At 69.9% G+C, this 52,115-nt stretch carries 44 protein-coding genes, 9 tRNA genes, 1 other RNA gene and 2 pseudogenes; 21 read left to right on the top strand and 35 right to left on the bottom strand.

Going from position 1 to position 52,115, the window contains the following annotated elements; all coding sequences use genetic code 11:
• Positions 1-141 precede the first annotated feature (141 nt).
• The 5 genes from AC5WS8_RS35255 to AC5WS8_RS35235 form a co-directional block, all read right to left on the bottom strand.
• Positions 142-214: transfer RNA gene (locus tag AC5WS8_RS35255), tRNA-Lys, on the bottom strand.
• Positions 215-423: 209 nt separating this feature from the next.
• The gene (locus AC5WS8_RS35250) at positions 424-1,959 is read right to left on the bottom strand and encodes an amino acid permease (RefSeq protein WP_496107589.1); all 1,536 of its coding nucleotides are present in this window, start codon (positions 1,957-1,959) and stop codon (positions 424-426) included.
• Positions 1,960-2,096: 137 nt separating this feature from the next.
• Positions 2,097-4,346: a DEAD/DEAH box helicase gene (locus tag AC5WS8_RS35245; RefSeq protein WP_496107588.1), complete on the bottom strand. Its 2,250-nt coding sequence runs from the start codon at positions 4,344-4,346 to the stop codon at positions 2,097-2,099.
• A gap of 256 nt (positions 4,347-4,602) precedes the next feature.
• On the bottom strand, positions 4,603-5,130 hold the full coding sequence (locus AC5WS8_RS35240; RefSeq protein WP_496107587.1) for a hypothetical protein: 528 nt from the start codon (positions 5,128-5,130) through the stop codon (positions 4,603-4,605).
• 328 nt (positions 5,131-5,458) lie between these two features.
• Complete coding sequence (locus AC5WS8_RS35235) at positions 5,459-5,809, bottom strand: metallopeptidase family protein (protein ID WP_496107586.1); 351 nt, start codon at positions 5,807-5,809, stop codon at positions 5,459-5,461.
• 104 nt (positions 5,810-5,913) lie between these two features.
• Between AC5WS8_RS35235 and AC5WS8_RS35230 the strand changes: the two genes are divergently transcribed.
• The 8 genes from AC5WS8_RS35230 to AC5WS8_RS35195 all read left to right on the top strand — a co-directional run bounded on the left by AC5WS8_RS35230 (position 5,914) and on the right by AC5WS8_RS35195 (position 13,346).
• Entirely contained in the window at positions 5,914-7,506 is a 1,593-nt protein-coding gene (locus AC5WS8_RS35230) for a metallophosphoesterase family protein (RefSeq protein WP_496107585.1), read from the top strand.
• 80 nt (positions 7,507-7,586) lie between these two features.
• A tRNA-Glu gene (locus AC5WS8_RS35225) sits at positions 7,587-7,659 on the top strand.
• 37 nt (positions 7,660-7,696) lie between these two features.
• A tRNA-Asp gene (locus AC5WS8_RS35220) sits at positions 7,697-7,771 on the top strand.
• A gap of 24 nt (positions 7,772-7,795) precedes the next feature.
• Positions 7,796-7,869, top strand: a tRNA-Phe gene (locus AC5WS8_RS35215).
• 168 nt (positions 7,870-8,037) lie between these two features.
• Positions 8,038-8,298 carry a hypothetical protein gene (locus tag AC5WS8_RS35210; RefSeq protein ID WP_496107584.1) on the top strand — a complete coding sequence of 87 codons (261 nt, stop codon included), beginning with the start codon at positions 8,038-8,040 and terminating at the stop codon, positions 8,296-8,298.
• A 231-nt stretch (positions 8,299-8,529) separates the two neighbouring features.
• A complete protein-coding gene (hrpA, locus tag AC5WS8_RS35205) occupies positions 8,530-12,474 on the top strand; it encodes an ATP-dependent RNA helicase HrpA (RefSeq protein ID WP_496107583.1) in 3,945 nt (1,314 codons plus the stop codon).
• Positions 12,475-12,567: 93 nt separating this feature from the next.
• Positions 12,568-12,642: transfer RNA gene (locus tag AC5WS8_RS35200), tRNA-Asp, on the top strand.
• Positions 12,643-13,142: 500 nt separating this feature from the next.
• On the top strand, positions 13,143-13,346 hold the full coding sequence (locus AC5WS8_RS35195; protein WP_496107582.1) for a DUF6274 family protein: 204 nt from the start codon (positions 13,143-13,145) through the stop codon (positions 13,344-13,346).
• Between the two features lie 475 nt (positions 13,347-13,821).
• On the opposite strand, the gene bldC is transcribed toward AC5WS8_RS35195, so the two are convergent.
• Positions 13,822-14,028, bottom strand: a complete 207-nt coding sequence (gene bldC, locus AC5WS8_RS35190) for a developmental transcriptional regulator BldC (protein ID WP_003949541.1) — start codon at positions 14,026-14,028, stop codon at positions 13,822-13,824.
• A gap of 568 nt (positions 14,029-14,596) precedes the next feature.
• Positions 14,597-15,439, bottom strand: coding sequence for a DUF8083 family protein (locus AC5WS8_RS35185; protein WP_496107581.1), 843 nt, complete (start codon positions 15,437-15,439; stop codon positions 14,597-14,599).
• 234 nt (positions 15,440-15,673) lie between these two features.
• Here AC5WS8_RS35185 and AC5WS8_RS35180 point away from each other — a divergent pair, with 234 nt between their 5' ends.
• Both AC5WS8_RS35180 and AC5WS8_RS35175 read left to right on the top strand, forming a co-directional pair.
• The gene (locus AC5WS8_RS35180; RefSeq protein ID WP_496107580.1) at positions 15,674-16,756 is read left to right on the top strand and encodes a Leu/Phe/Val dehydrogenase; all 1,083 of its coding nucleotides are present in this window, start codon (positions 15,674-15,676) and stop codon (positions 16,754-16,756) included.
• Positions 16,757-17,059: 303 nt separating this feature from the next.
• Entirely contained in the window at positions 17,060-17,311 is a 252-nt protein-coding gene (locus tag AC5WS8_RS35175; RefSeq protein WP_496107579.1) for a DUF3073 domain-containing protein, read from the top strand.
• Between the two features lie 68 nt (positions 17,312-17,379).
• Here the strand turns inward: AC5WS8_RS35175 and purM are convergent, their stop codons facing one another.
• The 6 genes from purM to purS form a co-directional block, all read right to left on the bottom strand.
• Positions 17,380-18,453: a phosphoribosylformylglycinamidine cyclo-ligase gene (purM, locus tag AC5WS8_RS35170; RefSeq protein ID WP_496107578.1), complete on the bottom strand. Its 1,074-nt coding sequence runs from the start codon at positions 18,451-18,453 to the stop codon at positions 17,380-17,382.
• Positions 18,454-18,485: 32 nt separating this feature from the next.
• Complete coding sequence (gene purF, locus AC5WS8_RS35165) at positions 18,486-20,012, bottom strand: amidophosphoribosyltransferase (RefSeq protein WP_496107577.1); 1,527 nt, start codon at positions 20,010-20,012, stop codon at positions 18,486-18,488.
• 303 nt (positions 20,013-20,315) lie between these two features.
• Positions 20,316-21,113 carry a maleylpyruvate isomerase family mycothiol-dependent enzyme gene (locus AC5WS8_RS35160; protein WP_496107576.1) on the bottom strand — a complete coding sequence of 266 codons (798 nt, stop codon included), beginning with the start codon at positions 21,111-21,113 and terminating at the stop codon, positions 20,316-20,318.
• A 219-nt stretch (positions 21,114-21,332) separates the two neighbouring features.
• Positions 21,333-23,591: a phosphoribosylformylglycinamidine synthase subunit PurL gene (purL, locus tag AC5WS8_RS35155; RefSeq protein WP_496107575.1), complete on the bottom strand. Its 2,259-nt coding sequence runs from the start codon at positions 23,589-23,591 to the stop codon at positions 21,333-21,335.
• Entirely contained in the window at positions 23,588-24,268 is a 681-nt protein-coding gene (gene purQ / locus AC5WS8_RS35150) for a phosphoribosylformylglycinamidine synthase subunit PurQ (RefSeq protein ID WP_496107574.1), read from the bottom strand. The genes purL and purQ overlap by 4 nt, the downstream gene beginning before the upstream one ends.
• Complete coding sequence (gene purS, locus AC5WS8_RS35145) at positions 24,265-24,528, bottom strand: phosphoribosylformylglycinamidine synthase subunit PurS (RefSeq protein ID WP_496107573.1); 264 nt, start codon at positions 24,526-24,528, stop codon at positions 24,265-24,267. The genes purQ and purS overlap by 4 nt, the downstream gene beginning before the upstream one ends.
• Before the next feature lie 376 nt (positions 24,529-24,904).
• On the opposite strand from purS, the gene AC5WS8_RS35140 reads away from it, so the two are divergent.
• The 6 genes and pseudogenes from AC5WS8_RS35140 (at position 24,905) to AC5WS8_RS35115 (ending at position 27,226) form a co-directional block, all read left to right on the top strand.
• On the top strand, positions 24,905-25,222 hold the full coding sequence (locus tag AC5WS8_RS35140; RefSeq protein WP_496107572.1) for a histone-like nucleoid-structuring protein Lsr2: 318 nt from the start codon (positions 24,905-24,907) through the stop codon (positions 25,220-25,222).
• 193 nt (positions 25,223-25,415) lie between these two features.
• Positions 25,416-25,490, top strand: a tRNA-Gly gene (locus AC5WS8_RS35135).
• 77 nt (positions 25,491-25,567) lie between these two features.
• A tRNA-Gly gene (locus AC5WS8_RS35130) sits at positions 25,568-25,640 on the top strand.
• A 147-nt stretch (positions 25,641-25,787) separates the two neighbouring features.
• Positions 25,788-26,561: pseudogene (locus AC5WS8_RS35125) on the top strand (ABC transporter ATP-binding protein); the annotation flags it as partial.
• A 5-nt stretch (positions 26,562-26,566) separates the two neighbouring features.
• A pseudogene (locus AC5WS8_RS35120) lies at positions 26,567-27,128 on the top strand (response regulator transcription factor).
• Positions 27,129-27,150: 22 nt separating this feature from the next.
• Positions 27,151-27,226: transfer RNA gene (locus AC5WS8_RS35115), tRNA-Gly, on the top strand.
• Between the two features lie 188 nt (positions 27,227-27,414).
• Here AC5WS8_RS35115 and AC5WS8_RS35110 read toward each other — a convergent pair.
• The 6 genes from AC5WS8_RS35110 to ffs form a co-directional block, all read right to left on the bottom strand.
• Positions 27,415-28,314, bottom strand: a complete 900-nt coding sequence (locus AC5WS8_RS35110) for a phosphoribosylaminoimidazolesuccinocarboxamide synthase (protein ID WP_496107571.1) — start codon at positions 28,312-28,314, stop codon at positions 27,415-27,417.
• A gap of 86 nt (positions 28,315-28,400) precedes the next feature.
• Entirely contained in the window at positions 28,401-29,900 is a 1,500-nt protein-coding gene (locus tag AC5WS8_RS35105; protein ID WP_496107570.1) for a N,N-dimethylformamidase beta subunit family domain-containing protein, read from the bottom strand.
• A gap of 651 nt (positions 29,901-30,551) precedes the next feature.
• Entirely contained in the window at positions 30,552-32,369 is a 1,818-nt protein-coding gene (locus AC5WS8_RS35100; protein WP_496107590.1) for a hypothetical protein, read from the bottom strand.
• Between the two features lie 453 nt (positions 32,370-32,822).
• Complete coding sequence (gene purD, locus AC5WS8_RS35095; protein WP_496107569.1) at positions 32,823-34,079, bottom strand: phosphoribosylamine--glycine ligase; 1,257 nt, start codon at positions 34,077-34,079, stop codon at positions 32,823-32,825.
• Positions 34,080-34,169: 90 nt separating this feature from the next.
• Positions 34,170-36,419, bottom strand: a complete 2,250-nt coding sequence (locus tag AC5WS8_RS35090; protein WP_496107568.1) for a DNA polymerase III subunit gamma and tau — start codon at positions 36,417-36,419, stop codon at positions 34,170-34,172.
• Positions 36,420-36,533: 114 nt separating this feature from the next.
• An RNA gene (ffs, locus tag AC5WS8_RS35085) (signal recognition particle sRNA small type) lies at positions 36,534-36,630 on the bottom strand.
• 72 nt (positions 36,631-36,702) lie between these two features.
• On the opposite strand from ffs, the gene AC5WS8_RS35080 reads away from it, so the two are divergent.
• Positions 36,703-36,790, top strand: a tRNA-Ser gene (locus AC5WS8_RS35080).
• A 79-nt stretch (positions 36,791-36,869) separates the two neighbouring features.
• Here the strand turns inward: AC5WS8_RS35080 and AC5WS8_RS35075 are convergent.
• The 10 genes from AC5WS8_RS35075 to AC5WS8_RS35030 form a co-directional block, all read right to left on the bottom strand.
• The gene (locus AC5WS8_RS35075; RefSeq protein WP_496107567.1) at positions 36,870-38,108 is read right to left on the bottom strand and encodes a tyrosine-type recombinase/integrase; all 1,239 of its coding nucleotides are present in this window, start codon (positions 38,106-38,108) and stop codon (positions 36,870-36,872) included.
• A gap of 11 nt (positions 38,109-38,119) precedes the next feature.
• On the bottom strand, positions 38,120-38,359 hold the full coding sequence (locus AC5WS8_RS35070; protein WP_496107566.1) for an excisionase family DNA-binding protein: 240 nt from the start codon (positions 38,357-38,359) through the stop codon (positions 38,120-38,122).
• On the bottom strand, positions 38,359-39,738 hold the full coding sequence (locus tag AC5WS8_RS35065; RefSeq protein ID WP_496107565.1) for a replication initiator: 1,380 nt from the start codon (positions 39,736-39,738) through the stop codon (positions 38,359-38,361). Before AC5WS8_RS35065 ends, AC5WS8_RS35070 begins: the two co-directional genes overlap by 1 nt.
• 95 nt (positions 39,739-39,833) lie before the next feature.
• Positions 39,834-40,139 (bottom strand): SpdD-like protein, encoded by a 306-nt coding sequence (locus tag AC5WS8_RS35060; RefSeq protein WP_496107564.1) that lies wholly within the window; start codon positions 40,137-40,139, stop codon positions 39,834-39,836.
• A 19-nt stretch (positions 40,140-40,158) separates the two neighbouring features.
• Complete coding sequence (locus AC5WS8_RS35055) at positions 40,159-40,314, bottom strand: hypothetical protein (protein ID WP_263232088.1); 156 nt, start codon at positions 40,312-40,314, stop codon at positions 40,159-40,161.
• Between the two features lie 15 nt (positions 40,315-40,329).
• On the bottom strand, positions 40,330-40,509 hold the full coding sequence (locus AC5WS8_RS35050) for a mobile element transfer protein (protein ID WP_061927187.1): 180 nt from the start codon (positions 40,507-40,509) through the stop codon (positions 40,330-40,332).
• A 16-nt stretch (positions 40,510-40,525) separates the two neighbouring features.
• The gene (locus tag AC5WS8_RS35045; protein ID WP_496107563.1) at positions 40,526-41,224 is read right to left on the bottom strand and encodes a DUF2637 domain-containing protein; all 699 of its coding nucleotides are present in this window, start codon (positions 41,222-41,224) and stop codon (positions 40,526-40,528) included.
• A 24-nt stretch (positions 41,225-41,248) separates the two neighbouring features.
• Positions 41,249-41,461 (bottom strand): hypothetical protein, encoded by a 213-nt coding sequence (locus tag AC5WS8_RS35040; protein ID WP_496107562.1) that lies wholly within the window; start codon positions 41,459-41,461, stop codon positions 41,249-41,251.
• An 85-nt stretch (positions 41,462-41,546) separates the two neighbouring features.
• Positions 41,547-42,911, bottom strand: a complete 1,365-nt coding sequence (locus tag AC5WS8_RS35035) for an FtsK/SpoIIIE domain-containing protein (RefSeq protein ID WP_496107561.1) — start codon at positions 42,909-42,911, stop codon at positions 41,547-41,549.
• A gap of 5 nt (positions 42,912-42,916) precedes the next feature.
• The gene (locus AC5WS8_RS35030; protein ID WP_496107560.1) at positions 42,917-43,264 is read right to left on the bottom strand and encodes an SCO3933 family regulatory protein; all 348 of its coding nucleotides are present in this window, start codon (positions 43,262-43,264) and stop codon (positions 42,917-42,919) included.
• A 248-nt stretch (positions 43,265-43,512) separates the two neighbouring features.
• Between AC5WS8_RS35030 and AC5WS8_RS35025 the strand changes: the two genes are divergently transcribed.
• Positions 43,513-44,001 (top strand): hypothetical protein, encoded by a 489-nt coding sequence (locus AC5WS8_RS35025; RefSeq protein ID WP_496107559.1) that lies wholly within the window; start codon positions 43,513-43,515, stop codon positions 43,999-44,001.
• 54 nt (positions 44,002-44,055) lie between these two features.
• On the opposite strand, the gene AC5WS8_RS35020 is transcribed toward AC5WS8_RS35025, so the two are convergent.
• The 4 genes from AC5WS8_RS35020 to AC5WS8_RS35005 form a co-directional block, all read right to left on the bottom strand.
• Positions 44,056-44,877 (bottom strand): integrase, encoded by an 822-nt coding sequence (locus tag AC5WS8_RS35020; RefSeq protein WP_496107558.1) that lies wholly within the window; start codon positions 44,875-44,877, stop codon positions 44,056-44,058.
• Positions 44,874-45,725, bottom strand: a complete 852-nt coding sequence (locus AC5WS8_RS35015; protein WP_496107557.1) for a sigma factor-like helix-turn-helix DNA-binding protein — start codon at positions 45,723-45,725, stop codon at positions 44,874-44,876. Before AC5WS8_RS35015 ends, AC5WS8_RS35020 begins: the two co-directional genes overlap by 4 nt.
• A 175-nt stretch (positions 45,726-45,900) precedes the next feature.
• Positions 45,901-46,290, bottom strand: a complete 390-nt coding sequence (locus tag AC5WS8_RS35010) for an ATP-binding protein (RefSeq protein WP_496107556.1) — start codon at positions 46,288-46,290, stop codon at positions 45,901-45,903.
• A gap of 98 nt (positions 46,291-46,388) precedes the next feature.
• Positions 46,389-47,216 (bottom strand): helix-turn-helix domain-containing protein, encoded by an 828-nt coding sequence (locus AC5WS8_RS35005; RefSeq protein ID WP_496107555.1) that lies wholly within the window; start codon positions 47,214-47,216, stop codon positions 46,389-46,391.
• Between the two features lie 632 nt (positions 47,217-47,848).
• Here AC5WS8_RS35005 and AC5WS8_RS35000 point away from each other — a divergent pair.
• Positions 47,849-48,823: a GmrSD restriction endonuclease domain-containing protein gene (locus AC5WS8_RS35000; RefSeq protein ID WP_496107554.1), complete on the top strand. Its 975-nt coding sequence runs from the start codon at positions 47,849-47,851 to the stop codon at positions 48,821-48,823.
• Complete coding sequence (locus tag AC5WS8_RS34995; RefSeq protein ID WP_496107553.1) at positions 48,756-49,508, top strand: MAE_28990/MAE_18760 family HEPN-like nuclease; 753 nt, start codon at positions 48,756-48,758, stop codon at positions 49,506-49,508. The genes AC5WS8_RS35000 and AC5WS8_RS34995 overlap by 68 nt, the downstream gene beginning before the upstream one ends.
• A gap of 206 nt (positions 49,509-49,714) precedes the next feature.
• Here AC5WS8_RS34995 and AC5WS8_RS34990 read toward each other — a convergent pair whose 3' ends face one another.
• Together AC5WS8_RS34990 and AC5WS8_RS34985 are read right to left on the bottom strand one after the other, a co-directional pair.
• Positions 49,715-50,572: a PD-(D/E)XK nuclease domain-containing protein gene (locus AC5WS8_RS34990; RefSeq protein WP_496107552.1), complete on the bottom strand. Its 858-nt coding sequence runs from the start codon at positions 50,570-50,572 to the stop codon at positions 49,715-49,717.
• Positions 50,573-50,707: 135 nt separating this feature from the next.
• Positions 50,708-51,064 carry a hypothetical protein gene (locus AC5WS8_RS34985; protein WP_496107551.1) on the bottom strand — a complete coding sequence of 119 codons (357 nt, stop codon included), beginning with the start codon at positions 51,062-51,064 and terminating at the stop codon, positions 50,708-50,710.
• A 517-nt stretch (positions 51,065-51,581) separates the two neighbouring features.
• Here AC5WS8_RS34985 and AC5WS8_RS34980 point away from each other — a divergent pair.
• Positions 51,582-51,959 (top strand): hypothetical protein, encoded by a 378-nt coding sequence (locus AC5WS8_RS34980; protein WP_496107550.1) that lies wholly within the window; start codon positions 51,582-51,584, stop codon positions 51,957-51,959.
• Positions 51,960-52,115 lie beyond the last annotated feature (156 nt).

The following is a 52,115-nucleotide window of genomic DNA, read 5'->3' as shown; positions in this document are numbered from 1 at the left end:
CAGCCGATCCGCAGGCCAAGGGCACATCCGCTCACGCATCGCTCACGCACTGGCTCGAAAACGAAGCAACGCCCGAGCCGACCGAAGCCGACTCAGGCGCTGCGTAGCAGGTCAGAGGGCATATAGCCCGCCTGCGAACCGTAGGCCCTGTGGGACTCGAACCCACAACCAATGGATTAAAAGTCCACTGCTCTGCCAATTGAGCTAAGGGCCCTCGCGATGTTGCCTCCCCGAGCATAGCCCGACGAAGCCGTGTCTCCGATCGGGTATCGGGGAGGCGGGCCGGAAGTGTTCGCTGTGGGTGGCACATGAGTGGAGATGTGGGTGGGTGACGGGCGGCCGTGCGGGTGGCCGGTGGGGTTACGGGTCGGCCGTGCGGGTGGCCGGTGGGGTGACGGGCGGCCGTGCGGGTGGCCGGTGGGGTTACGGGTCGGCCGGCTCCGGGGCGCCGGAGCGGGCGGCTTCGCGGATGCGGGTGCGTTCGTGGTCGGGATTCAGGAACCAGTGGCGGGCCGAGGCCAGCCACCAGGTCGCGGCGAAGCCGAGGACGACCAGGACGGCGACCGGGGCGTAGTTGGACGTCTCCCAGGTCACCGGAGAGACCTGCGGGAGCATGAACAGGACCGTGATCACCACGACCCAGGCCACCGAGATCACGCCGATCGGCTGGGACCAGCGGCCCAGGTGCCACGGGCCGCGTTCGAAGGACTCGCCCCGGCGGACCCGCAGCAGGGTCGGGATGACGTAGGCGATGTAGAGGCCGATCACCGCGATCGACGTCACGGCCGCGTACGCGGTCACATTGATCAGGTACGGCAGACCCAGGGCCAGTGCCCCGATCGCCGCCAGCCACACCGCCGCCACCGGGGTGCGCGTACGCGGGCTGACCGTGTGCCACACGTGCGAGAAGGGCAGCGCGCCGTCGCGCGAGAAGGCGTAGATCATGCGGCTGTTGGCAGTCACCGACGCCATCCCGCAGAACAGTTGCGCGCCGATCACCACGAGCAGCAGCAGTTTGCCCGCACTCGCTCCGAGGGCGTCCAGCAGGATCTGCGCGGGCGGCGCCCCCGTCGGGGAGGCGAGTTCCTTGTCGTAGGACTGGATGGCGAAGGTGAAGCCCAGCAGGAGCACGAAGCCCGCGATCCAGGACGTCCAGATGGAGCGGACGATGCCCTTCGGCCCCGCCGTGGACGCGTCGTGCGTCTCCTCCGTCATATGGGCGGAGGCGTCGTAGCCGGTGAAGGTGTACTGGGCCATCAGCAGGCCGAGCAGGACCACGTAAGTGCCGCTGCTCCAGCCGGTGTTGTTGACGAACGTCGTGAAGACGAAGGAGGCCGACCGGTGGTGCTCCGGTACGAGGGCCAGGGCGCCGACGATGACCGCGACCCCGAGCACGTGCCACCACACGCTGACGCTGTTGAGGAAGGCGACGATGCGGACGCCGAAGGTGTTCAGCAGGCCGTGCAGGAGCAGGATCGCCGCGAAGAGCAGCACCGTGCGGCCCGGGGTGACCTCGAAGTCGAACTGCAGATTGAGGTACGCGCCCAGGAAGGACGCGGCGCCGAAGTCGACGCCCGCCGTCACCGCCACCTGGCCCAGCACGTTGAACCAGCCCGTGAACCAGGCCCAGGCCGCGGCGGAGCGCGGTGGCGCCAGGCGGTGGGCCCAGAAGTACAGGCCCGCGGAGGTCGGGTAGGCCGAACAGATTTCGGCCATCGACAGACCGACGAGCAGCGTCATGAGGCCCACGGCCACCCAGCCCCAGGTGATCACGGCTGGGCCGCCGGTGTTCATCCCGTAGAGGTAGAGGGTCAGGCAGCCGGAGAGGACCGAGATGATCGTGAAGGAGACCGCGTAGTTGGAGAACGCCGACATGCGGCGCGCGAGGACCTGTGTGTAACCGAGCTGGGCCAGCCGTTCTTCGTCCGACAGCCCATCGGCTCTGGCGTCTTCTGTCATGCCCCCAGCGATTCCCTCGGCGGGGGCGTGACATGCGTCACCGGGTGACCTGGAATCGGCGGCTGCCGCGGTCGTCCCGGCAAGCGGAAGGGCCCGTACGACGGTCGTCGTACGGGCCCTTCGGAACTCACCGGGGGTCAGCCGTTGCGCTTCCAGCGCGGCTTGTCCTCGCGGCGGCCGAACGAGCCGGTGCCGCGGTGGTCGTCACGACGGCCGTAGGGGCGGTCGTGGCCACCGGAGCGGAAGCCGGGGCGGTCGCCCTGGCGGTCCCGGTTGAACGGGCGGTCGCTGCCGCGGTGCCCGCCGCGCTCGTCGCGCCGGTCGAAGGGGCGCCGGTCGTTGTCGCGACGGAAACCACCGCGGTCGTCACGCCGCTCGAACGAACGCCGGTCGTTGTCGCGACGGTCGCGGTCGGACGGGCGGCGGTCGCGGTCGTTGTCACGGCGGAAGCCGCCCCGGTCGTCGTCGCGACGGAAACCACCGCGGTCGTCACGCCGCTCGAACGAACGCCGGTCGTTGTCGCGGCGGTCGTTGTCGCGACGGTCGTTGTCGCGGCGGTCGAAGCCGCGGTCACGGTCCCGGCCGCCGAAGCCGCGGTCACGGTCACGGTCCCGGTCGAACGGGCGCCGGTCACCGTCACGGCGGAAGCCGCCCCGGTCGTCCCGCCGCTCGAACGAACGGCCGCCACGGTCGTCGTCCCGCCGGTCGAAGCCACGGTCGCCGTCCCTGCGTTCGAAGCCACGCGTCCGGTCACGGTCGTAGCCGCGGTCCCGGGTGGAACCGCTCCGCTCCTCACGCTCGCCCTGCTCGGCGCGCTCGACACGCTCGGCCCGCTGCGTGCGCTCCGTGTCCTCGGCGGTCCGCTGCTCCGGTACGGAGACCTCGGCCACCGGCGCGGTCGGAGCCGCAACCTCACGGACGGCGGTCAGAGCCGCCTCCGGGTCCTCGCCCCGCTCCCGCGCGGCCCGCGCGACCAGGCGGTCCGCCTCCTCCCGCAGCTCGGCCGCGCGCCGCGTCGCCCGCTCCAGCTGCTTGGTGAGCTGCGCGACCTCCCGCTCGGCCTGCTGCGCGGCCATTCCGGCGGACTCCGCCTGGACCTCGGTCATGGACCGGGCGCCGGTGATCTCGGCGACCTCCGGGTCGAACGCGGCCCCGCCCTGGATGATGTGGCGCGAGGCGTCGACGCCCGCGTCCTCCATCAGCCGGAAGATCTGGCGCCGCTGGTGCGGCAGCGAGAGGGAGACCACCGTGCCCGTACGGCCCGCACGCGCGGTACGGCCGGCGCGGTGCAGGTAGTCCTTGTGGTCCCCGGCGGGGTCCACGTTGAGCACCAGGTCGATCCCGTCGACGTGGATGCCGCGGGCGGCGACGTCCGTCGCGACGAGCACGTTGACGTACCCGTCCTTGAAGTCGGCCAGCGTCCGGGTGCGCGCACCCTGGGTCATGCCGCCGTGCAGCGCGTCCGCCTTCACTCCGGCGTCGCGCAGCTGTTCGGCGACACGGTCGGCGCCCATCTGGGTGCGGACGAAGATGATGGTGCGGCCCTTGCGGGAGGCGATCGCGGCGGTGACCGGGGCCTTGTCCTTGGGCTTCACGATGAGGATGTGGTGCGACATGGTCGTCACCGCGCCCTGGGCGGCGTCCACCTCGTGGCTCACCGGGTTGTTCAGGTACCGGTCGACGAGGGTCTTGATCTCGTTCTCCATGGTCGCGGAGAACAGCATCCGCTGGCCGCCCGCCGGGACCTGGTCGAGCAGCTCGGTGACCTCCGGCAGGAAGCCCAGGTCGGACATCTGGTCGGCCTCGTCGAGGACCGCGATCCGCACGTCCTCGAGGGAGCAGGCGCCGCGGTTGATGATGTCGCGCAGCCGGCCGGGGGTGGCGACCAGGATGTCGACGCCCCTTTCCAGGGCGTAGATCTGGTTGCCCATCGACGTACCGCCGCAGACGACCTTCATCTTCAGGCCGAGGACGTCACCGTACGGCTGCAGCGCGTCGGCGACCTGCATGGCGAGTTCACGGGTGGGCGTGAGGATGACGGCGCGCGGCTTGTGCTTCTCGGTACGGCCGCCGGCCAGGGTGGCCAGAGTGGGCAGACCGAAGGAGAGGGTCTTGCCCGAGCCGGTGCGGCCACGGCCGAGGATGTCCTTGCCGGCCAGGGCGTCCGGGATGGTCGCGGCCTGGATCGGGAAGGGGACGGTGACGCCGTTCTGCGCGAGCTTGCGGACGATGCCCTCGGGCAGACCGAGATCGGCGAAGGTCGCCTCAGGGGCGGTGTCCTGGGCCTCGGTGGCCACGGCGGTGTCGTGCTTCTGGCTTTCCTGGGTGCCCTCGGAGTCCTGGAAGTCCTCGGGCAGGACGATGTGCTCGGTACCGGCAACAGACATACGAAATGCGAACCTTCCGGAGTTCTGGCACGCGCCCAAACATCCGTGAAGTCACAATCGACCGCCTCGATGCGGTCCGGCCACGGTAAGGGAGAGTACGCGCCACACGCGGCGCGTCTTCAAGGCGCCGGGCAAATGGGATCAAACGATCTACCAAGATACGCACCTCGCCCCGCCGAAAGCAAACCGATCCCCGCCCCCAGCCGGGTGACTCTCACCACAGCCACTGGACCCCAGGTCCTGGCCCCCGTTGCGCCTACGCCGCCGGAATGCCGGCTCGCGGCGCGGGCTCCCGCTGCACCAGCTGCGTGGCCTGCCCGGGAGCCGAGGACGACGGCTCCGCGGTCGTCGGAGTCGGCGACGGCGGGTCCGGCCGGCTCGTCGGCGAAGGGGCGACCGAGGTCTGCGTGGGGTCCGGCTCCCCCACCGTCGGCGCGGGCGGCACCGCACCGCCGCCCCCGCCGGGCCGTGACGTCTCCTTGGCGGTCGGCTTGGCGTCCTTGGACCCACCGCCCTTGGTCGTGGGCGCGGAGGGTGACGCGGAGGACCCGGCCCCGGGCTCGCCGTGCTTCGACGGGCCCGCCTTCGCCGCCGCTCCACCCAGACCCGCGTCCACGCCCCCGCCGGTCATCGAACCGCCGTCCGGTGCCGCCCCGCCGTGCCGCCCCGCCGCCGGCGCCGGCGACGGAGCACCCGCGCCGTCCCCCACGCTCATGCAGCCGGTCGCGGCGGCGAGGGCCATGACCGCGGCGGCCAGACGGACGGGTACGTAACAGGCGCGCACGGGCAGCCACCTCCGGGGGCGTACGAGAAGTCAGCCTGCCCAACTCCCGCCACCCGCAAGAGGACACGCGCCACGCGAAGGGAACATCACCCGCCCGAGGTCACCCGCACACGCCGTCACCCGAGCGCACGCCGCCCCAGGTCACCCGCACACGCCGTCACCCGAGCGCACGCCGCCCCAGGTCACCCGCACACGCCGTCCCCCGAGCGCACGCCGCCCCAGGTCACCCGCACACGCCGTCACCCGAGCGCACGCCGCCCCAGGTCACCCGCACACGCCGTCACCCGAGCGCACGCCGCCCGAGGTCACCCGCGCACGCCGGCCGGTGTCACCCGTACCCGAGCGAGTGCAGCCGGGCGTCGTCGATGCCGAAGTGGTGCGCGATCTCGTGCACCACCGTCACCTCGGTTTCCGCGACCACGTCCTCAGGCGTGTCGCACATCCGCAGGGTCGGCCCCCGGTAGATCGTGATCCGGTCCGGCAGCACGCCCGCGTACCACTCGCCGCGGTCCGTCAGCGGAGTGCCCTCGTACAGTCCGAGCAGCCCGGGATCGTCCGTGGGCGGCTCGTCCTCGACGAACACCGCGACGTTGTCCATGAGCCGCGTCAGCTCCTGCGGGATCCGGTCGAGCGCCTCGGCGACCAGTTCCTCGAACTCCTCGCGCGTCATCTTCAGCACAGGGCCATTGTCCGGCACCGCGCCCCGGCGGGCGGGGCGCCCACGCACCCGCATCCGGTGATCCACTCCGCATATCCGCTCCGCGCCTTGGGCATACGGGACCAATGGACCGCGTCCCAGCAGCTCTGAACCGCGTTCGAAGGGCGCCCTCCACGCTCGCCCGGTACTACCGTTCCCTCCGTCCGCACCCGGCCGCCGAACTCGTTCCGCAACCCCATCCCTGGCTCCGGGCCCTCGGCATGGTCGCCGTGGTCCTCCTGGGCACATGGCTCGGCCTGTTGATCGTGGGCGACGTACGCGTTCCGGTGGGCCCCGTGAACACCACGATGACCCTCCGCCCCTCGTTCACCGGCGGCACGAAGATCAATGTCTCCCCGCTCGGCGCCCTGGAGCTGAACAGCCACAAGGCCCCCGTCCGCCTCGACGTCAACGTCGACCAGCTCGACCCGGACCGCGCCCAGGAACTCGTCGACCACCCGGAGCGGATCTCCGGGCTCCAGGAGGAGATCACCCACGACGTCGAGCACGGCACGCTCGACCTGGCCCTGCGCTCCTGCGTGGCCGTGGTGGCCGGCGCCTCCGCGCTCGGCCTGGCGGTCTACCGCCGCCCGCGCCGGGCCCTCGCGGCCGGAGGGCTGGCGTTCACCCTCCTCACCGCCTCCGGAGCGACCGCGTACGCCACCTGGAACCCCGAGTCGGTCCTCGAGCCGAAGTTCTCCGGCCTGCTCTCCTCCGCGCCCTCCCTGGTCGGCAACGCGCGCAGCATCGTCACCGAGTTCAACGTCTACCAGCAGGAGCTGGCGCGCCTGGTGACGAACGTGACCAAGCTCTACGACGTCACGTCCACCCTTCCCGCCTACCAACCGGACCCGACGACGATCCGGGTCCTGCACGTCTCCGACATCCACCTGAACCCGGCGAGCTGGAAGATCATCGCCTCACTGGTGAAGCAGTACGACGTCAACGTGATCGTCGACTCCGGCGACACCATGGACCACGGCACGGCGGCGGAGAACCGCTTCCTCGACCCGATCGCCGACCTGGGCGCTCCCTACGTCTGGGTCCGCGGCAACCACGACTCCCTCACCACCCAGCGCTACCTGGAGCACATGAAGAACGTGCACGTCCTGGACGACGGCAGGGCGGTCAGCGTCGGAGGCCTGCGCTTCGCCGGGACGGGAGACCCACAGTTCACCCCCGACCGGTCGGTCACCCCGGGCGGCGACCACGCCGAGGAGGTGGCGGGCGCGCGCCTGTCCACGGCCCTGCGCGACCAGAAGGCCGCAGGCAGGCCCGTGGACATCGCCATCGCCCACGAGCCGACAGCCGCACGCCAGGTCGACGGTGATGTACCGCTGGTCCTGGCGGGGCATCTGCACCACGAGGGGACGGAGATCATGAAGTACGGCACCCGGCTGCGCATCGAGGGATCGACGGGCGGCAGCGGGCTCCGGGCGGTCGAGCGCCAGTACCCGGCTCCGATCGAGGCCTCGATCCTCTACCTGGACCGCGGCACCCGGCGTCTGCAGGCCTGGGACGAGATCAGGCTCGGCGGTCTGGGGCAGACGACGGCGGAGGTGACCCGGCACCTGGTCAAGGAGAACCAGCCGGGCGGGAGCCCCGCACCGGGCACCGCGCCCCCGCGCACGCCCCCCGCGAGCCACTCCGGAGCGGCCCCGACGCCGAGCGCCCCCTAAACGGTTTTGGCGAACCCTCCTCCCATCCCATATGCTTCTCACGTCCCCGACGCGCTGAGAAGCGCCCAGGCGGGCCGATAGCCCTCATCGTCTAGCGGCCTAGGACGCCGCCCTTTCAAGGCGGTAGCACGGGTTCGAATCCCGTTGGGGGCACGCACCACCCTGTGCGACACTGTCGTACACAGCGCTTGGTCCTGTGGAGCAGTTTGGAGTGCTCGCCACCCTGTCAAGGTGGAGGCCGCGGGTTCAAATCCCGTCAGGACCGCTGAGGTTTCACGTGAAATCTCGTGGCTGGGTAGCTCAGTTGGTACGAGCGTCCGCCTGAAAAGCGGAAGGTCGCCGGTTCGACCCCGGCCCCAGCCACCGCACCGAAAGCCTCGTCCTCCGGGACGGGGCTTTCGTCGTGAACGGGGTCGCCGAGGGCTCCCACTGAGGACTTCCCGAGCCCGACAGCTTGGCATGTCCCCTTCCGGGCGCTACGTTCTGCCTGATCCAGGCAGGGACGGGAACCATGAGTCGGGGGCGGGTGCCGTGCAGGACACCGAACTGGAGAAGACGCGGGCTCGCTACGGCCTGCTCGCGGTGATCGTCAGCAACGTCGCCATCGTCGGCGTGACGATCTTCGGCGTCTGGCGTCTGGGCGGCGACAAGTCGGTCATGGTCGGCGTCCTCACCGCGGCCTTCACGGCGGTCAGCAGCATGACCACCGCGTACCTGGGCATCAAGGCGGTCTCCAACACGGCGAAGTCGATGGCGGCCCGGGAAAAGCCGGCGACGGCACCGGAGCACTGAACCAGGCAGCGTCCGCACACGAGCCCGCGCCGCGCCGACGGCGGGACCCGGACGCCGCACCCGCCACACCGCACCCGCCACGCCGGAAGGACCCTCCGCGCCGGAAGGACGCGCCCCGGCCGCGGCCACGCCGCACGGAAACCCCGGTCCGGCCGCCGGAGGCGATCGGGCGAATCGCCGCAGGCAATTCGTTAGCCAGGAATTTCGCCGAGGTGAGATCCTGGACCGCGTATGTCTACGCATCCCGCCCCCGCCCTCGGCACCCTCGCTCCCCGCCTGCCCGAGCTGTCCCTGCGCGACGCGCACCGGCTCGGCCGCCGGCTCGAAGGCGCGCGCAAGATCCGCAAGCCCGAGGCCCGGGCCGTCGTCCTCGCCGAGATCGAGGCGGAGATCGCCAAGGCCGAGACGCGGATCGCCGAGCGCACCGCCCGCGTGCCCGCCGTCACCTACCCCCCGCAGCTCCCGGTCAGCCAGAAGAAGGACGAGATCGCCGACGCCATACGCGACCACCAGGTCGTGATCGTGGCCGGTGAGACCGGCTCCGGCAAGACCACCCAGATCCCCAAGATCTGCCTCGAACTGGGCCGGGGCGTCCGCGGGATGATCGGTCACACCCAGCCCCGCCGTATCGCCGCCCGCACGGTCGCGGAACGCGTCGCGGAGGAGCTCGACACGCCCCTCGGCGACGCTGTCGGCTGGAAGGTCCGCTTCACCGACCAGGTGAACCCGGACGCCACCTTCATCAAGCTGATGACGGACGGCATCCTGCTCGCGGAGATCCAGACGGACCGCGAGCTGCGCGCCTACGACACGATCATCATCGACGAGGCCCACGAGCGGTCCCTCAACATCGACTTCCTGCTGGGCTACCTCGCCCAGCTCCTCCCCCGGCGCCCGGACCTCAAGGTCGTCATCACCTCGGCCACCATCGACCCCGAGCGCTTCTCCCGACACTTCGGCGACGCGCCGATCATCGAGGTCAGCGGGCGCACGTACCCCGTCGAAGTGCGCTACCGGCCCCTCCTCGAGGAGGAAGGGGACGACGCCGACCGGGACCAGATCACGGCGATCACCGACGCCGTCGAGGAGTTGACGGCCGAAGGCCCCGGCGACATCCTCGTCTTCCTCTCCGGCGAGCGCGAGATCCGCGACACCGCGGACGCGCTGACCAGGAAGCAGTACAGGTTCACCGAGATCCTGCCGCTGTACGCCCGGCTGTCGCACGCCGAGCAGCACCGCGTGTTCCAGCCCCACACGGGCCGCAGGATCGTTCTCGCGACGAACGTCGCCGAGACCTCCCTCACCGTCCCGGGCATCAAGTACGTCATCGACCCCGGCTTCGCCCGGATCTCCCGGTACAGCCACCGGACCAAGGTCCAGCGGCTGCCCATCGAGCCGGTCTCGCAGGCGAGCGCCAACCAGCGCAAGGGCCGCTGCGGTCGTACGTCCGACGGCATCTGCATCCGGCTCTACAGCGAGGACGACTTCGTCGCGCGCCCGGAGTTCACCGACGCGGAGATCCTGCGGACGAACCTCGCCTCCGTCATCCTCCAGATGACCGCGGCCGGCCTCGGCGACATCGAGAAGTTCCCGTTCATCGACCCGCCGGACCACCGCAACATCCGCGACGGCGTGCAGCTGCTGCAGGAACTGGGCGCGCTGGACCCGACGCAGAAGGACCCGCGCAAGCGCCTCACCGACACCGGCCGCAAGCTCGCCCAGCTGCCGGTCGACCCCCGCCTCGCGCGCATGGTGCTGGAGGCCGACAGGAACGGCTGCGTCCGCGAGGTGATGGTGATCGCCGCCGCGCTGTCCATCCAGGACCCGCGCGAACGGCCCGCCGACAAGCAGACCCAGGCCGACCAGCAGCACGCCCGTTTCAAGGACGAGACGAGCGACTTCCTCGCCTACCTCAACCTGTGGCGGTACATCCGCGAGCAGCAGAAGGAGCGGGGCTCCTCCTCCTTCCGCCGGATGTGCAAGCAGGAGTACCTCAACTTCCTGCGCATTCGCGAATGGCAGGACATCTACACGCAGCTGCGCACGGTCGCCAAGCAGATGGGCATCCACGTCAACGAGGACGACGCCCCGGCCGACCGCATCCATGTCTCGCTCCTCGCCGGTCTGCTGTCGCACATCGGTATGAAGGACGTGAAGGAGGGCGCGAAGAACGAGTACCTGGGCGCCCGGAACGCCAAGTTCGCGATCTTCCCGGGCTCGGCCCTGTTCAGGAGGCCCCCGCGCTTCGTGATGTCCGCCGAGCTGGTGGAGACCTCCCGTCTGTGGGCCCGGGTCAACGCGAAGATCGAGCCCGACTGGGTCGAGCCGCTCGCCGGCCACCTGCTGAAGCGGACGTACAGCGAACCGCACTGGGAGAAGGACCAGGCGGCCGTGATGGCGTACGAGAAGGTCACGCTCTACGGCGTCCCGATCGTCGCCCAGCGGAAGGTGAACTACGGCCGGATCGACCCCGAGGCCAGCCGTGAGCTGTTCATCCGCAACGCCCTGGTGGAGGGCGACTGGCGCACGCACCACAAGTTCTTCGCCGACAACCGCAGGCTCCTGAGCGAGGTCGAGGAACTGGAGCACCGCGCCCGGCGCCGGGACATCGTCGTCGACGACGAGACGCTGTTCGACTTCTACGACCAGAGGGTGCCCGAACACGTGGTGTCCGGCGCGCACTTCGACTCCTGGTGGAAGCACAAGCGCCACGAGCAGCCCGACTTCCTCGACTTCGAGCGCGAGATGCTCATCAACGAGAAGGCGGGCGCGGTCACCAAGGAGGACTACCCCGACTCCTGGCGCCAGGGCCGGCTGAAGTTCCGGGTCACATACCAGTTCGAGCCGGGCGCTGACGCGGACGGCGTGACCGTCCACATCCCGCTCCAGGTCCTCAACCAGGTCACGGACGAGGGCTTCGACTGGCAGATCCCCGGTCTGCGGGAAGAGCTGGTCACGGAACTGATCCGCTCCCTCCCCAAACCGATCCGCCGCAACTACGTGCCGGCGCCGAACCACGCGAAGGCGTTCCTGGAGAAGGCGGTGCCGCTGCAGGAGCCGCTGACGACCACGATGGCGCGCGAGCTGAAGCGCATGGTCGGCGTGCCGTTCGAGGCCGAGGACTTCGACCAATCCAAGGTGCCGGACCACCTGAAGATCACCTTCCGGATCGTTGACGAGCGACGCCGGAAGCTGGCGGAGGACAAGGACCTCGAGGCCCTGAAGCTGAAGCTCAGGCCCAGGGCGCGCAAGGCGCTGTCGCAGGCCGCGGCGGCCACCGCCGAGCGGCGGGGCGGCGAGTCCCTGGAGCGCACGGGCCTCACGGACTGGACGATCGGCACGCTCACCCGGGTCTTCGAGACCCGCCGGGCCGGCCATCCGGTGAAGGCGTTCCCGGCGCTGGTCGACGACGGCGACACGGTGTCCGTACGCCTCTTCGACACGGAGGCGGAGCAGGCGGAGGCCATGTGGAAGGGCACACGCCGGCTCATCCTCCGCAACATCCCGGTGAACCCCGCGAAGTTCGCATCCGAAAAGCTGACCAACCAGCAGAAGCTGGCCCTGTCCGCGAACCCGCACGGCTCGATCCAGGCCCTGTTCGACGACTGTGCGATGGCGGCGGCGGACCAGCTGATCGGGGACTTCGGGGGGCCCGCGTGGGACGAGGAGTCGTACCGGAAGCTGTACGACAAGGTGCGTGCGGAGATCGTCGACACGACGGTGCGCACGGTCGCGCAGGTGCAGCAGGTGCTGGCCGCCTGGCAGTCCTGTGAGCGCCGCCTGAAGGCCGTACGCAGCCCGGCGCTGCTGCCGAACCTGACGGACGTCCGGGCGCAGCTGGACGCCCTCGTGAAGCCCGGGTTCGTGACGGAGGCGGGGATACGGCGGCTGCCGGACCTGCTGCGCTACCTGGTGGCCGCGGACCGGCGCCTCCAGCAGATGCCGACGAACGTGCAGCGGGACACCACGCGCATGGAGAAGGTCCGGGAGATGCAGGACGAGTACGCGTGGCTGCTGGAGCAGCTGCCGCAGGGCCGTCCGGTGCCGCAGCAGGTCCTGGACGTCCGCTGGATGCTCGAGGAGCTCCGGGTCAGCTACTTCGCCCACGCGCTGGGCACGGCGTACCCGATCTCGGACAAGCGGATCGTGAAGGCGATCGACGCCGCGGTACCGTGACGACGCGGGCACGAAGGGTGAGTTCGACCAGGGGCTCACCCTCCTGTACAGTCTCTTCTCGCAGCGCAACGCACGAGAAGCGCCGCGAGACCTGGTCCTGTGGAGCAGTTTGGAGTGCTCGCCACCCTGTCAAGGTGGAGGCCGCGGGTTCAAATCCCGTCAGGACCGCATCGGAGAGGCCCGCATCCGGCAACGGACGCGGGCCTTCGCCATGCCCCCGTCCCACCACAGAGACGGAGGCCGCGCCCGCGGCGCGCAGCCGCGAGAGGTTGCCGGACCGGGACCGAGCCGCCGCCGCGCAGCGACGGGGCCGTTCCCCCGCGCAGGAACGGAGCCGTTCGCCGAACCGGGACGGAGCCGCCGCCGCGCAGGGACGGAGCCGTTCGCCGCGCAGGGCACGTCCGCCGTGCTGCAGAACGGCCCACGCGCCCGGAAGGGGTCCGGGGCGGAGTCCCGTACCGGCGAGCCAACACCGGCCCCGCACCGCCCACGCCCGCCGGCCGCACACTCGCCGCACCCTCGCCGCACCCGGCCGCACCCGGCCGCACCCGGCCGCACCCGAGCGGCAGCGCCGAGCCGCAGCGTCCTGTGCCTTGACGGCGTCAGTTTCCCTCGGTACCCCAGAAGTCAGGGCTCCCTGTGTGCGGGCGGCCCCGGGGAGGTGGCGTATGGCGGCGTCCGTTCGGCACGAGACCGGTGCCCTGCTCCGCGCCCATCTGTCCGCCGCCGCCGGGTACCGCCATCTGACCCGGCACTGCCCCATCTGCCATCACCTTCTGCGCCTGGCCATGGAACCCGCCCAGCGCGGCGAGGAGGCCCTCCAGGAGGCTCCGGAGGGCGACGGCGCCTCCGAGAGCGCCACGACGGCCTGACAAACCCGCAGGTTCGTCCCGCGTCCGCGTGGGCACTCCTGGACGTGCGGCCGCTCAACACCCGCCGTTCAACGGGCTGTTCTCTAGCCCAGAGAGCGCATACCCGACAAGGACTCCGGCATGTGACGGGTGTCACCACACCGGTTTCGGGAACCGCCGCCCTTACCCCCCTCCTACAAAGGGTCAATTTAATATGTGCAATTGCACTCTGCTCCGAGGGCACGCACAGCGGTTCCGACACCGGGCCCCAGTCTCCGACAAGGCCGCTCACAGGAGACCCCCGCACACCCGGTCGGCGCACAAAAAAGATCGCGCTGGACCCGGCGGAGTCCAGCGCGATCCACGACGCACCCTTGTTGTGCCTCTACTGCCTCGGGCGTGAGTCCTGTTGGGGCAGGACCCGCGTCGCTTGGAGCTGTTGTCGCGGACGTCACGGCAGGTGGGGGACCTGCCCTTATGTCCGGCTATGCGGTTGTCAGGCCTCGCTGCGCTGCTGCGGGATGCCCGCGAGCAGGGCGCGGACCTCGGCCTCGCGGTAGCGGCGGTGCCCGCCGAGCGTACGGATGGACGTGAGCTTGCCGGCCTTCGCCCACCGCGTGACCGTCTTCGGGTCGACGCGGAACATGGTGGCGACCTCAGCCGGGGTCAGCAGCGGCTCGGCATCAGGGGTGCGAGCGGTCATGAGCGGCCTCCTCGGGAGAACCGAACCTTCTCGGTTCTTTCCTCTAAATTCTGCACCTTGACCCGCGTTGCCCGAAATGAGCGGACGCGAGTCGAGTCGGTTATAGGACGAACGGCTTGTCCTCGGCACTACAACTACACCATCTGTCCAGCCGCGTCGGCCAAACCGATGGAATTGCCCTCCCAGGTAGGCATCAGCCGCGGAAGCCGATGGACCATGCCATAGCGGACAGTCACGCCACTGTGACGATCAGTCACAGGGCGCTCAGGAGTCACGAGACCCCCCAAAGCGTGCAATGCTGAGTTTCCGCCCAGATGTGGGCAGAAGGGGCCTCCCCCGGGCTCCTTGTCCTATTTTGGCATGAGGAGGGCCGTAAGGCGCAAGGTCCTTGTAAGTGCCGTCCGTCACGCTTGGCGGGATAAGCCCCGGATCGGTCGCTACGTCCCCGCATCGACCTCGCACTGAACTGCGGTACGTCAACCATGGGCCAAGGGTTGCGACTTCACCATGTCTCGTGGGTCACAATTCGAGCAACGGTTCACCGAGGGTCCTGGCCGAGGGGCCGCCCTCAGTTCGCGGACCGGCGGTCCCGTACGGCCCGCCAGCGCTCCACCAGCCGTCCGTACGCCTCCCCGGCCGTCGCCCCGTCCCCGAGCCGCAGGGCCTCGACGCCCTCGGCGACGTCCGCGGCCGAATGGTCGGCGTCCAGCTCCGCGGCCGGCAGGACGTGGACCAGCCCCCCGTAGTCCAGCTCGACCATCGAGCGCGGGTGGAACTCCTCCAGCCACCGCCCGACGTCCACCAGCCCGTCGATCAGCGGACCCTCGTCGATCGCGTCCTTCAGCGTCCTGAGCGCCCGCGCGACACGCCGCCGGGCCTGCACCATGGGCGTGCGGTAACGCAGCATCGGGGGCACCTCGCCGGTCCCCTTCTCGTACCTGCGCTCCTCGTCGGAGACCAGCACGAACCAGTTCAGCGGCACCTGCCAGGTCGCGGTGCGGATCCAGGGGCGCGCGTCCGGGTTCCGCTCCCGCCAGCGCTCGTAGTCCTGCGCGGCCTGGCGGCGGACGACGGGCGGCAGGACCGCGTCCAGGACCGGCGGCGGCAGCTCCTCGGCCAGCTCCCCGAGCGCCTGCCAGCCGCGCAGCCGGGTGCGCCAGGGGCACACGCACAGCACCCCTTCGACCTCGGTCACGAAGGCGTCGTCGCTCTCGTGGACCGGCACCGGGACAGGGGGCGTGGGCAGCAAGTCGGCCAGGGAACGGCGCAGTTCGTCCTGGTAGGAGGGGCGGTCGGGACGGCGGGCGTAGCGGGCCCAGTGGCTGCGCTCCGGCTCCTGGAAGGCGGCCAGCGGTTCGTACACGCGCAGGTAGGACGCGTACGGAACGATCACCGAGGACACCTTGGGCACACCTGCTCCCTCCCCACCCGAACCCGACCCGAACCCGCCCGGGCGCCGGCCCGGCCGAGGTGGAAAACCCTTGCAAATCGTCCCACGAACCCGTCCGGGCGTACTCCGAGGGAGGGTGATCCTCGGCACTGCGCACGTCGTGGGCGCCCGCACGCTCTACGCTCATGCCCACGGGCCCCGCCACCCGCACGGGACCCGCCCCCAACCGCCGCAACTCAACCGGGAGTCACCACCGTGACCGACGTAACCGACGGCGTCCTGCACACCCTGTTCCGCTCGGATCAAGGTGGCCATGAGCAGGTCGTGCTCTGCCAGGACCGGGCCAGTGGCCTCAAGGCCGTCATCGCGATCCACTCCACCGCCCTGGGCCCCGCCCTCGGCGGTACCCGCTTCTACCCGTACGCGAGCGAGGAGGAGGCGGTCGCCGACGCACTCAACCTCTCGCGCGGGATGTCGTACAAGAACGCCATGGCCGGTCTCGACCACGGCGGCGGCAAGGCCGTCATCATCGGCGACCCCGAGCGGATCAAGACCGAGGAGCTGCTGCTGGCGTACGGCCGCTTCGTGGCCTCGCTCGGCGGCCGGTACGTCACCGCGTGTGACGTCGGCACCTATGTGGCCGACATGGACGTGGTGGCCCGGGAGTGCCCCTGGACCACGGGCCGCTCCCCCGAGAACGGCGGCGCGGGCGACTCCTCCGTGCTCACCGCCTACGGCGTCTTCCAGGGCATGCGGGCCTCCGCGCAGCACCTGTGGGGCGACCCGACGCTGCGCGGCCGTACGGTCGGCATCGCGGGTGTCGGCAAGGTCGGGCACCACCTGGTCGAGCACCTGCTCGAGGACGGCGCCGAAATCGTGATCACGGACGTGCGGCCGGACGCCGTGCGCCGGATCACCGACGCCCACCCGCAGGTCGCCGTGGCCGCCGACACCGACGCCCTCATCCGCACCGAGGGCCTCGACATCTACGCCCCGTGCGCGCTGGGCGGCGCCCTCGACGACGACACCGTGCCGGTGCTGACGGCGAAGGTGGTGTGCGGCGCGGCCAACAACCAGCTCGCGCACCCGGGTGTGGAGAAGGACATCGCCGACCGGGGGATCCTTTACGCGCCGGACTACGTCGTCAACGCCGGCGGTGTCATCCAGGTCGCCGACGAGCTGCACGGCTTCGACTTCGACCGGTGCAGGGCGAAGGCGGCGAAGATCTTCGACACCACACTGACGATCTTCGCACGTGCGAAGGAAGATGGCATTCCGGCGGCTGCGGCGGCCGACCGGATCGCCGAGCAGCGGATGGCGGAGGCGCGCGGACGGTGATCTTCCGCAAGGGGACCACCCGTGTGTGACCGGTACCCGCCGACGAGCAGTTTGAGAGGACTCTCACTTTCATCGGCGGGTCGTCGGCCAATAAGTGGTTAAAATCGGCCGTGACCAGCGAGGACAGGGCTCCTCGACGGTCATGGGCACACGCCCGTCCTGCGGGCGACGTACCGTATGGGCGTGGGCTCAGGTACCGTGGAAGCCCTACGGGCCGGTCTCTCCGCGGAGAGCCCGTTCCGGATCATGAACGCGTGTCAAGACTCTGGGGCCGTCGAGCCCCGTCGTTGAGGGGGTCGAGCCATGGGGCGCGGCCGGGCCAAGGCCAAGCAGACGAAGGTCGCCCGCCAGCTGAAGTACAACAGCGGTGGGACGGACCTCTCACGCCTGGCCGAGGAGCTGGGCGCATCGACGTCGAACACGTCGCCGAACGGCGACCGGTTCGAGGACGATGAGCACGACGACGACCTGTACGCACGGTACGCCGAGCTGTACGCGGACGACGACGAGGACGAGCAGGACGAGTCGTCCTCTCGGCACCGTCGCGGCGCTTGACCCTGCACTGATTTTCCACCCGGTCCGTGGCCCTGGCCACGGACCGGGTTCTGTGCTGTCGAGCGACCTCAGCCCGCGTAGTCCCCGACGAGGGCGGCGCCCGTCCCGTGGTCGCCCCGCTCGGTGATCCCGCCGGCGACCCAGGCGTCCACGCCGCGGTCGGCGAGGGCGGCGAGCGCGACGTCCGCCGACTGCTCGGGGACGACGGCGATCATGCCGACGCCCATGTTCAGGGTCTTCTCCAGCTCCAGGCGCTCTACGTCGCCGGTCCTGCCGACGAGGTCGAACACCGGCGCGGGGGTCCAGGTCGAGCGGTCGACGACGGCGTGCAGGTGCTCGGGGATCACCCGGGCCAGGTTGGCCGCGAGTCCCCCGCCGGTGACGTGGCTGAACGCGTGCACCTCGGCGGTGCGCATCAGGGCCAGGCAGTCCAGCGAGTAGATCTTCGTGGGCTCGAGCAGCTCTTCGCCGAGGGTGCGGCCGAGGTCGTCGACGTGCTGGTCGAGGCCGAGCTTCGCCCGGTCGAGCAGGACGTGGCGGACGAGGGAGTACCCGTTGGAGTGAAGTCCGGAGGCGGCCATGGCGATCAGCACGTCACCCGCGCGGACGCGTTCGGCACCGAGCAGCAGGTCGGCCTCCACGACGCCCGTACCGGCGCCCGCGACGTCGAAGTCGTCCGGACCCAGCAGACCCGGGTGCTCGGCCGTCTCACCACCCACCAGGGCGCACCCTGCCAGCACGCAGCCCTCGGCGATGCCCTTCACGATCGCCGCGACCCGCTCGGGGTGGACCTTGCCGACGCAGATGTAGTCGGTCATGAACAGCGGCTCGGCACCGCACACCACGATGTCGTCCATGACCATGGCGACCAGGTCGTGGCCGATGGTGTCGTAGACGCCCATCCGGCGCGCGACGTCGACCTTGGTGCCGACACCGTCGGTGGCGGACGCGAGCAGCGGGCGCTCGTAGCGCTTGAGGGCGGAGGCGTCGAAGAGGCCGGCGAAACCGCCGAGGCCGCCGAGGACCTCGGGGCGCTGCGTCTTCTTCACCCACTCCTTCATCAGCTCCACGGCGCGGTCGCCCGCTTCGATGTCGACGCCGGCAGCCGCGTAGGAAGCACCGGAAGCAGTGGTCTCAGACATTGCCTGGGATCTTTCGGTTGGTGATACGGGGCTTACGGGCGGCGGATCGCGTCGGTCGCGGCCGTGGCGGCGGGACCGGCCGCCAGCTCGGTCTCCAGCAGCTGCTTGCCCAGCAGCTCCGGGTCCGGCAGCTCCATCGGGTACTCGCCGTCGAAGCAGGCCCGGCACAGGTTCGGCTTGGCGATGGTGGTCGCCTCGATCATGCCGTCGATGGAGATGTACGCCAGGGAGTCGGCACCGAGGGAACGGCCGATCTCCTCCACCGACATGCCGTTGGCGATCAGCTCGGCGCGGGTGGCGAAGTCGATGCCGAAGAAGCAGGGCCACTTCACCGGCGGGGAGGAGATCCGGATGTGGACCTCGGCGGCACCCGCCTCGCGCAGCATCCGCACCAGGGCGCGCTGGGTGTTGCCGCGCACGATCGAGTCGTCGACGACGACCAGGCGCTTGCCCTTGATGACTTCCTTCAGCGGGTTCAGCTTCAGGCGGATGCCGAGCTGGCGGATCGTCTGCGAGGGCTGGATGAAGGTCCGGCCGACGTAGGCGTTCTTCACCAGGCCGGCACCGAACGGGATGCCGGAGGCCTCCGCGTAGCCGATGGCGGCCGGGGTGCCGGACTCCGGTGTCGGTATCACCAGGTCGGCCTCGACGGGTGCCTCCTCGGCGAGGCGGCGGCCCATCTCGACGCGGGAGGAGTAGACGTTCCGGCCGGCGATGTCGGTGTCCGGACGGGCCAGGTACACGTACTCGAAGACACAGCCCTTCGGCTTCGCTTCCGCGAACCGGGAGGTGCGCAGGCCGTTCTCGTCGATCGCGACGAACTCGCCCGGTTCGATCTCGCGGACGAAGCTCGCGCCGACGATGTCGAGCGCGGCGGTCTCGGAGGCGACGACCCAGCCGCGCTCCAGACGGCCGAGGACCAGCGGACGGATGCCCTGCGGGTCGCGCGCCGCGTAGAGGGTGTTCTCGTCCATGAAGACGAGCGAGAAGGCGCCCTTGACCTGCGGCAGGAGCTTGGGGGCCGCGTCTTCGACGGTCAGCGGCTTGCCGTCGTCGTCGACCTGGCCCGCGAGCAGGGCGGTGACGAGGTCGGTGTCGTTGGTGGCGGCGACCTGGGTGGCGCGGCCGTTCTCCTTGGGGAGGTCGGCGACCATCTCGGCGAGCTGCGCCGTGTTGACCAGGTTGCCGTTGTGGCCGAGCGCGATCGAGCCGTGCGCGGTGGCGCGGAACGTCGGCTGGGCGTTCTCCCAGACGGAGGCGCCGGTGGTCGAGTAGCGGGCGTGACCGACCGCGATGTGACCCTGGAGCGAACCGAGGGAGGTCTCGTCGAAGACCTGGGAGACCAGGCCCATGTCCTTGAAGACGAGGATCTGGGAGCCGTTGCTCACCGCGATACCCGCGGATTCCTGACCCCGGTGCTGGAGGGCGTAGAGCCCGAAGTACGTGAGCTTTGCGACCTCTTCACCCGGAGCCCAGACACCGAAGACGCCGCAGGCGTCCTGGGGGCCCTTCTCACCGGGGAGCAGATCGTGATTGAGTCGACCGTCACCACGTGGCACGCCACCGAGTGTAGGCGAGATCGTGCACTGGTCCGAATCCGGTCATCAGTGCCGCACACCGTGCGCCCTGGCCGCACGCCCATGGCCGCTGCCCGGGGATCGCGTTCACGACCTCGCCGTCTTCGCTGGTCAGCGCGGCGTTCCGACGGCTGCGGGCGGAGCGGGGCGCACAGCCGGACAGCTCGCTCGGCGGCTTCTCCACACCCCTGAGTGAGCCGTCGCACATCTTCCGGGTGAGCTCCGGGCCGCCCTCGGTGAGGTGACCGATGCGTACCGTCGCCTCACCGGGCCGACGCGGTCACGTCACGCCATCAGCGGCAGCAGACCGCTCAGGTCGGCCCGCTCGCCGCTCGCGCCGACCTTGGCGCCGGCGAGGGCGGTGTCCCAGGCCGTACGGCCGGTGGCGAGCCGGATCCAGGTCAGCGGGTCGGTCTCGACGACGTTGGGCGGGGTGCCGCGGGTGTGCCGGGGCCCTTCGATGCACTGCACGACGGCATACGGCGGGATGCGCACCTCGGTGGACGCACCGGGCGCCTTCACGGCGAGCGCGTCGGCGAGCAACCGGGTGGCGGCGGCGAGGGCCTGGCGGTCGTAGGGGATGTCGAGGCCGGGAACGGCGGCGTTCAGGTCGTCGGTGTGGACGACGAGTTCGACGGTACGGGTGACCAGGTAGTCGGCGAGCGGCATGGCGCCCGCGGTGCTGTCGAGCAGCCGGGTGCCGGGGTGCACGGCGAGGAGTTCGGAGAACTCCTTCTCGATGCCGGCGAGGTAGGCGTCCAGGTCGGGGTTCCGGGCGGCGAGTGTGCGGGTCGTGTCCGCGATGGCGGCGGAGTTGGCGGAGGTCGCGAAGGGCCAGTCCAGGACGGTGGCGTCCTGCGCGGCGGGTTCCGGCCTGCCGAGGAATCGGCCGAAGGCCGCGAGGGCCATCCCTATGTGCACGACCAGTTCCCGCACCGTCCAGTCCCCGAGCCGTGTGGCAAGCCCCAGCTGCTCGGCCGTGAGGGTCTCCACGGCATCCCGTACGTACCCGAACTGCGCGAGCACCGCGGTCCGGGTCTTGACGGGATCGTAGGTCCGAGTGCGCTTCTTGGCCGGGGGCATGGCGCCGAGCCTAGTGCCGCCCGAGGCGGAGGCGGGGGAAATTCACACGCGCTCGAACCGGCGCGGAGGACGGCCGGCGAAGGCCCCGCCGATCGAACCGGCGCGCAAGACGGACGACGAAGACCCCACCGGTCGAACCGGCGCGCAAGACGGACGACGAAGACCCCACCGGTCGAACCGGGCGGGGCCTTCGTCGTCGTACGACCGTCCGACGAGCTCTTACGCGAGCAGCGCCGGAATGGTGCCCTCATGGGCCTCGCGCAGTTCGGCCAGGGTCAGCTCGAACTCGCCCTGGACCTCGACCGTCTCCCCGTCCACGACACCGATGCGGGTGACCGGCAGGCCGCGCGCGCCGCACATGTCGTTGAAGCGGACCTCCTCCGAACGCGGCACGGCGACGATCGCGCGTCCCGCCGACTCGGAGAAGAGGAACGTGAACGCGTCCAGTCCGTCCGGCACGATCAGCCGCGCGCCCTTGCCGCCGAGCAGCGACGACTCGACCACGGCCTGGATCAGACCGCCGTCGGACAGGTCGTGCGCCGAGTCGATCATGCCGTCACGGGAGGCGGAGATCAGGATCTCGCCCAGGAGGCGCTCGCGCTCCAGGTCGACCTGCGGGGGCAGACCGCCGAGGTGGTCGTGGACCACCTGGGACCAGGCCGAACCGCCGAACTCCTCACGGGTGTCGCCGAGGAGGTACAGCAGGTGGCCCTCCTCCTGGAAGGCGACCGGGGTGCGCCGGGCGACATCGTCGATGACGCCCAGCACGGCGACCACCGGGGTCGGATGGATGGCCGCCTCGCCCGTCTGGTTGTAAAGGGAGACGTTGCCGCCGGTCACCGGGGTGCCCAGCTGCCGGCAGGCGTCCGCCAGTCCGCGCACGGCCTCCGCGAACTGCCACATCACCGCCGGGTCCTCGGGCGAGCCGAAGTTCAGGCAGTCCGAGACCGCCAGCGGCCTGGCGCCGGTGGTCGCCACGTTGCGGTACGCCTCCGCGAGGGCCAGCTGCGCGCCCGCGTACGGGTCGAGCTTGGCGTAGCGGCCGTTGCCGTCCGTGGCGATGGCCACGCCGAGGCCGGACTCCTCGTCGATGCGGATCATCCCGGAGTCCTCGGGCTGGGCGAGGACCGTGTTGCCCTGCACGAAGTGGTCGTACTGCTGCGTGATCCACTTCTTGGAGGCCTGGTTGGGCGAGCCCACCAGCTTCAGGACCTGGTCCTTCAGCTCCTCGGACGTCGCCGGGCGCGGAAGCTTGTTCGCGTCGTCGGCCTGCAGCTCGTCCTGCCAGGACGGGCGGGCGTACGGGCGCTCGTAGACCGGGCCCTCGTGCGCCACCGTGCGCGGGTCGACGTCGACGATCTTCTCGCCGTGCCAGTAGATCTCCAGGCGGTCCCCGTCGGTCACCTCACCGATGACGGTGGCGATCACGTCCCACTTGGCGCAGATCTCCAGGAAGCGGTCGACCTTCTCCGGCTCCACGACCGCGCACATGCGTTCCTGCGACTCGCTCATGAGGATCTCCTCGGGCGAGAGCGTCGAGTCACGCAGGGGTACGTCGTCCAGCGTCACGCGCATGCCGCCGGAGCCGTTCGAGGCCAGCTCCGAGGTCGCGCAGGACAGGCCCGCCGCGCCCAGGTCCTGGATGCCGACGACCAGCTTCTCCCGGAACGCCTCCAGGGTGCACTCGATGAGGAGCTTCTCCTGGAAGGGGTCGCCCACCTGGACGGCGGGCCGCTTGGAGGGCTTCGCGTCGTCGAAGGTCTCGGAGGCGAGGATCGAGGCGCCGCCGATGCCGTCGCCGCCCGTGCGGGCGCCGTACAGGATGACCTTGTTGCCCGCGCCGGAGGCCTTCGCGAGATGGATGTCCTCGTGCCGCATCACACCGATGGCACCGGCGTTGACCAGCGGGTTGCCCTGGTAGCAGGCGTCGAAGACCACCTCGCCGCCGATGTTGGGCAGGCCCAGGCAGTTGCCGTAGCCCCCGATGCCGGCCACGACACCCGGGAGGACCCGCTTGGTGTCGGGGTGGTCGGCGGCGCCGAAGCGCAGCGGGTCGACGACCGCGACCGGGCGCGCGCCCATCGCGATGATGTCGCGCACGATGCCGCCGACGCCGGTGGCCGCGCCCTGGTAGGGCTCGACGTAGGAGGGGTGGTTGTGCGACTCCACCTTGAAGGTGACGGCATAGCCCTGGCCGACGTCCACCACACCGGCGTTCTCGCCGATGCCGACGAGCAGGGCGTCGGACTCGGGGGCCTTCTCGCCGAACTGGCGCAAGTGGACCTTGCTGCTCTTGTACGAGCAGTGCTCGGACCACATCACGGAGTACATGGCGAGCTCGGCGCCGGTGGGGCGACGGCCCAGGATCTCGACGATCCGCTCGTACTCGTCCTTCTTCAGGCCGAGTTCGGACCAGGGCAGCTCGACGTCGGGGGTCGCGGCCGCGTGCTCGACCGTGTCCAGAGGCGTCCGGCTCATGCTTTGACCAGCTTCTTGAGGATCGAGGTGAAGAACGGCAGGCCGTCGGTACGACCGGTACCGATCAGCGGCTCGACGGCGTGCTCGGGGTGCGGCATGAGGCCGACCACGTTGCCGGCCTCGTTGGTGATGCCGGCGATGTCCCGCAGCGAGCCGTTCGGGTTGAAGTCCAAGTAGCGGAACGCGACCCGGCCCTCCGCCTCCAGCTTGTCGAGCGTGTACTCGTCGGCGACGTACCGGCCGTCCATGTTCTTCAGCGGGATGTGGATCTCCTGGCCGGCGGTGTAGTCGCCGGTCCAGGAGGTCTCCGCGTTCTCCACCCGCAGCTTCTGGTCACGGCAGATGAAGTGGAGGTGGTCGTTGCCGAGCATCGCACCCGGGAGGAGGTGGGCCTCGGTGAGGATCTGGAAGCCGTTGCAGATGCCGAGGACCGGAAGGCCCGCCTTCGCCTGCTGGATGAGGGGCTCCATCACCGGCGAGAAGCGGGCGATGGCGCCGGCCCGCAGATAGTCGCCGTAGGAGAAACCGCCGCACAGGACCACGGCGTCGACCTGCTTGAGGTCCCTGTCCTTGTGCCAGAGGGCGACGGGTTCCGCCCCGGCGACACGGATCGCGCGCTGGGTGTCCCGGTCGTCGAGGCTGCCGGGGAAAGTGACGACGCCGATACGGGTGGTCACTTCGAGGCCTCCGCCGCTTCCTCCACCTTTACGGTGAAGTCCTCGATCACAGTGTTGGCGAGGAAGGATTCGGCGAGAGCATGGATGCGGGCGAGCGCGGCGTCGTCGACCGGTCCGTCCACCTCGAGTTCGAAGCGCTTTCCCTGACGTACGTCGGAGATGCCGTCGAAACCGAGGCGCGGCAGTGCGCGCTGCACCGCCTGGCCCTGGGGGTCGAGGATCTCCGGCTTGAGCATGACGTCGACTACGACGCGTGCCACTGGCACTCCCGGTGTGTGGTGCTGAGCAGGTTCCTTCAGACTACCCGCACACAATTTCTACTCGCGTAGATTCGTAGCATCCTACGTGACGGTCATCACGATCCCGCATCGACGCGGTGCCCGCCACGGAAAATCCTCGGAAAAACCGCAGAAGAAGGACGGCCGGACATTGCGCGCGGACACGCGGAGGTATTCAGCCTGTCTTCACAATGCAATGCCGGGCACTGTACAAAGGAAAAGGCAATAGCCGATACTTTGCCCAATTACTGCCGGACAGTCGACACCTCACCGACATCCGCCGGACGACTGCGCAGGTCATGGTTGCGCGGGTCATGGCGAGTGACCTCAGAGGTGCCGCACGAAGGGACCGATATTCGTGGCGCAGCGTGTCGTGGTCACTCTCTTTGACGACATCGACGGCTCAGAAGCGGCGGAAACGATCGCCTTCGGACTGGACGGCAAGTCGTACGAGATCGACCTCAATCAAGCCAATGCCAAGAAACTGCGCAAGGCGCTGGAGCCGTACGTCGAGGCCGGCCGGAAGAAGGCCAAGTCGGGCCGGACGTACACGCACACGGCCCTGACCCCCGACCCGGCCGCGGTCCGTGCGTGGGCCCGCTCCAACAAGTTGGACGTGCCGCCGCGCGGACGGATCCCGAAGAAGGTGTACGAGGCGTTCGCCGAGGCGCAGTAGCCGCGAGCGCCCGGCCGGGGAGTCGGTGCGCTCGGGGTGGGGTCGCCCGCGGTTCCCCGCGCCTCCCGCGGGGGTGCTCCGCCCGCCCATCCGGGCGCGCAGGCAACCGACTTGCGTGGCACCCCTGGTGATCAGCTAGAGTCTGGGGCACGCCGAGGGGCGAGGCCGCGAAGGCCGAGGCCCGAGGGGTCACGCGGGTGTAGTTCAGTAGCAGAACACCCCCTTTCCAAGGGGGAGGCGCAGTGTGCAATCCCTGTCACCCGCTCCACGACACCGGTCCGACCACCCTTGTGGATCAGGTAGGCTGGTGCTCGCACCGATCGGTGAAAGCCGGTCGGGGGCAGTGCGGACGTAGCTCAGTTGGTAGAGCGCAACCTTGCCAAGGTTGAGGTCGCGAGTTCGAGCCTCGTCGTCCGCTCAGGAAAGCGAAGGCCCCGGTCGATCGACCGGGGCCTTCGTCGTCTGTGCGTCGTCCGCGGCTTCGGGCCGGCCCTCTGACATTTGTCACGGGGGCTGAGGACACCGCGCCCTGCCGCCCCTCCCCCGCGGCGCGGACGCTGGGGAGGTGAACAGCGACCAACGCGAGCGCGTGATCGATGTCGCTGGTCTTCGGCGCGTCCACGGGGGCGGATTCGAAGCCGTGCGCGGCATCACCCTCTCGGTGGGCCGCGGCGAGGTCTTCGCGCTCCTCGGCACCAACGGCGCGGGCAAGACGTCCACGATGGAACACGATGGGACTCCTCGAGGGCCTAGCCCCGCCGGCCGGCGGACGCGTACGGGTCATCGGGCGTGAGCCGTAGACCGAGCGGGCGGCCGTCCGGCCCCGGACGGCGTGATGCTCCAGGAGGGCGGCTGCCCCGCCGAACTGACGGTCGCTGAGACCGTCCGGATGTGGGCAGGTTGCACCAGCGGCGCCCGGGCCGTGAGCGAGGCCCTGGAGCCGGTCAGGGCTGACCCGGCGCCATGGCGTACGCGTCGAGCCGTTGTCCGGGGGTGAGAAGCGGCGCCCGGGCCCGGCACTCGCGCTCCCCGGGCCCGGCACTCGCGCTTCCCGGGCCGCCCCGCAGTCCTCTTCCTCGACGAACCGACCACCGGCCTGGACGCCAAGGGTCGCCAGGACACCTGGAGGGTGGTCCGCCAACTGCGCGCCGCGGGGACGACCGTCCCGCTGACGACCCGCTACCTGGAGGAGGCGGAAGTTCTCGCCGACCGGCCGGCCATCCTCCACGAGGGCCGTGTCGCCGTCTCCGGCACCGGCCGAGGCCACCGCCACCCAGCCCTCCCGGGTCCCTTCGACCTGCGCCAGGGCTACTTCCTCGGCGACCTGCTTCCGCTCGCGGACCCCTGGCCCCGGGCACGCTGCCGGCACTGGAGGACGACCTGCCGGTGGTGACCGAGCCGTCGCCGGCTCCGAGGCGCCGGCGACGGCGCGTGCGCACCGCCTCGACGGCGCCGTGCCGGATCTTCAGACGCCCGGGGCGGGCGGTGTGAAGGTGGCCACATCCCTCAGGGCCGAACTGCCGGAGTGACAGGTGCTGATCGTGACCGGTCACGGTCGCCCGGGGCATCTGAGGCGGGCGCCGGCTGCGGGCGTGCGCGGCTTCGTGCCGAAGACCGTCAGCGCCCAGCGCCTCGCCGAGAGCATCCGTACCGTGCACGGGGAAACCGCTGTGTGGACCCCGAGTTGGCCGCCGAGGCCATCGCCTCCGGGAACTCTCCGCCGACCGCCCGGGAGGCCGAGGTGCTGGAGCACGCGGCCGACGGGGCGCCGGTCTCGGACATCCCGCAGCGGGCCGCAGTGGCAGAGGGAACCGTACGGGGCCACCTCCCGTCGGCCGCCTCCGAGCTCGGCGTCGGGAACCGCCATGCCGCGGTGCGTCTCGCACGGGAGCGGGGTTGGGTATAGTTGGCTTCGCGCAGCGCGCAGTGCGGACGTAGCTCAGTTGGTAGAGCGCAACCTTGCCAAGGTTGAGGTCGCGAGTTCGAGCCTCGTCGTCCGCTCCATGGAGAAGCCCCCGGCCCAGGCCGGGGGCTTCTTCGTGCGCCTCGCGGCGCGTCCGGACGGTTCCTGACCGCCGTCAGGGCCCGGAGGGGCGCCGGGCCCTGTGTGCGGTCGTACGCGTCGTATGCAGCCGGCCGGGTCGCCGGGGACCAGCGGGTCGCCCAGGAGCTGTCCGGCCGCCGGACAATTCCTAGGACCAGCGCACTTGGGTCAGGCGCTCGTACGCCTCCACGTACTTCGCACGGGTGGCCTCCACGATGTCCTGCGGCAGCGGCGGCGGGGGCTGCTCGCCGGCGCGGTCCCAGCCGGAGGCGGGCGAGGTCAGCCAGTCCCGGACGAACTGCTTGTCGAACGACGGCTGGGCGCGGCCCGGCTGCCACTGGTCGGCGGGCCAGAAGCGGGAGGAGTCCGAGGTGAGGACCTCGTCGGCGAGGACGAGGGTGTCCCCGTCGTAGCCGAACTCGAACTTGGTGTCCGCGAGGATGATCCCGCGGTCGCGGGCGATGTCCCGTGCGCGTCCGTAGACGGCGAGCGTCGCCTGCCGCAGCTGGGCCGCGGTCTCGGCGCCCACCTGGCGGGCGACCTCCTCGTAGGAGACGTTCTCGTCGTGCTCGCCGACCGCGGCCTTGGTCGCCGGGGTGAAGATCGGGGCGGGCAGCTCCGAGCCGTCGACCAGGCCCTCGGGCAGGGCGAGGCCGCAGACGGTGCGGGACTCCTCGTACTCGGCGAGGCCCGAGCCGGTGAGGTAGCCGCGGGCGACACACTCCACCGGAACCATCTTCAGGGACTTGCAGACCAGGGTGCGGCCGGCCCAGTCCGCGGGCGCGCCCGGCGGGAGCTCGGTGCTCAGGACGTGGCTCGGGACCAGGTCCCGGAGCTGGTCGAACCACCACAGCGACAGCTGCGTCAGGATCCGGCCCTTGTCCGGGATCTCGGTCGGCAGCACCCAGTCGAACGCGGACGTACGGTCGCTGGCGACCATCATGAGGTCGCCCGCCTCGTTCTGGTACAGCTCGCGCACCTTTCCGGTGTGCAGATGCACCAGGCCCGGCACCTGGACAGGCTCGGGCTTTTCGACGAATCCGGACACGGTTCCTCCCCGTGGTTCTCTCCCAATGGCTCGATTCTCCCGTATGCCGGGAGCGATCCGATCCACGGGGCCGGGGAGAGATGCGTTCAGTCGCGTTTGCAGATGCGGTCCAGCAGGTTTGCGGTCGCCTGCTGAATGCGGGTATCGACGTGACCGGGGCGGTCCAGCGCAGGGGACCACGCGAACGTTCCGGACGCGAAGACCAGAGCACCGGAAGGAGCGCGGTAGAGGGAGGTCTCCTGGTGGCGCGGGACGCCTTCGCCGTCCCGGTACGGGGAGTGGGCGAGCAGGATGCGGCCCTCGTGCTCGGGCAGCGGCGCACGCGGGAAGTAACGGTCCGCCTCCCCGGCGACCATCCCGTCCAGCTCGTCGCCCTCCGCCGCGCCCGTCCCCTCCCACAGCCAGTGGTCGGCGTTGCGGACCACGAGCGGGTGGGGCTCGGGCACGCGGCCCGCGTACTGGATGCCGATCAGCTCCTGCTCCGCACGGTCGATCTCCCGCCACAGGACCGGCTTTCCGGGGCCGCGGCGCTTGCGGCAGGTGAGCAGGCGATCGGGGACGCCGGACGGGGACGGGCCGAGTTCGACCTGCCAGTACATGGTGTTGGCGGAGAGGAAGACCAGCGAGGTGCCCTGCTCGCGGGCGAGCTCGACGGTGCGGCGCATCTGCACCGACCAGTACTCGTCGTGGCCGGGGAAGACCAGGCCGCGGTAGCGGGTGGGGTCGACGCGGCCGGCGTGCAGGTCGCGGGCGTCGGCGTAGGCGAGATCGTAGCCGTACCGCTCGGCCCAGCGGATGAAGTCGTAGGCGTGACCGACGTGCAGGGGCAGGCCCGCGCCGGCGTACGGGCGGTCGAAGGAGATCGTGGTGGCGGCGTCCGCCTCGCCGAGCAGCCGGCCGCTGTCGTCCCAGGCGTGATAGAGGCTGGCTCCGGTGCGGCCGTCCTCCGGATACAGGTTGTACGCCTGCCAGGTGATGTCCGGGAGCAGCAGGAGCAGATCGGCCGGGCGGGCGTCACGGACGGTGAACGGTACGTGCGAGCGGTAGCCGTCGGCGGTGGTCAGCACGGCGACGTAGGCGCCGACGCTCCAGTACGACGGGATCTGCAGCCGCCAGGACAGCCACCAGTGATGGCAGGAGACCGTGCGGTCGGCGGTGAGGGGCGGCGGCTGGACGATGCCCGAGAGACGGGGACTCGTGGTGATCTTGGCGGCTCCGTCGCCGTTGTAGTGCCCGATGCGGTACACGTCGACGGCGAACTCCTGGGGCGGGTCGACGGTGATGTGGAAGTCCAGTGCCTCGCCCGGAGAGACGGCGCCGGTGGAGGTGAAACCCTTGATCTGGCGGTGGACGTCGTCCGCGGAGCGGGGGCCGCTGGTCCGGGGGGCCGGGATCCGGGCCCCCTTGCCGCCCTGGGCGGGGACGTGGGCCGGGGCGGGGTCCACGTACCAGGGGACCACGTGGCCCGTGTCGTCGAAGTACGTCTCACTGCCCCTCAGCCAGGGGACGGGGCCCTGGCCGAAAGGGTCCGTCACGGCGTGCGCGAGAGCACCCGACTCCCACCGTCGGATGTGTTCCGACCCCATGCGTGTCCCCTCCCTCGTCCCCCCGTGAGCCGTCGTAAGCCCTTACCGAGTGCCCGATCGGTACCCAGCACATCACATAACGCACCTACTCCGTCACCGTTCGTCGCGAATTGACGTGAACGGAATGGGAATCCTGCGGCCAGGACCGGGGTCGCGGAGCCGGGCGGGTGCAGTTTCCTCAGGTCGGTGACATCGGTGACGTCGGCGCGGGGCGGCGGCACGGGTCGGCGCGGGGCGGCACGGACCGGCGCGGGGCGGCGCGGACCGGCGGCACGGACCGGCGCGGGTCGTCGCGGGGCGGCACGGACCGGCGGCACGGACCGGCGCGGGTCGTCGCGGGGCGGCACGGACCGGCGGCACGGACCGGCGCGGGTCGTCGCGGGGCGGCGGCACGGGTCGTCGCGGGGCGGCGCGGACCGGCGGCACGGACCGGCGCGGGTCGGCACGGGGCGGCACGGACCGGCGGCACGGACCGGCGCGGGTCGGCACGGGGCGGCACGGACCGGCGGCACGGACCGGCGCGGGTCGGCACGGGTTTGGGGCCTGGCCGGGCGGTCGGCGGGTCGTGCGCCGGGGCCACGGATCAGGCGGAGCGGAGCCGTCCTCGGATCACGTGTCGTGGTGCGGCGGTCAAGCGGGGTCGAGCGGCCCTCAGACCAGGCGGACCGGTTTCTCGGGGCGTACGCCGAGGTTGCGGAGCCAGGTGCGCAGTGGGACCGGGTCGCCGTCCTCGACGAGGGTGCGGACCCCGGGGGAGAGGTCGGCCGCGCGTTCGCCCCGTACCAGGAGGGACGGGCCGTCCAGCCAGTCGAGGCCCGGCGCGGCTCCCGCCGTGTCCATGGCGGCGCAGCACACCACCGCGGCGACGTGGTCGACGAGCAGTTCACGGCCCGTTCGGGGCGGCTGCAGCGGGAACAGCGGCAGCATCGCGGCGGTGTCCCACACCGTACGGTCCGTCCCCGGTGCCTGACCCCTGGCGCCGCCGGGTATCGCCCCGGCCGCCTCCTCGCGCGCCAGTTCGGCACTGAGCCCGACGACGAGCGCCGCGGTCCGCACACTGGCGACCGCGTCGTCGTCGGGGACTGCGGCGGTTTCGTCACGGGCTCCGTCCTCACCCGGACCGGATACGCCGTCGGACCCGCCCTCGTCCTCGCCCGTCGGTGTGCCGCTCGCGCTCCCGCCCGGGAGGACCGTCAGATACTCGAGGACCCGTTCCAGCGTCGGGCCGTCCGCTTCGGGGGCCGTGCCGTGGCGGGCGTGGTGAACGCCGAGGGCGTCCAGGACACGGTGCAGGCGGGCCGCGTCCGTGCGCCACTTGCGGTCGACGACCTCGTCCGGGTATTCCTGCCAGTCCACCGGCGCCCAGCCCGGGCCGGGCTCGGCCGGTCCTCCGTGGAAGAGGCGAGCGGCGAGCAGGGACGCGGCCTCGTCCACCAGCCCGGGCTCCTCGAGCAGGTCACAGGCCGGCCGCTCGCCCAGCCGCGAGGTGAAGCCCTCGGCCAGCCGGTCCCGGCGCGACAGCTCCGTGAGCGCAGAGACCACGCCCGCGTCCAGGCGCGAGGGCCAGCGGCCCATCCGCCAGGCCGGCAACGCGACACGGGTCAGCAGCCGGTCCCAGCCCGCGTACGCCAGTCCCACCTGCTCCTGTGCGACGATCCGCACCCCGTAGTCCACAGCCTGTGCACGCTCGGCCGCGGCCGCCGCCACCCCCCGCTCCATCTCCTCCGCATGCCCGCGGCAGCTGCGCAACAGCAGTCGCGCCACCCAGCCGGCGCCCGACAGCACCGTACGGATCACGGGCCCGTGCGCCGGTGCCGAGGTCACCGCCACCGCGGCGTCCAGTCCCCGGACGAAGCGCCGTGCCGCGGCTATGTCCGGGTGCGCCGACGGTCCCGTACCGGCGACGACCGGGGCGAGGACCGCGCGCAGTTCGCCCACGCGCATCCACCAGAGGAACGGCGAGCCGATGACGAGCACGGGCGCGGTACCGGCGCGGTGCTGCCGGGAGGCCGCGAGGCCGCGCACGTCGGATATCTCCTCCCCGGGCAGCGGACCCGGCGGGCCGTGGGCGGGGTGGGTGCGGTCCTCCAGCCAGCTGTCGCAGTCCGGGGTGAGCGCTATGGCGGAGGGCGCGGGCACGTCGAGGCGGTCGGCCAGATCTCTGACCATCCGGTAGAGATCGGGTGCCGAGCCCTCCGCGATCGGGACCGTCGGACTCATGGCCGGGCGGGCGCGGGCGATCACGAGGGCGATGCCGGCGGCGCAGGGCAGGACGAGCACGGCGACGCAGGTCACGATCCAGCGGGCGATCCCCCAGCGCGTCCCGCCGAGGTGACCGGTGGCACCGCCGACGAGCAGCACGACGGCGACGGCCGCGGGCAGCAGGGCGACGGCCAGCGCCCGGCTGCGGATCCGCAGCACGGCCATGGCCCGGGAGCGCGCGGCCTGCGCGCCCGCCTCCACACCCATTCCGGTCACGACCGGACGTCACCCCCTCCGACCCGCCTCTGTCCGGCACGACCCATGCCGTGACGGTCCGCGTCACGGAGGTCGCCGCCGGATGCCCGTGCGTTGCTCACTCCCCCACTGTGGCACCCGCCACTGACATCGCAATGCCGGTGGGCCAAGTGCCGGAACGCTTGCGCCGCACCCTAGTTGGGGCTCCGGCCGCCGTCAGCCGGACGGGTCACTGCTCACTCGATGGAATGGCTTTGGGGAAAGATGACTGACGGAGGGCAAGGGCCATGGCCAGGATTCCGCCCTCCGCCGCCGAGCCCTCGCACGGCAGCACCGCATGCGACGGGCGCCGCAATGGGACGGGCCCGCAAGCGCCCGCAATGAGACGGGCCCCGCATCCTGAGACGGATCCGGGGCCCATGAGGTTCATCGCCCGTCGTGACCACGACACGGACGGGCTGGGGGTCAGACGTCGGCGCCCGCGGCCTTCGCCGCGATGTCCGTGCGGTGCTGGGAGCCCTCGAGTCCGATGCGCCCCACCGCCGCGTACGCCCGCCGGCGCGCCTCGGTGAGGTCCGCGCCGGTCGCCGTGACGGACAGCACGCGGCCGCCCGCGCTCACCACCGTCTCGCCCTCGCGCCGGGTACCGGCGTGCAGGACATAGGCGTGCGGGGCGTCCTGCGCGGCCACCTCGTCGAGCCCGGTGATCGGGTCGCCGGTGCGCGGGGTGCCCGGGTAGTTGTGCGAGGCCACCACCACGGTGACGGCCGCGTCGTCGCTCCAGCGCAGCGGCTCCAGGTCGGCGAGGGTGCCGTTCGCGGCGGCCAGCAGCACACCCGCGAGCGGGGTCTTCAGCCGGGCGAGGACGACCTGGGTCTCGGGGTCGCCGAAGCGGGCGTTGAACTCGATGACGCGAACGCCCCGCGGAGTGATCGCCAGCCCCGCGTACAGCAGCCCGGAGAACGGGGTGCCGCGGCGGCGCATCTCGTCGACGGTCGGCTGCAGAACCGTCTCCAGCACCTCGTCGACCAGCTTCGGGTCGGCCCACGGCAGCGGCGAGTACGCGCCCATGCCGCCCGTGTTCGGCCCTTCGTCGTCGTCGAGAGCGCGCTTGAAGTCCTGGGCGGGCTGGAGCGGGACGACGGTCTCTCCGTCGGTGATCGCGAACAGGGACACCTCGGGACCGTCGAGGAACTCCTCGATGACAACGCGGTCGCAGGCGGCCGCGTGCGCCTGGGCGGCCTCCAGGTCGGCGGTGACGACAACGCCCTTGCCGGCGGCGAGACCGTCGTCCTTCACGACGTACGGGGCGCCGAAGGCGTCGAGCGCCTCCTCGACCTCCTCGGCGTTCGTGCACACGTACGACCGAGCGGTGGGGACGCCCGCGGCCGCCATCACGTCCTTGGCGAAGGCCTTGGAGCCCTCGAGCTGCGCGGCTTCCCCGGAGGGGCCGAAGACGGGGATCCCGGCATCGCGCACGGCGTCGGCGACCCCGGCGACGAGTGGCGCCTCCGGACCGACGACGACCAGCCCGACGCCGAGCTCGCCGGCCAGCGCGGCCACGGCCTGTCCGTCGAGGGCGTCGACCCGGTGCAACCGGGCCACCTCGGCGATGCCCGCGTTGCCGGGGGCACAGTGCAGCTCGGTGACGTCGGGGTCGAGGGAGAGGGAACGGCACAGGGCGTGTTCGCGGGCACCGCTACCGATGACGAGGACCTTCACGGGGTCAGCCTAACGGGCTCGGGCCGGTGGCCTTGTGGGGGCCGCCGAAGAAGGGTGGGGCGGGGGTTTGTGGGTTCCTCCCAAGTCCGCCTACTCGTTCGAGAACTCCTCCACCACTGTGGCCCCGAGCTCTCTGACGATCAGTTCATGGCCGGACAACGCCGACTCTTCGAGATCGGGGTCGTCGTCCTCCGGCATGTCGTCCTCGGGGGCGACCACATGGCGCTGCGGCGCGGGTGGCGCGGCCGGGGCGGGGGCGGGGGCGGGCGCCGCCGGTGCCGGAGCGGCGGGCGCCGCCTGGGCGGCCGGGCGGGCGGCCGGAGCCGGCTGCTGAGGTGCGGGGCGCGGCGTGGACGGGGCGCCCGGGCCGTGGCCACCGCCCCCGCCGGGCGGGAAGCCGCCGCCGAAGCCGGAACCCGAGCCGGCCGGCGGTGCCGAACCACCCGACGGGTCGACGATCGCCTCGATCTTCCACTGCACGTTGAACTGCTCGCCCAGCGCCTGCCGCAAGACGTCCTCGCTGCCGCTGCTGAGGAAGTTGTCCCGGGCGCCGGCGTTCACGAAACCGACCTGCAGCGTCGTCCCGTCGAAGCCTGTGACCTGCGCGTTCTGGCTGAGCAGGATCCAGGTGAAGCGGCGGCGGTTCTTCACCGACTCCAGGATGTTCGGCCACAGCGTGCGGGGGTCCAGCCCGCCGGGTGCCGGTGTGCCGGCCGGTGCGGGAGTGGAGGCGGCCGGTGTCGGCGTGGCCGCCGGTGCCGTCGGTCGTGTGGGCGCGGCCGGGGGCTGCCCTCCGCCCGCCGGCGCCGCCGTGGGCCATCCACCGGGCCGTCGGCCGCCGCCCGCGGCGGCAGCGGTGGGCCAGGCACCGGGAGCGGCGGCGGCCCGCGGCTGAGCGGGAGCGGGAGCCGTCGGCGGCGCCTCGGCGGGCGCTGCTGGGGGTGCCTGCGGTACCTGCGGTGCCGCAGCAGGCGTCGTCGCACCGTCGGACGCACCCGGCACCGGCGCACTGCCCGCGCCGGTCCCCGCGCCCGCACCCGGGCCCTGTGCCCGCACCGCGGCCCGGGCCGCCGCCGGGCCGCCCCCCGGCGGCACCGGAGCAGCAGCCCCGGCCGCCCCGCCGTGCGCCTCGGGCCCGGGCACGTAACCCATGGCGGGGCCCGCGCCTCCGCCGGAGAAGTTGACGCCGCGCTCCAGGCGGTCCAGGCGGGCCATCACGGACCGCTCGTCCCCGTACGCGGCGGGCAGCAGCACCCGTGCGCAGATCAGCTCGAGCTGCAGGCGGGGCGAGGTCGCCCCGCGCATCTCGGTGAGCCCCTCGTTGACGATGTCGGCGGCACGGCTCAGCTCGGCCGGGCCGAAGACACCGGCCTGGGCCTGCATCCGCTCCAGCACGTCGGCCGGGGCGTCGATGAGCCCCTTCTCGGCGGCGTCGGGCACGGCGGCGAGGATGACGAGGTCCCGCAGCCGCTCCAGCAGGTCGGCGACGAACCGACGGGGGTCGTTTCCCCCCTCGATGACGCGGTCGACGACCTCGAAGGCGGCTGCCCCGTCCCCGGTCGCGAATGCCTCGACGACGGAGTCGAGGAGTGAGCCGTCCGTGTAGCCGAGCAGCGAGGTGGCCATGGCGTATGTCACACCGTCGGGACCCGCCCCCGCGAGCAGCTGGTCCATGACGGACATGGAGTCACGCACGGACCCGGCGCCCGCGCGGACGACCAGCGGCAGGACCCCGTCCTCGACGGGGATCTTCTCCTTCTCGCACACCTCGGCGAGGTAGTCCCGAAGGGTGCCCGGCGGCACGAGCCGGAACGGGTAGTGGTGCGTACGCGACCGGATGGTCCCGATGACCTTCTCGGGCTCGGTGGTCGCGAAGATGAACTTGAGGTGCTCGGGCGGCTCCTCGACCACCTTGAGCAGCGCGTTGAAACCGGCCGACGTGACCATGTGGGCCTCGTCGATGATGTAGATCTTGTACCGGCTGCTCGCGGGCCCGAAGAAGGCCTTCTCCCGCAGGTCGCGGGCGTCGTCCACACCACCGTGGCTGGCGGCGTCGATCTCGATGACGTCGATCGACCCCGGTCCGTTCCTCGCCAGGTCACGGCAGGACTGGCACTCGCCGCACGGCGTCGGGGTGGGACCTTGCTCACAGTTCAGACAGCGGGCCAGGATGCGCGCGCTGGTCGTCTTGCCGCACCCGCGCGGACCGCTGAACAGGTACGCGTGATTGACCCGGTTGTTCCGCAGCGCCTGCTGCAGCGGGTCGGTGACATGCTCTTGCCCGATGACCTCGACGAAGGACTCCGGGCGATAGCGGCGGTACAGCGCGAGAGACGACACGCTTACGAGGTTATAGGCGCCCACTGACAAAGCGCCCGGCCCGAGTCCCAGCCCCGGCGACGGCCCCTCGGGCGCAGGCCCCGGGCACCCCGTCCCCGGGCATCGTCCGGGGATGCGAAAGACCCCCCACGCACCCGCCAGAGCCAACCTACCCTTGCTGCCTTCCGGCCCTGGGGGAGTTCAGTCAGATAGCGCCGCGTGAGGGGCTGTGCCCCAGCCTACCCGATCCCCGGGCACCGAACGAGTTCGCTAGCACTCCCCGGCGTCATGTAATGTTTCCGGCGGAGGATTCGCCTAGAGGCCTAGGGCGCACGCTTGGAAAGCGTGTTGGGGGCAACCCCTCACGAGTTCGAATCTCGTATCCTCCGCCAGTGCCTCACCGGGCACGATGTCGAAGGGCCCCACTGTTCGCAGTGGGGCCCTTCGACGTTGTCCGTCTCAGTTTCCGTCTCAGTTCGTTTTCGGGAGCTCCCAAAGAGCGTCGCCAACCTGCTGCGCGACCTTGCGGAGCATGGTCCCGGTCACATGCATGTACCGGGCGCGCATCCGGGCCGCTCCCCCGGGCTCCCAGCCCATGATGGAGTCGATCACGACGTCCGGGACGCCAAGGATCAGAAGAACGGTCGCGGCGGTGTGTCGAGCATCATGGAGACGGCCGTCTCGTACGCCCGCGTCCCGAAGAAGCCGCTTCCAAATATGGAAGTCGGTGTTCGGGCTCAGCGGGCCGCCGACCGGCGAGGCGAAGACATACCCCTTGCCCTCCCAGTCGGCACCGGCCGCGATCCGCTCCCGCTCCTGGGCTTCCTGGTGCTGGCGGAGAATCTTGATCAGCGGATCGGGCAGGCCGATGGTGCGCCGTCCCGCGCGGGACTTGGTGGACTTGTGCTCGCGACGGATCTGCTCCCGCTTGGGGCAGTAGCCCGCCTTCCGTCCGCACGGGTCGGTCCCGCAGCCGTGTGCGTACTTGGGGCGCAGCCGGTTCTTACGGATGCGGACGTACCCCGCGTCGAGATCGACGTCTTCCCAGTGAAGACCGAGCGCTTCCCCTTGGCGGAGGCCGAGCGCCAGGGCAACGACCCAGCGCGCGCTGTTACGGAGCTTGGCCGCCTCGACGAGGAGACTCTGTACCTCCTCGATCGTGTACGGCTCGATGTCCTCCTCTTCGAGCCGGGGCGCCTTGGCGATCTCCGCCACGTTGGTCGGGACGTGCCCGCGCCGCACCGCCTCACCAAGGGCGACCCTGATCGTCCGGTGGACGTGGTGGGCGGTGCCGGCGGAGCTCCCGGAGTCCTGCATCTTCCGGTAGAAGCGCTCCAGGTGCTCTGGCTCCAGGCGGTCGAGCTTGTGGGCCCCCAGGCCGGGGACGAGGTGGACGCGGACATCGACCTCGTACCCGTCGTACGTGTTCTCGGAGACGTACGGCTTGGCGATGTTCTCCACCCAGTGCTCCAGCCAGGCTTGGACGGTCCAGCTCTGGCCCGGCTTCCTGAGCTTCTTCTCGTCCCTCGCCCGCTCCATCTCACGGACGGCCTTGGTCACCTCGGCCTTGGTCTTGCGCTCGATGTGACGACGGTCGGGCTTGCCGTCATCCCGGACGCCGACCGTCACACGTCCGTGCCACTTGCCGTCCTTACCAAGGTAGATGGATGAGGCCCCGTTGGGCTGACGGGTGCGCTTCTGCTCTGCCATGTCCCCTCCCCCTACGCAACGGCAGCCGGGCGCCGCAGCTTCGCCACGTACGCAGAGAGGGCGTCGACCGGAACTCGCCGCAGCCGCCCCACGGTCACGGACTCGATCTCGCCGGACGTGACGAGCCGGAAGCACGTCGTGCGACCGATCCGGAGCCGTCGCGCGGCCTCCTCGACGGTCAGCAGCACCAAGGCGGAGTCGGTGGCGGTCTCGTCCAGGACCGCCGGGCAAACCGCTGTCAGCGTGGTCATCAGGTGAGGTCTCCCATCGGATCGAGGACAGGAACGTCCGAAGCGGCGGACGACCGGGCGGCGTCGGGTGGCGGGGCGCCGTGGGCGACGAGGCGTTCCGCGTCTGTCCAGCCGGTTCCGGCGAAGCGCCAGTGCGAGAGCACGAGGACGGTGTCCGGGTCGGGCAGCGGGTGGCCGGCCTCGACCGCGCGCTGGCGGGCCAGAGATTCGTTGTGGTCGGCGCGCTCCTGGCGGAGGGCGCCGAGGGTGACGGAGTAGGCGCGGGACTTGGTCGAGAAGTGGCCGCGGAAGCCGAGCATGTGGGCCCACTTGCGCAGGCGCAGGGCTTCGAGTTCGGGGAGGGCCCCGAGGTGCCAGCAGGTGAGGATCATCCGCCGGGCGTGGTCGGTGACGCCGGAGCCGATCAGGTCGGTGATCGGGTTCCGGATGGGACGGTCGAGGGTGCCCGCGCTCTCGGCGCCCTTGGTGGCGTACTTGGCGATGTAGGCCGCCACGGCGCGGCTGGACAGTTCCGAGGTGCCCGCGAAGTCGGCGGAGCGGATGGGGCGGATGTCGAGCTGCTCACCGAAGCGGAAGGCGTACGCGCGGCCGTCGAGGACGGGGCCGGGGGTCTCGGCGAGGCGGGCCGCCAAGCGGATCGCGTCGGTGAGCAGTTCCGTGGTGGCCCAGGCCGGTGGAGCGTCCTCGGCGCCGTCCGGGCCGTCGAGGCGGATGACGGCGTGGAAGTGGACGGCGCCGCGCCGCTGGTACTCAGCGACCTTGGCGTACGAGACCTTGAGGCAGTGGCGCAGGGTCGAGCGCTTGATGCCCGCGCGGGAGGCGAGCTGCTGGCGCAGGTAAGTGGTGAATCGGCCCCAGAGCGCCCCGGCGTGCGCGTTCCACAGGACGGCCGCGCGGTAGTCGTACCGCTCCGGGTCGAGCGGCGTGCCCAGAGCCGGGTCGTCGTCGGGGTGGAGCCGCCCGCAGCGGCAGCGACCGCCGCCGGGCCGGTTGTGTACGGGGCCGAAGGACGGGGCGGTGAAGGTAGCAAAGACTCGTGGGTGCTGAGCAACAGCCGGGCCGATGCCCTTGCCGCCGCTCAGTCCAGCGGTGACGAGGTGGAACGTGTCTTTGCGGTAGACCTCGGCGCAGGCGGCGCACCGTGTGGCGCGGCGGTTGTTGCAGCGGATGAGGAGCTGTCCGGCCGGAAGGTCGCGGTCGGCGATCTCACGGACGATCTCACCGGTGGCGGCGTGGACGTCGAGCCGGTGGCCCTCCATCCGTATGGGCCGCTCGCAGCCGCCGAGGCGCTGGATCTGCCGGGCATAGGCGCTGAGGTCGCCGTGTCGGGCCAGGCTTGCCAGGTGGCGGATGGCTCCGAGTGGAGCCGGGGGACGCATGTGCAGATTCCTCCTTGAGGAAGCGGAGTTCAGGGAGGCCCGGCCTGTCCAGGGGACTAGACAGTGTGGGCAGGCCGTGCGGTGAGCCGATGAGGTCAGCGGCGGCTGAGGACGGACCGGATGACGACGGCGCACACGGCCACCGAGGCGGCGGTGACGGCGACGGCGAGGAGCATGGAGACGAGAACAGCACCGACGGCCAGGACCACGGCGGTGCCGCCGACGACGAGGGCGAGCGCGGTGCCGGGGGTGACCTGGACAGCCGGTCGGGACGCCGCCTGTGTGATGGAGGCCGACGGCGGAGTCTGGGCCGCAGGAGTGACGGCGGTCGGCTCGACGACAGCGGGCGGGGTGACCAGGCCGGTGGGCTGAGGCATGGTGGGGATCTTCGGCCGGAACATGGACTCTCTCCCTTCGCGGTTACTTGACGGCGGTGTTGATGACGGGGGCGAGCACGCTGTCTGCGAGGAGGTAGCCGCCGAGGAGCAGCACGGCGACGAGCCACCAGGGCGGGCGGATGAGCTTGACGCCCAGGACCCCGATGCAGAGCAGGGCGAGCCAGAGGGGAACGTGCATGGCGGTGCCCTCCTGTCAGGCCGGGCAGCGGTGGGTGCGGGCGGCGAGTTCGGCGGCGGCGCGGCTGTCGTACTCAGCGGAGAAGTCGCAGCGGGGCGCGGTGCAGGCGGCGAGGTGGCGGTTTCTGCCGCGGTCGACGTAGGAGGCGACGTTGACGGGGCCGATGCGGCGGACGTTACGGAAGCGCCGGTTCATGGTGGTTACTCCTCCTTCAGAGGTGAGCGGCGACGGACGCGGTCATGGACGGGGGCAGGCCGAGCCGGGCGCGTACGGTGTCCGGATCGGCGGGGCGACCGGTGGACGAGTGGTGTTCCTCGGCCAGGGCCCGGACCCGCTCGACGAGGGCGGGCGGTAGGGAGACGGCGGGAACGGGCGCCGGGGCCGGAGCGGCGACCGGTTCGGCGGCGGTGGGTTCGGGGTCAGTGGACGGTGCCGCAGACTCCTCCCGGTCCGGCGTGTTGAGGGCGGCCGGTGCGGGGTGCCGCTCCTCGTCCGTCTTCGTCGGCGAGGCGAGGGCCGCCGGCGCTTCCGGCTCGTGCGGTGCGTGGGCCAGGAGCGTTCCGCCGAAGAAGGCGATGGCGGGCCAGCCTGCGACCACGACGCGGAGCGAGGCGGGTACGTGGTCCAGGTCGAGGAGTCCGGCGGTGGCGACGTTGGCGCCGAGGGATGCGGCCAGGGCCACCAGGAACCAGAGCCGCGGTCCCCCGGCCGCCTGGCCTGCTCGCTGCTGCCCGCGTATCCGGCGCCAGGCGGCAACCAGCAGCAGGTCGACGCTGACCGGGTAGGCCCATGCCTTCCAGCCGCCCTGTCCGGCCGCTGCGGCGAGGTCGTGCAGGTGGGAGAAGGACAGGGCGCCCGCGATGACGGCCTGGACGATCACGGCGTCCACTCGGGCCAGGTGGGCACGCATCGGCTCGGGTTCCCTTCCGTGCGATCAGTTGGCGGACTTGAGCGCTTCGGCACGCTGACGGGCGAGGCGGGCCACCTCGGCGGTTTCGCCGTCTTCGGGCGTGTGGGCGGCGATGCGTTCCAGCAGGTCCGCCTTGCGGTCCATGAGCTCGGCGTAGTCGGCGGAGGTGCGGTCCCGTCGGAACGCGGCCAGCTCGGCGATGAGTGCGCTCACCTCGGCGATGGAGGGGCGTGACATAGGGGGTTCCTTCCGGTTTTTGGCATGGCAGGGGTAGGGACGTGGCGCGAGGCGGTCACGCCGACCGTGGAGGGAAAGCGCGTGGTTACTCGGTCACCGGGCGAGCGGTGGGTGCCGCGGCCGAGGACGACGGCCGGGCCTCTTCGACGGCGACGACGGGCCGGAAGGAGTCGAGCCGGGGCAACTCCGGGACCAGGCCCGAGGTGTCGCGGCAGATGGCCGCCGCGTCGTCGAGGCTGAGGTGCGGCGAGCGGACGCGGGACCAGCCGCCGGAGGAGTCGCCGACGACCGCGACACCGGGCCGTTCGGCGGGGATGTGGGTTGCGGCCAGCGCCGCTTCGGGCGCGATGTCGCCGAGCGCCATGTTGGCGGAGGTCTCGTCGTTGACGCGGTGGCAGACCCGTCCGGTGAGCTGGGCGCGCAGCATGGTGGCGCCCTTGCCGAGTTCGGCGCCGAAGCGCTGCCCGCACACCTCCAGGTAGATGCCGGCCGCGCGGCCGAGCTGGGCGAGCCGGATGAGCTTAGTGACCATGGCGTCCCGCCGCTTCTCGTCGTCCTTGCTCGCGGCGAGGAAGAGTTCGGCGACCTCGTCGACGACGACCACGACCGGCACCGGCCGCAGCTTCTCCGGCAGACCCCACACGTCCGAGGTGAGCACGGCATCCGGACCGGCCCCACCCGCCATGCCGATCAGACGGAACCGCGCCTCCATCTCCTCCACCAGAACGTCCAAGAGGTCGTTCGCACGGTCCGGCGTGTCGGCGAGCGCCGACAAGCGGGGCGCGAACGGGGCCAGTTCGACGCCCCATTTGCAGTCGATGCCGACGAGCGCGACGGGTTGCCGGGCCAGTCCGCACAGCAGGTTGCGCAGGTACACGGACTTGCCCGACTGCGTGGCGCCGAGGATGAGTTCGTGCGGCACGGTGCGGAAGTCCCGGACGTGCCAGTGCCCGTCCTCGCGCAGCGCCAGCGGCAGGGACAGCGGACCGGTCCGCAGCCACCGACGGGCGGGCCGGACGTCGGCGAGGACGTCCCAGCCGACCAACCGCAGCTCCAGCCGCCCCGGTTTGGTGGGGCGGACGTGCACGGCGTGCGCACCCCAGGCGTGCCGCAGCCGGTCGGCCGAGGCCGTGAAGTCCTCGGGCGCCTGCCCGGCCGCCATGCGCAGCCGCATCACGAGCCCGGACCCGGTCGGCAGGGGCAGCGACCGGCGGGGCGGTACGGGAGCAGCCTGACGTCCCATCATCCGGGCGGTGGCCCGGCGGACGGCCGAAGCGGGCACCGTCAGGCCGCAGGCGTCCATGGTGGCCCGGTACGTGGCGAGCACGCGCAGCGTGACGACCGGGTATCCGACCAGCCACCAGAACAGGACCGGCAGCCGACGGCGCACCGTAACCAGCACGGCCACCGCCAGCAGTAAAAGGATCAGAATCCACAGGGCATCGGTCATGGCACTCAGCTCCGAGCCGCCGCCGGAGCGCCGACCATGACGGCGTCCGCCCGGAAGGCGATGCCGTGCCGGGTGCGGCCGCCGAACTCGCTCTCCCAGGGCCGCGCCACCAGACCGGACAGGAAGACCGGCGCACCCATGACCAGGCCCTCGCCGATGCCCTTCTCAGGGACGGTCACCTTGATCATGTCCGAACCGCCCTCGGCGATGAACACCAGCTCCAGAACCATGAGCCGGTCGTTGGTCACCGGGTCCACGGCCACCTCACCGGTCTGCCGGTCCCTGACCTTGACCTCGGGCAGCTTCGTGACCAGCAGAGTGGCGGCGGAAGTGTCGACAGGAATGACACGCATTGTGTGCGTACCTCACTTGATTCGGGCGTCCATCTCGGACGCCGACCGATCGGACTGGATACCCCCCTAGACAGCACAGGGAGTGACCCCCTTGAACTGTCTAGGGGGGTCGACGCCTACCGTAGCGGACGACCCATCAACTGTCTAGGGGGGTATACGAGTTGCCTCAGTGCACCAGCGAGATGCAAGCCGGTCAGGGCTGGCGACGGAAGGCACACCAAGTGCTACCGGGCCTAAACTCCAGCTTCATGCCGCCCCAGAACCAGCGCGCAAGCTCCACCGACGAACAGTTGTCGATCATCGGCACCCTGGCTGCCCAGACGTTCCCGGAAGGGCAGTCCAAAACGGAACACGGCTGGGGCGGGCCCGGCTTTCACATAGCCACCCTGCGGGTGACCCAGGATTTCTGGGACGACCGAAGCCCTGAGATCGTCGAGTCAGCCGTCCAAGAGTTGGAGTCCGACCTCGCCGCGATGGCCAGCACACTGACTGGGCGTTGGGGCGATCCGATCACGGTCGACCTGTGGCCATACCTCGGGCTCGACGACCCGGGCTATCCCAACATCGAGCCCGCGCCTGAGCCGATGCGCTCCTTGTGCAACCTCGCCACAAGCATGCTGGTGTGGCGGATACCGTCCACCAGCCGTTGGCTCGGGCTCACGATCGGCCAAGGCGACAGAGAGCTCCCGTTCGAACTCCTCGCCGCCGTCGCCGAAGAGTCCTCGTTCCCACAATGAGCCGGCAGCGCTGCCCGCACCACGGGCCCGCTCCAACGTCCGCAGGACGCAGCGTTACGACAGATCCCAATGCAGGACCGTGGCGTCGTCCTGCACCTTGCCTCGCGGCCAGCGTCGTCCCTGAGGATCGCTGGCCTCTGCTTCGCGCACAAGACGAATCAGCCCATCCGGCCCGGAGGAGTTGAGGACGGCCAGCGTCTCTTTCCAGTCGGTGAGTTCGAAGCTGTCGACGAGTCGCGTAGCGCCGTCGCTCAGCAACGTCACGGAGGCCAGCGAGTCCAGCGGTACCGACCCCGTCAGGGCGTGTTCAGCCGCCTGCGGGTCGGGGCCGGCGATCCAGAAACCACCGGGCCGGTTGCGAAGGCCGGTCAGAGCGTCGCGGTATTCCGCGAGCGCGGCGGAGTGTTCGGGTGAACCGGCGGGCAGGGCGTCGACCGGTTCGCGCAGCCGTTTGCCGACGTCGTCGAGGCGCTGGTCGGTGACGGCGGCCGTGCTCCCGTCCGTCTCGGCGAGGAGGAGGGTCGAGTCACCGAGGACGAGGTACTCCAGAGCTCCCGCATGGGCCCGGACAGCGACGACCGTACTGGTCGGACTGGCCCGATAAGCCAGGTCGCATGTGTCCTCGTGCAGGGAGCGGACGACCCGGACCGCGTCGGCGAGACAGTCGGCGAGCGGCCGGGCGGGATGCGCAGCCACGCCGCTCAGCAGCAGTCCGCCCAGCGTCGAGGAGAACCATGCGATGCCGTGCACGCATCCGGTCTCCGCCCCGGCCACGCCGGCGCCGTCGAGGAGAACGGCCGTGCCGAAGGCCGCGGCGGCGAAGTCCTCGTTTTCCCGTTCCGGTTCGGCCGGTTGTGAGCCGAGGGCGACGTTCACGCCGTCGCCTCCTCGTCGTGCAGGTAGAGAGGGCAGAGAAGTTCGACGGATTGCGGTTCGTCGGTGTCGGGGTCGTACTCGACACTCACCAGTGTGGAGAAGGGGCGCTCACCCACCTGACCCCAGAGCGTGTTGAGGTCCGAAGTGAGCAGATGGACCACGCCGAGGGAGCCTGCCGTGTGGATTCCGGCGATGGCGAGCACCGAACCCTTGCCGTCCGGGCGGGGCAGTCTGCCGAGGTATCCGACGTCGTGCGGGCGGTACGGTTCCAGGTCGGCACCCGCGTGGTACGCCGTGCCGGTGCGCCGGTCCACCAGCGCCCACGGCTCGCCTTCCGGATGGTCCCAGCCGAGCACCGGGTCCTGGGCGTACAGATCCTTCATGGCCTGGGACATGCTCGGCCCGCAGACGACGATCAGGCCGTCACGGTTGAGGTCGATCTCACCGCTCACGAGGACGTGACCGGAGCTGACGACAAGCCCGTAGGACTTGGCCAACTCTTCCAGCCGCTTCCCGGAGTTCATGTCGGCCATGGCGACGACCGGGCGGTTCTTGTCACTGTCCCACCGCAGCGGAGTCACCACGGTGACGGCACCCATCCCGAGGAAGGCCCCCTCGGGCGCCGGGCCGGTGTGCCGGATCTGATGAATCCGCCCACGGCTCAGGCCGGCCTTCTCGGCGATCTGCGCATAGGACAACCCTTGCGCATGGAGGTCCTGAACCACACGGCGGCGGAGCCGGGCGAGCTCGGTCACCTCCTGCTGCGCGTCGGCCAGCCTCGTCGTGACCTCACGCAGGAGTAGGTACGGATCATCGATCGCCATGATCCGCTGCAGCTCGTCCGACATGACCATACCTCCTAGAAGTACCCAGGAGTCTAGGGCCCTAGACAGAATGGGCGGTAGGCGCCGCCCTGTACGAACGCCGACCACGAAGAACCCGGACCGCCGCCGAGGCACACCCCGAGGACTCAACCGTCACCGCCCGCAGGGTGACCACCCACCGCCGTCGAACAGAGCTCAGTCACGAGCCCTCCCGCGCCAGGTCAGCCCACACAGAACGCCCATTGGGCCAGTTCTTCACGCCCCAGTCCTTGGCGCAGGACGCGATCATCAGCAGTCCGCGCCCGCCTTCTTCCTGACTGGTCACGTCACACAGATGCGGCACGCGTTCGCCGCCCTCGTCGACCACCTCGATACGCACGAGGTCGTCGCCGAAGCCGACGACCACCAGGAACCAGCCGCCAACCTTGCCGCTCAGCGAGTGCCTCACCGCATTGGCGGCCAGCTCACTCACGACCAGGACGGCATCGTCGACGGGTCCGTGCCCGTCGAGCAGGGCAGCAACGAAGTGACGGGCGTTCGCCACCTGCTCGGCGACACCGGGAAAGGCACGGCACCACTTGGACCGCATAGGAGACTCCTCCACCATCGTCTAGGGGTCTAGACAGCGCAGCGGCAGAGTATTCCTACATACAGCCAACAGGCCAGGCATCTAGAGGAATTATTCCTCTAAGGAGTGAGGGTGTCTCCCAAGTCGCGGAACTCCTTCATCACCTGCAACAGCAGCTCTCGCACCTCACCACCGAAGACCGCAGCCCGCTCGAAGCGACCGAACGTCTCCTCGAACGCGGCGAGCTCGTCAACGTCGGCCGACACCCGGTCACCGCCGAATGCCTCGACCACGACCGCTCGCCGGTCGCACAACGTGAACCCGTGACGAGGCAGCACAGGCACCGGCCGACGCCAGGGGATGACCCCCAGCCGCACCGTGCTCAGACTCTCGACGGCCAGCAGCCGGTCGAGCTGGGCGAGCATGAGCGCCGGAGTTCCCGGCCAGGTCCGCAACACGGCTTCCGTGAGCACGAACACCGACTCCCGACCCGGCTCGTACAGCACGCTCTGCCGCTCCACACGGGCAGCAACAGCCCGACCAGCCGCCTCAGGCGTCGAGTTGGGAGCACCCTCGAAAACGTGCCGAGCATACTCCGCGCTCTGGAGCAGGGCCGGCAGAACGACGCACTGGAACGAGCGCACCAACCGAGCGGCCCGCACTTCTTCATCGACGGTCGCACCGACCGGAGTTGCACTGTCGGCCGACTGACCCAAGTCTGATGCGGCTTCTACATCAGCCAGGAGCTCACGCACCTCGCCCGCGGCCGACTCGTCGAGGCCAAGAGCACGAGACAGCCGATCCAGTACGTCGGCACTCGGAACCATGCGCCCGTTCTCGACCTTGGACACGGTCGGCTGACCCACTCCGGCACGCTTCGCCAGCACAGCACCCGTCAGACCAGCCTCAGCCCGCAGCACACGAAGACGCTCTCCAAGCACCTTCATCCGCTCCCGCCGCTCACTCCCCATACCCAGGGTTCTACACCACCGGCCAGCAGATACGGGGCGCCCGAACGGCAGGGACCACCAGCAGGCCCCGGGCGTGATTCAACTTTTCCCTACGGGTTCAAGTCGGCTCGCTCCGCTCGCCGCGCGCGGCCCGGCCCCCGGCCGGGCCTGCGCTCCTGTCTCCGCCCCGCTCCAGCCCGGCCGACGCCCGAGCCGCGCTCACGGCAATCAGTCGCCTGATGCCAGAGAAGGGGTACGTCGTGGCTGGGGCGGTCGGCTCCACGGCTTTACGGAGCCACTTTGGCGCGAGCCTCGAAGATCATGGCCCCAACGTCGTGCTTTACCGGGCAGGTCCACAGACTGCCCGACGCGCCGCAAGCTTACGGGGCCATGATCACTCGCGCCAAAGCAGCGCCACCCCAAAGCCGCTCCGCAGACCGCTCGCTGTTCGATCCCAGAAACCCTCCACAGGGGCGCTCATATGAGTATGTTGGACATACTCCATCGAGGATGCACCTGGCCACCGAAGAGACAGGGACAACGTGTCTACCCCCGTCGCACCAACCGAACAGCGGACGCAGCTTGCAGCTCAGCGACGCAAAGTCGATTTCGACACATACGACGTCACCGTGGACGAGCTACTGCGGCGAGTCAGCAGAAAGCGGATCGACATCGCTCCTGTCTACCAGCGACAATTCCGATGGGACAAGCCCCGCCAGTCGCGCCTAATTGAGTCAGTCCTGCTAGGAATCCCCGTCCCTCCACTATTCATGGCGACTAATAGCGCCAGCGGCGAACAGACTCGATGGGAGGTGGTCGATGGCCTCCAAAGACTTCTAACTCTGGTGAATTTCGCCGGAGATGATAAGACGAGGGACGCCGCAAATCTGGAGGGCGACCCTCTTCGCCTCACCGATCTAGACAAGCTGACCACCTTCGAAGGCTACGCATTCGACGGACTGACTGAAGATATTCGCACCACTTTCGAAGACCGACCACTCAAGATCATCATTCTCAATGATAAGAGCGAGCTGCAAGTCCGCTACGACCTGTTCGAGCGCCTGAATACTGGAGGGATCGAGCTAACCGATCAAGAGATCCGCGAGTGCGTATACCGGGGAGAATTCGTCGATCTCCTGGGGAGGCTTGCCGAAGATGACAACTTCAACACCGTAGTCAAACTCCCCACCGCCCGCCAGAAGGACGGAACTCGCGAAGACTACGTCCTTCGATTCTTCGCCTTCCTAGACCGCTATCAGAAGTTTGAACATTCGGTCAAGGATTTCCTCGACGAATTCATTGCGGACGCCCACAAGGCGCCAAAGATTTCGACGAGGGAATCCGTATTTGACAGCACCTTCTCCTATTTGGCTTCATGTTTCCCGGACGGCCTGAAGAGCCGGAAGGGGCAGACTCCTGTCAACCTCTTCGAAGCTGTATCCGTAGGTGCCGCCCTGGCCCTCCGCGAGAAACCTAACATCACAGTGCCCAATATGGATTGGGTATTCTCGGATGAGCTTCGAGCTCTCGTAACTGGTGCCACCAACAGCAGGCCGCGAGTGCGCGGCCGCATTGAGTTCGCCAAGGGAAAGTTCCTTGGCTAGGCGCCCAATCTTTGACCGTAGCCCGCTAGAGAAAGAGTTTCGACAGCGAATCGCGGTTGTGCGCAAGCTCCTTGACGCTACAGACTCATCTCCAGGCGCCCCGGGGGCGACATCCCCTATCGACGTCTCGCGAGAAACCAGAGGTCTAAGCATCGTCCTCCTGTACGCCGCGTACGAATATCTCCTCAAAGGAATATCTCGCACCCTTCTGGAATCCGCCATGCAATTGAAGCTCGGAAACCGGAGGCTCAAGCCGGAATTCCAGGTGTTCGCCATTCACGCAAAGCTGCAGGCGCTTACCGACATTTCTGCGCATCAAATCTGGAACGGTTCCGGAAGAGGAGTAATCGATGCGCTTCTCGACAAGACCTGTTCCATCAACTCGAACATTTTCCCGAACGACGGAAGCCACATGAAAACGGCACAGGTCGCCACGCTATGCGAGGTGTACGGATTAAATCCTCCCGGCCCTATTCTCCGGGAAGCGTGGGGGCGCATCAACACCGTCGTTTCTGAACGCAACAGCATCGCTCACGGTCAGCGTACACCCGAAGAAATTGGCCGAAATTACTCGGTCGCTGAACTCAGGAAGCTTGTGGACATTTGGGAGCGAAGGTGGTGTGAATTCCTGGCGGACGTGGAAAATAAAGCATCGACCAGGGACTTTTACCGGGAGCCTCGCTAGAAAGTCGTGCCCCGACCGGGCCTGCTGAGCATCAGTCCTCGGACCCGGGAGGCGCACCACGCGCACCAGGTCGGGCCGGGAACAGCGGGGAATCACGGGGAAAGCGATGGGTCCGCGCGAAGAGCGTGCCGACCATTCGCCGAGGTCAGAGGCAGAGTCAGCCCTAGATGCCCAAGCTGATAACGCGACTAATCCCGCACTGACTCTTAGCGAACCACGATAACCCTAGTGGCGGGGTTGCTCTGGTCCTGAGAGAGATCCGATTGAAGTCCGGCCGGATTGACCAGTCGTCTGTCCGGGTCGTACACCAGGGCAAAAATTCCACGACAATCCGGGTGCCGCGTGTATCGGCCCCAGTCAATCAGCAACTCTTCGCCCACCTTCTTGTCAGTTAGCGTCTTGCGAGTCATCTTTGTCTCTACGACGATACCAACGGCAGGAAGGAGGAAATCGACGCGGGAGCGACCTCCCCCATACTCGGGAACATAATCCTCCGGGCGCACGTCGTCGTATAGCAGTCGGAGGCAAGCGCCCACCAAGACTTGAAGATCCTCTTCTCTTTCGATGCGAGGCGCAGGAATGTTTGACTTATCAGAGCTCTGCAAGACCTGAAGGAAGCTCGGAAACCTGGCGAACGCTTCGGCAAGCTCGGAAAGAATCGGAGCAGCTTCGGCGACGGTATAGATCTCAGCCTGCAGGATGGATCGTTGCTCGTGAAAGCTATTTAGAAATGTAGTCGAGAATGGGTAAGTCCATTTCGGAAGGGGTGAATCGGTCTGTGTGGAATCGTAAAACTGGTTGATCTCTATAGGGTTGCCAAGGAACGATTTAATGCGCTGAATAAAGAGTCCACCTTCATACATGTTTTTGAATTGGTCACGGGTCACCTCTGAAACAAGCGGGGTGGCGCGCGCATACCAAGACTGATAGCGCTCTTGTCCTTCCCGCAGTTCCTGTGGAGTAACGGAACCGTTGACCTGCCATGTCGACAAGATCGATTCGATCTCGTAACTTTCGTCGAGCAGACGCTCGATTTCTGCCCGCTTGCTGGAAGACATCACCATGGCGGCACCCTTCTTATGCAGAGTAGAAGCATGACAGACGGCACTGACACAGAAGGGGGCGAGACTGGGCCCAGCCGACGGGCTGCGCCTTCTTGGAGAGCTGGGGGGGGGCGGCTGGGCTGGGGGCCAGACCGCCTAAATCCAGATCGACCAAGCCCCGGCAACCGTGGCGAGCACAAGCCCTGTCGTGGCGAGCCATGCTGGGCCACGAAGATCGTTCATTGCCTGCTCCCAGACCAATCGCTGGATCCACTCATAGGTGTACGTGAGGCGCCCCATGTTGAAGGCCGGCTGCCGGATGGTGTACATGGCTGCGCTCTGTGCCTCGCTCGACTCGTACGTGCCCTCGGGGGCCCCGATGACACTGTCGATAGCGTCCAAGTCATCAACCAGCTTTCGATAATCCCTCCGAAGGGCCTGGCCACCCCAGATGATGGCAATCAGCGGGAGCAGCCCCCCTGCCACGGTGATCAAGGTCAACGTCAGCTTCATGGACGGACCATAGGGTGCACCTACGGACTTGGGTACCGGGCTGCTGCGTCAGCGAGGCCGCCGGGGGGACCCGGCGCCCTCTGGGCCGTCTCTGGGCCGTCCGAGGTTGCTCAACAGCAGTCAATGACGACCAACGACGAACACCAGGCGCACGAGCCCACCGCTTCTGAGCAGGGAAAACCCAGCTCACCAAGATCTCCGGCAAGACCCAGGGCAAGAAGACAGATCGTGACTCGCTCATACGAAGCGGTCGCTCCGTTAGGGTGCGCTACATGACAGACGCCCCGGCCTGTCCCGAGTGCAGCCAACCCATAAAGGGCAGGCGGACCTGCCGGGCGCTGTGGAGGTGTACCGGTCGGCACGTCTGGTAGCGCAGGGCCGACCGGCCGGAGGAGCCGTTGGAGGGCCTGCCCGATGCCCGGGCTGTTCCGCTGACATCCAACGCTGGCGCCGCCATCGCCGTACCCGCTGCGGCCGTCCCTGGTCAGCGAAGTCACGATCGGAGAGTCTGGGGGGCATGCTGCTACCGCTCACCCATGGGAAGACCGAGCTCATCGAGGTCGTCCGCATCACCGACCCCGTCAGGCATCTCAGTTCGGAGGACCTGGCCGGCGACACTGCCGCGATCTGGGAGGGAGACCAAGCCCAGCAGGCCCTGTCCCTGATCGCCGACCTACCAGGAAGTGAGCTGTACCGCTGCTTCCTCCCAGGCTGGGGAATCCGCGCGCACAGCTCCACCGATCAGCTCTTCGAGATCGCCTTCTGCTTCCGCTGTCACGGTGCCCGCATCTGGGGGCCGGGCCTTCCTGCCAACCAACGGGGCCAGACCTTCGACGCGGAGAGCCCTGCCGCACTGGAACTGCTCCACCGATTCCGCACCTGCCTGCCGGACTGAGGTCTCGGCAGCTTGAGGACGAAGAGGTCGCCGTGCCACAGCCGTGCCAGATGCAGGGGTCAGCAGCGGTCAACAAGGCTGGCTGGTGGGTGCATCCGTGCCCGCTCGCTCGGCGAGTGAAGCCGCAGGTCACCCGCCCTACGCCCCACCCTCTCT

Source organism: Streptomyces sp. PTL18 (assembly GCF_059510295.1).
The sequence above is the reverse complement of the archived record's forward strand: the minus strand, read 5'-3'. Positions and strand labels throughout refer to the sequence as shown.

Excerpts from the sequence above, each read along its gene's own strand:
- AC5WS8_RS35045 (WP_496107563.1), bottom strand. The coding sequence starts at position 41,224 with ATGCGTGCCCACCTGGCCCGAGTGGACGCCGTGATCGTCCAGGCCGTC.
- AC5WS8_RS35035 (WP_496107561.1), bottom strand. The coding sequence starts at position 42,911 with ATGACCGATGCCCTGTGGATTCTGATCCTTTTACTGCTGGCGGTGGCC.
- AC5WS8_RS34985 (WP_496107551.1), bottom strand. The coding sequence starts at position 51,064 with ATGAAGCTGACGTTGACCTTGATCACCGTGGCAGGGGGGCTGCTCCCG.
- AC5WS8_RS35070 (WP_496107566.1), bottom strand. The coding sequence starts at position 38,359 with ATGACCACGCTGACAGCGGTTTGCCCGGCGGTCCTGGACGAGACCGCC.
- AC5WS8_RS35245 (WP_496107588.1), bottom strand. The coding sequence starts at position 4,346 with ATGTCTGTTGCCGGTACCGAGCACATCGTCCTGCCCGAGGACTTCCAG.
- AC5WS8_RS34990 (WP_496107552.1), bottom strand. The coding sequence starts at position 50,572 with ATGGTGATGTCTTCCAGCAAGCGGGCAGAAATCGAGCGTCTGCTCGAC.
- bldC (WP_003949541.1), bottom strand. The coding sequence starts at position 14,028 with ATGACCGCTCGCACCCCTGATGCCGAGCCGCTGCTGACCCCGGCTGAG.
- AC5WS8_RS35005 (WP_496107555.1), bottom strand. The coding sequence starts at position 47,216 with ATGAAGGTGCTTGGAGAGCGTCTTCGTGTGCTGCGGGCTGAGGCTGGT.
- AC5WS8_RS35230 (WP_496107585.1), top strand. The coding sequence starts at position 5,914 with ATGGACCGCGTCCCAGCAGCTCTGAACCGCGTTCGAAGGGCGCCCTCC.
- AC5WS8_RS35175 (WP_496107579.1), top strand. The coding sequence starts at position 17,060 with ATGGGGCGCGGCCGGGCCAAGGCCAAGCAGACGAAGGTCGCCCGCCAG.
- AC5WS8_RS35025 (WP_496107559.1), top strand. The coding sequence starts at position 43,513 with ATGCCGCCCCAGAACCAGCGCGCAAGCTCCACCGACGAACAGTTGTCG.
- AC5WS8_RS35100 (WP_496107590.1), bottom strand. The coding sequence starts at position 32,369 with ATGGGTGTGGAGGCGGGCGCGCAGGCCGCGCGCTCCCGGGCCATGGCC.
- AC5WS8_RS35030 (WP_496107560.1), bottom strand. The coding sequence starts at position 43,264 with ATGCGTGTCATTCCTGTCGACACTTCCGCCGCCACTCTGCTGGTCACG.
- AC5WS8_RS35055 (WP_263232088.1), bottom strand. The coding sequence starts at position 40,314 with ATGCACGTTCCCCTCTGGCTCGCCCTGCTCTGCATCGGGGTCCTGGGC.
- AC5WS8_RS35250 (WP_496107589.1), bottom strand. The coding sequence starts at position 1,959 with ATGACAGAAGACGCCAGAGCCGATGGGCTGTCGGACGAAGAACGGCTG.
- AC5WS8_RS35015 (WP_496107557.1), bottom strand. The coding sequence starts at position 45,725 with ATGTCGGACGAGCTGCAGCGGATCATGGCGATCGATGATCCGTACCTA.
- AC5WS8_RS34980 (WP_496107550.1), top strand. The coding sequence starts at position 51,582 with ATGCTGCTACCGCTCACCCATGGGAAGACCGAGCTCATCGAGGTCGTC.
- hrpA (WP_496107583.1), top strand. The coding sequence starts at position 8,530 with ATGTCTACGCATCCCGCCCCCGCCCTCGGCACCCTCGCTCCCCGCCTG.
- purL (WP_496107575.1), bottom strand. The coding sequence starts at position 23,591 with ATGAGCCGGACGCCTCTGGACACGGTCGAGCACGCGGCCGCGACCCCC.
- AC5WS8_RS35075 (WP_496107567.1), bottom strand. The coding sequence starts at position 38,108 with ATGGCAGAGCAGAAGCGCACCCGTCAGCCCAACGGGGCCTCATCCATC.
- AC5WS8_RS35105 (WP_496107570.1), bottom strand. The coding sequence starts at position 29,900 with ATGGGGTCGGAACACATCCGACGGTGGGAGTCGGGTGCTCTCGCGCAC.
- purM (WP_496107578.1), bottom strand. The coding sequence starts at position 18,453 with ATGTCTGAGACCACTGCTTCCGGTGCTTCCTACGCGGCTGCCGGCGTC.
- AC5WS8_RS35010 (WP_496107556.1), bottom strand. The coding sequence starts at position 46,290 with ATGCGGTCCAAGTGGTGCCGTGCCTTTCCCGGTGTCGCCGAGCAGGTG.
- AC5WS8_RS35160 (WP_496107576.1), bottom strand. The coding sequence starts at position 21,113 with ATGCCCCCGGCCAAGAAGCGCACTCGGACCTACGATCCCGTCAAGACC.
- AC5WS8_RS35050 (WP_061927187.1), bottom strand. The coding sequence starts at position 40,509 with ATGAACCGGCGCTTCCGTAACGTCCGCCGCATCGGCCCCGTCAACGTC.
- AC5WS8_RS35060 (WP_496107564.1), bottom strand. The coding sequence starts at position 40,139 with ATGTTCCGGCCGAAGATCCCCACCATGCCTCAGCCCACCGGCCTGGTC.
- AC5WS8_RS35195 (WP_496107582.1), top strand. The coding sequence starts at position 13,143 with ATGGCGGCGTCCGTTCGGCACGAGACCGGTGCCCTGCTCCGCGCCCAT.
- AC5WS8_RS35040 (WP_496107562.1), bottom strand. The coding sequence starts at position 41,461 with ATGTCACGCCCCTCCATCGCCGAGGTGAGCGCACTCATCGCCGAGCTG.
- AC5WS8_RS35065 (WP_496107565.1), bottom strand. The coding sequence starts at position 39,738 with ATGCGTCCCCCGGCTCCACTCGGAGCCATCCGCCACCTGGCAAGCCTG.